This window comes from Pseudoramibacter porci (assembly GCF_009696145.1).
Lineage (GTDB): Bacteria > Bacillota > Clostridia > Eubacteriales > Eubacteriaceae > Pseudoramibacter > Pseudoramibacter porci.
In genome coordinates this window covers 173,015-230,685 of the sequence record NZ_VUMO01000002.1, presented here as the reverse complement: position 1 = coordinate 230,685, position 57,671 = coordinate 173,015, and the positions used below count along the sequence as shown (strand labels likewise).

Genomic DNA, 57,671 nt, shown 5'->3' with positions numbered 1-57,671 from the left:
GGGCGGCAGTCATGGCGGCAGCGGCGCCTTCGCCGTTCGGAGACGGGGCTGTGATGTGGTAAGCGTCAGTCGAGGTACCGTAGCCGACGACTTCGCCGAGAATGTCGGCGCCTCGGGCCTGCGCGTGATCGAGGGATTCGAGGATCAGCGCGCCGGCGCCTTCGCCCATGACAAAGCCGGAGCGTTCCGCGTCAAAGGGGCAGGAAGCCTTGTCGGGGTCCGGATTGGTGGACAGGGCCTGCATGACAGTGAATCCGCCGATGCACAGTGGGGTGACGCAGGCTTCCGCACCGCCGGCGAGCATGACGTCGGAGTAGCCGTCGCGGATCTGGCGGAAAGCGTCGCCGATGGCGTTGTTGGAAGACGCACAGGCTGTGACGATGCAGGTGGAGTAGCCCTTGAAGCCGTAGGCAATGGCAATGCGCCCGGCGGCCATATTGGGGATCGCTGAGGGGATGAAGAACGGGGAGACGCGGTCAAATCCGCGCTTCATGCCGCGGTTCTGATTGTCTTCAATGGTGGCAATGCCGCCGATGCCGCTGGACATAATGACGCCGCAGCGGTATGGATCGGCTTCTTTTGAAAGGTCAAGTCCGGATTGCTTCATCGCCTCGTCAGCAGCAACCAAGGCGAACTGGGTAAAGCGGTCCATGTGGCGGGCATCTTTGCGGTTGATGATGGTGCTGATGTCGAGATTTTTGACTTCGCCAGCCAGGTGGACTTTCTGTTCAGAGGAATCAAACAGCGTGATCTCGGCGATCCCGTTTTCGCCGGCCTTGGCAGCGGCCCAGCTTTCGGCAACGCTGTTGCCGAGAGGGTTGACGGTGCCCATGCCGGTAATGACAACGCGGTTTTCTTTGTTCATAATGGTGGTTCTCCTTTGTTAAATGGCCATGCCGCCGTCGACAGGCAGCACTTGTCCGGTGATGTAGGATGCGGCGTCGCTGGCCAAGAAGGCGATGACGCCGGCAATGTCTTCTGGGGTGCCCAAGCGGTTAAGCGGAATGTTTTGTGAAGCGGCGGCTTTCTGTTTGTCGTCGAGGGCGCCGGTCATGTCAGTTTGGACGTAGCCCGGTGCGACAGCGTTTACCGTAATGTTGCGGCGGCCCAGCTCTTTGGCGAGGGATTTGGTCATGCCGACGACGCCGGCTTTGGCAGCAGAATAAGACACTTGTCCAGCGTTGCCGCGCAGCCCGACCACGGAGCTGACGTTGATGATGCGGCCGTAGCGTTGGCGCATCATGATCCGGGAAGCGGCTTTCATACACAGAAAGACACCACGGAGATCGGTGGCCACGACAGCGTCGAAATCCTCCGGCTTGGTCAGCGCGATCAGGTTGTCCCGGGTGATGCCGGCGTTGTTGACGAGCACGTCGAGACCGCCGAAATCGGCTTTGACCGCTTTGAACATGGCGTCGACGGCGTCAGCGTCGGCGACGTCTGCGCCGTACACGGCAGTCTTTCCGTCAGGGTTGAGTTCGTGGCAGGCCTGGGCGGTTTCCTGAGCGGCCGCTTCGTTGCCGGCGTAATTCACAGCGACGTCGTAGCCGGCCTTGGCAAAGGCGAGACAGGTCGCGCGGCCGATGCCCCGGCTGCCGCCGGTGACGAGGACAATAGGATTGGCGTTGGTTTGTTGTTTCATGGTTCCCCTTTATTTCGATAATGCTTCAATGACGGCGGCCAGGTCTTCTGCTGTGTCGATTTTCATCGGCTTGGTGCCGCGGATCGTCTTGCGGACAAAGCCAGAGAGGGCCTTGCCCGGTCCGATTTCCACAAAGGTGTCGGCGCCCATCTCAGCCATTTTTTTAATGCTTTGTTCGAGATAGACGGACTGCTGAACTTGTTTTTCAAGCAGTTCCGGAATCGTCGTGCCGGCAGGCTTCACATCGCCGATGGCGTTGAACAGCACGGGCAACTGCGGCTCGCTGAAGGTAATGGTCTTGAATTTTTGGGCGAGGGCGTCGCCGGCCGGCTTCATGTAGCTGGTGTGGAAGGGGCCGGAGACTTTGAGCGGAATGACCCGTTTGGCACCGGCGTCCTTGGCAAGCGCAGCGGCTTTTTCGACGCCCTTGGCATCGCCGGAAATGACGATCTGCCCCGGGCAGTTGAAGTTGGCCATTTCGACCTTGCCGATCGCTGAAGCTTCGCCGCAGATCGCGCCGAGCTTTTCAGCGTCCAAGCCCAGGACAGCGGCCATGCCGACGTCAAGCCCTTTTGACGCTTCGGCCATCGCCTGACCGCGGAAGGTGATCAGGTCGAGGGTGGTAGCGGCGTCCCAGACCCCGGCGGCATACAACGCGGAATATTCCCCGAGGGAAAGCCCGCAGGCCATGTCCGGTACAATGCCGGCTTCTTTTAAAACACGGGTGACGCCGATGGCGAAAGCGACCATGGCCGGCTGGGTGTACTGGGTTTGATTCAACTGATCTTCCGGCCCTTCAAAGCAGAGTTTTTTGAGACCGAAGGGCAGATCGGCCTGATCAAAAACTTCGGCGAAAGCTGGGTATTGGTCGTAAAGATCTCGGCCCATGCCGACGTGCTGGGCGCCCTGACCGGCGTATAAAAATGCAAGTGTCATCAGGTTCTCCTTTGATTAATTAAAAATGTGTTCAAGGCCGGAGATGACCGACTGGGCGTCGGTGTAGAGGCTGTCGAAAATCTCGGCCACTGGGCGGATTTCGTCGACGAGCCCCGCGATCTGACCGGACATCAGGCTGCCGTTTTTGACGTCGCCGTCGAGTACGGCTTTGCGCAGACTGCCGAGGGTGAATTTTTCCAAGGTGGCCAAATCAGCGCCGGCTTGTTCTTCTTTGAGATAAGCCTTAGTCATTTGGTTGCGCAGGACGCGGACCGGCGCGCCGGAGGCACGTCCGGTGACGACGGTGCTGCGGTCCTTCGCTTTGAGGACAGCTTTTTTATAATTGTCGTGGATCGGGCATTCTTCGGAAGCGAGGAGCACGGTCCCGATTTGACAGCCGGCAGCGCCGAGCGCCAGGGCTGCGGCAACGCCTCGCCCGTCGGCAATCCCGCCGGCAGCGATGACCGGCACGTCGACCGCATCGACGACTTGCGGCACAAGGGCCATCGTCGTCACCTCGCCGATGTGGCCGCCGCTTTCACAGCCTTCCGCCACGACGGCGTCCGCGCCTTCGCCGCTGAGCCGTCGGGCCAGCGCGACCGAAGCGACGACCGGAATCACGAGGATGCCGGCGGCCTTCCAATCTTCCATGTACTTGCCGGGGTTGCCGGCGCCGGTGGTGATCACCGGAATTTTTTCTTCAACGGCCATTTTGGCGATGTTGTCCGCATCCGGATTCATCAGCATCAGGTTCAGCCCAAAGGGCTGGTTGGTCAGAGATTTGCAGGTCCGGACTTCGGCTCTGAGCTTTTCAGCGTCCCACCCGCCGGAAGCGATGAGGCCGAGCCCGCCGGCGTTGGAGCAGGCGGCGGCGAAAGCGCCAGTGGCGATATTGGCCATACCGCCTTGGATGAACGGGTATTGGGTGTGCAGCAATTCACTAATCAGTTTCATGTGGATCTCCTTTATTCAATTGAATGTGAGGTCAGCCGGCGTAGGTGATGCCGGCAGCGCCCCAAGTCAGGCCGGCGCCGAAACCGACGCACAAAATGCGGCTGCCGGGCTGGATGATGTTCTTCTTCACCATTTCGTCTAAGGCCAGCGGAATGGAAGCGCCGCTGGTGTTGCCAAAGCGGTCGAGATTTTGATACGCCTTTGAAGGCGGCATTTTGAGCTTTTTCACGGCGTGTTCGATGATACGCGAATTGGCCTGGTGAAAAATTACCTGATCGTAATCGTCAAGGGATTCGCCGGTTTTGGCGAGATAGTCCTTGATGACCTTCGGAATGATGCGGACGGCGAAGCGGAAAACCTTCCGTCCGTCCATGGTGATGAATTCGGTTTTGTTGATATCGCCGGGGACGCCGATAGCCGGGTCGCTTTCCGCGCCGAGCACCGCGTCGAAGGGCGCACCCGGTTCGCTTTTCACGACAGCAGCGCCGGCGCCGTCTCCGAAGAGGATGCAGGTGGTGCGGTCGGTGAAATCTAAGTCGCGGCTCAGCGCCTCAACGCCGACGACGACCGCGTACGGGCGGTCGGTTTCGTCAGCGATCATGCCCTGGGCAACCTTCAGCGCGTAAACAAAGCCGGAGCAGGCCGCAGAGATGTCAAAGCTCGGGGTATTCGGCTGGACGCCCAGCGCCTTCGCGACGCGGTTGGCGGTACTCGGCGAGGTAGTGTCGCCGGTGATGGTGGCCACGACGACAGCGCCGATTTGTTCCGGCGCGACACCGGACGCGGCGAGGGCGCGCTTTGCCGAAAGGATTGCCAGATCCGATGCGGTCTCGTCTTCTTGAATGAAATGCCGGGTGCGGATACCGGTGCGCTCGGAGATCCAGGCGTCACTGGTATCAACGATTTGTGCTAAGTCGTCGTTGGTGACGACATGATCCGGAACGGCTGATCCCGTTCCGATGATTTTGATGCCATTCATATATTAAAAGCCTCAACTTTCAATGGGGTTAGGATTTTTTCGTATCGACAATGCCGTACGCCCTGAATTTGGCGACACGGCGGTTGACCAATTCGTTGCCGCTTAAGCGGGAAAGGGTCTTCAAGTTATCGCGGATCGCGGTGCGCAGCGCGTGGTACACGGCGTCGGGGTCGCGGTGGGCGCCGCCGAGGGGCTCTTTGACGATTTCATCAGCGACCTTTAAGTCGTAAAGATCCTGAGCGGTGAGCTTCATGACCGAGCAGGCCTCGTCGCTGCGGCTCGGATCCTTCCAGAGGATGCTGGCGAAGCCTTCCGGACTTAAAATCGAATAAATCGCATTTTCCAGCATGATCAAATGGTTGGCCACACCGAGGGCCAAAGCGCCGCCGCTGCCGCCTTCGCCGGTGAATACGGCGATGATGGGCACGCGCAGCTGGCTCATTTCGGCGAGATTTCGGGCAATGGCCTCGCCCTGGCCGTTTTCTTCAGCTTCCTTGCCAGGGTAAGCACCGGCAGTGTCGACGAAGGTGATGATCGGCCGCTTGAATTTTTCAGCCTGATGCATTAGCCGCCGGGCTTTGCGGTAGCCTTCCGGACAGGGCATGCCAAAATGACAGGCGAGGTTTTCCTGAAGGGTTTTGCCCTTTCGCGTGCCGATGACGGTCACCGGGTGGTGGTCAAACATCGCGATGCCGCCGTAAATGCTGGGATCTTCCCGGTAAAGGCGGTCGCCGCGCTGTTCAAAAAAATCAGTAAACAAATGGCCGACATAATCGACGACACCGGGGCGGCCGGGGTGTCGCGCCAAATAGACGCGGTCGACGGGCGTCGGGTTGGCGCATAAATGTAAAAGCTCTTCGCGGTCGCGCTTGAGCTGTTGAAGCTGGACAACGTCAGCCGGCGTAATGGGATCGCCGATATCCTGGATGCGTTTGTCCATGCGGTCAATCTGCGAGTCGAGTTCGCGGATCGAAGGAGTTGAATGATCTTGATTCGCCATCTTTTCCTTTCTCTCATATAAATTTGATACAGGTGCGTGAATCACAGGCGCCACTTAGGAGCGGCTGTGCAGGCGCAGGATCTGAATCAGTGTCTTGCGCATGTCCCGCCGGGGGACGATTTGGTCGACAAAGCCGTGTTCCTGTTGAAATTCTGCGCGCTGGAATCCTTCCGGCAGCTTTTCGCCGATGGTCTGTTCAATGACGCGGGGACCGGCAAAGCCGATCAGCGCGCCAGGTTCGGCGAGGGTAATATCGCCGAGCATCGCGAAGCTGGCCGTGACGCCGCCGGTGGTCGGGTGGGTCAGCACGATGACGGACAGGATGCCTTTGCGGGAGAGACGTTCCATCGCGGCGCTGGTTTTCGCCATCTGCATCAGACTGATGATGCCTTCCTGCATTCGCGCGCCGCCGCTGGCGCAGAATAGAATCAGCGGCCATTTTTTGTGTTCGGCCAGTTCGATGGCCTGGGTGATGCGTTCGCCGACAGCGGAGCCCATGGAGCCCATGAAGAATCGGGTGTCCATCGCGGCAACGACGACAGGGTAGCCGCCGATTTTGCCGCGCACGGCAGAGACGCCTTCGGTCGAGCCGGATTTCTTTCGCTGCGCCTTGAGTTTTTCCGGATAGCCTGGAAAATGGAGCCAGTCAAAGGGCTTGACCCCTTTGGCAATTTCCCGGATCGTGCCTGGGTCCATCGTCAGCTGAAGACGGTAGTGGGAGCCGATGGGAAAGTGATAGCCGCAGCGGCAGACGTGCAGATTGGCCTCGAGCTCGTCCAGTGTCAGGGCGTGGCCGCATTGGGGACAAATCGTCGTGCGCTGCTGAATCGGGATGGCGTCAGGCATTGTTGTGATGCTGCGCCGTTCCCGAAGCGCCTTAAGGTTGAAAATTTCTTCACGGCGTTTTTGAAATGGATTGCTGCTCATGAGCGGTCTCCTTCAGATAATTTGGCGTCGCCGATGTCAATGGGGTCCAATCCGGCGCCGACCCGGTTCCATTTGAGTAAGGTGTCGTATTCGCTTTCAATAAAGCCAGTGTTGTAATTCCCGTGGACAAAAGCGGGGTGATGCATGATCAGGTAGCAGAGTTCGGCGGTCGTCGGGTAGCCGTCGATGACCAATTCCTCGAGCATGCGGCGCATCCGCTGGATGGCCTCGAGCCGAGAATTGCCAGAGGCGATGATTTTCACGACGAGGCTGTCGTAAAAGGGATTCATCGTGTAGCCGTCGTAAAGCAGCGAGTCGATGCGGCAGCCCGGTCCTCCTGGAAAATGTACAAAATTGGTTTTCCCCGGAGAGGGGCGGAAGCCGTTCATGGGATCTTCCGCATTGATCCGGCATTCAATGGCCCAGCCCTTCTGATGAATGTCCTTTTGCTCGTAGGACAGCGGCAGCCCGGAGGCGACGCGGATCTGTTCACGGACGAGATCGACACCGCAGACCTGCTCTGTGATCGGGTGTTCCACCTGGATTCGGGTATTCATTTCGATAAAGTAGTAATTTAAGTCGTCGTCCATGACGAACTCGATGGTGCCGGCCCCGGCGTAATGCGCCGCCTTGGCAGCTCTGACTGCGGCAGCTCCCATGGCTTCGCGCACTTTGGGCGTCAGCAGATGGGACGGGCTTTCTTCAATGAGCTTTTGGTGCTTGCGCTGAATGGAGCATTCCCGTTCACCAAAGTGGACGACGTGCCCCTTTGTATCGGCCATGACCTGAAATTCGATGTGGTGGGGATTTTGAATCAGCTTTTCAACGTACATGTGATCGTCGCCAAAATTGGCGACGGTTTCGGACTGCGCCTCGGTAAATTTGGAGGCAAAATCTTCAGGCCGTTCGACGTTGCGCATGCCGCGCCCGCCGCCGCCGGCTGCCGCTTTAATTAAAACCGGATAGCCGATGGCGTCGGCAATTTTCTGCCCTTCCTCGAGGGTGACGCTGCCTTCGCTGCCCGGCACGACGGGGACGCCATTTTTTTGCATCAGCTCGCGGGCTGCGGCCTTGTCGCCCATTTTCCGAATGGCATCGCCCGAAGGCCCGATAAAGACGAGACCTTCTTCGGCACAGCGGTCGGCAAAATCGGCGTTTTCGGACAGGAAGCCGTATCCCGGGTGGATGGCTTCGCATCGCGTCGACTTGGCCACCTGGAGAATGGCGTTTTCGTTGAGGTAGCTGTCTTTGGCCGGCGGCGGCCCGATACAGACAGAGCGGGTGGCCAACTGGACGTGAAGGGAATCCTTGTCGGCGGTTGAATAAATGGCCACAGATTCGATGCCCATTTCGGTGCAGGCGCGAATCACACGGACCGCGATTTCGCCGCGGTTGGCAATGAGTACACGACGGAACATGGCTTACAGCTTTCTAACGCGCATCAGCGGTTCATCGAATTCAGCCATGGTGGCGTTATCTTTGAGGACTTCGAGAATTTCGCAGTCGAAAGGCGCGGGAATTTCGCTCATCATTTTCATTGCTTCGATGAGGCCAACCGTGTCACCTTGATGGACGGTGTCGCCGGCTTTCACGTAAGGGGGATCGTCCGGAGACGGCGCTTGGTAGAACGTACCGACTAACGGCGCGTTGATGGTGTCGTCAGAAGCTGCGGCTTCAGATGGTTCTGCTGCCGGCACGCCGGCTGCCGGAGCAGGTGCGGCGGACATAGCGACAGGCGCAGGGGCTTGAACTGCAGCGGGTGCAGCAGCCGCGACCGCCTTTGGCGGAAAAGCGCCGGCTTTTTTTAAAACAAGGGCGTCGCCTTCATGGGTCCATTTTAATGAAACGGCGTCACTTTGATCAAAATGATCGATTAATTCGAGAATCTGGTTAAATTCCATATTGCCTCCGTGATAATTTTTTGAATCGCAATGGATTCGAAAAAGATGAAAATTTGCCTTTTATCTGGATTGCTTAAAAATTTTTAAATATTCGTCAACATTATAGCATGAAATTCAAATTGTGCGCAGAAAAAAATACAAAAGACGCATATCAATTGAAAATTTTAGTTTTTAATCAAATTTAAAACGTTTTTAATGCAAGAGGTCGAAAATTTTTATATAATATGTAGAAAAATTGCAACCCTTTTAATTTGAATTGAAATTTTCTTAAAAACATAAAAATAAAAGAGTAATAATTTGCAAAATAATGAAATCATATTGACAAATTCATAAAGTATGATATGATTGTTATAGTTTTAACAGAGGCCCGCAAGGGTCATCTCAACAATGTGCTCACACACATTTTAGTTTTTGTAAATTAATTTATGGAGGGAAATTATGGCTAAGGAAATTGTAGTTGTCAGCGGCTGCCGTACGGCTATCGGTTCAATGGGAGGTTCTTTAAAAGATGTACCTGTTGTTCAGTTGGGATCAACAGTCATCAAAGAAGCGATTAACCGTGCAGGCATCAAACCAGAAGACGTTGACGAAGTTTTAATGGGCTGCGTCCTTCAGGCTGCACAGGGCCAGTCAGTTGCTCGCCAGGCTGCTGTTTACGCAGGTATTCCTGTTGAAAAACCAGCTTTAACATTAAACAACCTCTGCGGTTCCGGTATGAAATGCATCAACCTCGGCGCTGACATGATCGCATCAGGCGACGCTGATGTTCTGGTTGTCGGCGGTATGGAAAACATGACAAGAGCACCGTACGTCGTTCCAGGCGGCCGCTATGGTTACAGAATGGGCGCTGGCGAATTCCTCGATACGATGATCTCTGATGGTCTGGAAGACACCTTCAATCACTATCACATGGGTGTGACCGCTGAAAACATCGCTGAAAGATACGGCATCACTCGTGAAGAATGCGACAAGATCGCGGTCATGTCTCAGGAAAGAGCAAACGCAGCTGTCGAATCCGGCCGCTTCAAAGACGAAATCGTTCCGATCACTGTTAAACAGCGCAAGAAAGAATTTGTCTTCGATACAGATGAACATCCGCGTAAAGGCGTAACGCTGGAAAGCATCAGCAAACTGCGCCCGGCCTTCAAGAAAGACGGTGTCATCACAGCTGCTAACGCATCTGGGATCAACGACGGGGCTGCTGCTCTTGTTCTCATGTCTGCTGAAAAAGCAGAAGAACTCGGCTGCAAACCGTTAATGAGATGGATCAACGGGACATCGGCTGGCTGCGAACCAGAAGTCATGGGCTTAGGTCCGATCTACGCTTGCCGCAAACTGTTCGACCGCACAGGCTTAACCATCGATGATTTCGATCTGATCGAACTCAACGAAGCTTTCTCAGCTCAGGCTATCGCTTGCATCCGCGACCTGAACATCGACATGGATAAATGCAATGTCAACGGCTCCGGTATCGCACTTGGCCATCCGGTAGGCTGCTCTGGTGCTAGAATCGTTGTTTCCTTGATGTACGAAATGGCGAAGAGAGGATCTAAGAAAGGCCTCGCATCACTTTGCGTTGGCGGTGGTATGGGTGTTGCTTCTGCTTGGGAAAACCTGCAGTAAGTTCCCTTTAGAACCAGCTTACGAAAGTAGAGTGGCAATATGAGTTTTGTTACATACGAAGCGAAAGATTTAATCGGAATTGTAACCATCAACCGCGAAAAAGCACTCAACGCTTTAAACACTCAGGTCCTCAATGACTTGGAAGAAGTGATCGATGGTGTGGATTACGATACCATTCGCTGCTTAATCATCACCGGTGCCGGCAAAAAATCATTTGTCGCCGGCGCTGATATCGGTGAAATGGCAGAAGATACCAAAGCAGAAGGTAAAGAATTCTGCGAACACGGCAACCGCGTATTTAGAAAAATCGAAACCCTGCCAATTCCTGTGATCGCTGCGATCAACGGATTTGCATTGGGCGGCGGCTGCGAATTGTCTATGGCTTGCGACATCCGCATTGCTTCTGACAACGCTGTGTTTGGTCAGCCGGAAGTCGGCTTGGGCATCACACCAGGTTTCGGCGGCACCCAGAGATTGATGAGAAGAATCCCTGTTGGCAAGGCGAAGGAAATGATCTATGCCAGCATCAACATCAAAGCAGAAGAAGCTTTGAAATGGGGGCTTATCAACGCAATTTATCCGCAGGATGAATTGTTGCCGGCAGCTGAAAAGTTGGCGAACCGCATTGCGGCTCAGGCACCGATCGCTGTTCGCGCTGCAAAGGCTGCGATGAACGAAGGCATCGACGTTCCGATGGATGAAGCGATTCAGGTTGAAGTGAAACATTTCTCTGACTGCTTTGAAACAGCCGACCAGAAGGAAGGCATGAAAGCATTCATGGAAAAACGGAAACACGAACCGTTCCAGAACAAATAATTAATTGTCAACGATTGTCGAGGGAGGATGTTCATCTTCCCTCGGTGTTTGTGTATTGATTTAATAATTGAGAGGTAATAATATGAAAGTTGGCGTAATTGGCGCTGGTACAATGGGATCTGGCATTGCTCAGGCATTTGCACAGACAGATGGTTATGAAGTTGTTCTTTGCGATATCAAACAGGAATTTGCTGATGGCGGCAAGGCTAAAATCGAAAAGAATTTAAGCCGCAGCGTTGCCAAGGGCAGAATGGAAGAAGCAAAGAAAGACGAAATCTTAGGCAAAATCACAACGGGTTTAGTTGAAAAAGACACAGTTGGTGATTGCGACCTGATCGTTGAAGCAATCCTCGAAAAAATGGAACTCAAACATGAAATGTTCCAGAATCTCGACAAGATCTGCAAACCGGAATGTATCTTCGCATCCAACACCTCTTCACTTTCGATCACTGAAATCGCACAGGGTGTCAACCGCGACGTCATCGGTATGCACTTCTTCAACCCAGCACCGGTTATGAAACTCATCGAAGTCATCGCTGGCTACAATACATCTGAAGAAACTGTTCAGAAGATCAAAGATATCGCTGTTGAAATCGGCAAAACACCAGTTCAGGTTAAAGAAGCTGCTGGTTTCGTCGTCAACAGAATTCTCGTTCCGATGATCAACGAAGGTATTGAAATCTACGCTGCAGGTACCGCTTCAGCTGAAGATATTGACACCGCTATGAAACTTGGCGCAAACCACCCGATGGGACCTCTGGCTCTCGGTGACTTGGTTGGCTTGGACATCGTTTTGGCTGTTATGGAAGTGCTCCAGGCTGAAACCGGTTCTGACAAATACGCTCCGGCTCCGCTTCTGAGAAAGATGGTTCGCGGCGGCGCGCTCGGGATCAAAACTGGCCACGGCTTCTACGATTACACCAAATAATTAAAATCCAGTTAATAAAAATCCATTCGCATTTGATGCGGATGGATTTTTTTATGTGTAAAAACGGCAGCCAGCAGGATATAATAAAAAATAAATAACATAAAAAATGTTGAAAAAAATTAAATTATCATTTAATATATAAAAATAATATGTATTAAGTGGTTTGAGGCTCACCATGGGCGAAATAAGGTAAAAAAGCGCTCTTAGACATGCAGCACGATTGAGCACATCATGGCGGGTAGGCGTTCAGGAGGAGTAGATGGAGACAATCACAAATTTTCTGTACAATATGGACGATTTGTTGTGGGGCACGCCGATGACGGTGGCGGTTCTCGCGATGGGCATATTGTTAACCATTCGTTTCGGCTTTCGTTATCAGCGAAAAATCGGATTTAATTTTCGCAATACCTACGGCAAAATGTTCGTCAAAGGCGAAGGGGAAGGCAGTGTTTCTGGCTTTCGCGCAGCGTGTACCGCATTGGCGAATACCGTCGGAACGGGCAACATTAGCGGGGTGGCGACAGCCATTGTGAGCGGCGGCCCCGGCGCTTTGGTCTGGATGTGGGTGTCGGCTTTTTTCGGCATGTCGACGAAAGCCTGCGAGATCATCATTGGACAGCGGTACAGAGAGCGCTACCGAAAATCGATGGACGAATACGTCTGCGACCGTTCATTTGTCTTGAAAAATGCCTTTGGCTGGAAAAAGGGAGCGGTTATTTTGGCGGTCTTCTGTTTTGTTTTCGGGCCATGGACTTGCTCGGTTCAGACAGAAGCGGTGACCAGCTCCATGCAGGCGGCCTTTCATATCAACCCACTTGTGGTGGATGTGATCATCGGGGTCACTTGCTTGATCACGATTTGGGGCGGACTTCGCCGAATCTCAGAGGTCATGTCGAAAGTTGTTCCGATCATGGCAGTGCTCTACGTGATTATGGGCCTTGGTGTCGTCTTAATCAATATCAAAATGCTGCCGGGCGTCATCGCGCTGATCTTTAAAAGTGCCTTTTCTCCGACCGCGGCTGTGGGCGGATTCGCCGGCGCAACCGTTCGCGACGCCATCCAATACGGAGTGGCGCGGGGGATCTATTCCAATGATGCCGGCACGGGATACGGTATGATCGCCCACGCGCCGGCCAAGACAGACCATCCGGTGCGCCAGTCTTTGTGGGGATGGGGCGAAGTGTTCTTGGATACCATGATCATCTGTTCAATCACGGCGTTTACCATCATCATCACCGGATCGTATTACACCAGCAGTGCCACTTCTGGGGCCTTGACGACGATTGCTTTCCGCAATGCGTACGGAGATATCGGTGGTAAAATGACAGCTATCGTGATCGCCATTTTTGCCTGGACGACCATTATCGGGATGTATTATACCTGCGAAAAATCGGTCAATTACGCTTTTGGGGATACCCAGCTCAATCAAAAAATTCGCCCGATTTATATGATATACTATATGATCCCTTGTGTTGTGCTCTATTCGATGGAGGCCGACGCTATTTGGGCGTTTACAGATATTCTGTCGGCGCTTTACGTGATGATCACCATTTTTATCGTGGTGGCGAAGCACAAGGAAATTTTCAGATTGTTTGATGATTTCTGGAAGCGGTTCCTTCCGGAAAAGGAGGCGGGGAAAAATCCGCCGAATGTGTCCTTCGACTGTTACAGTGAAGAAAATATATGAGAAAAAGGAGAAAGCGATGTCGCAATTTGATCAGCTGTTTGCAGCAAAACACAAGCTCGTGTTAGATGGCCCGATGGGAACGGAACTGGAGCGCAGAGGCTACGACGTGAACGACGCCCTTTGGAGCGCTAAATTTTTAAAAGAAAATCCTGAGGCGATTGAACAGATTCATTATGATTACTTTGCGTCGGGCGCGGACATTGTGACCTGTGCCAGTTATCAGGCTTCTGTCGACGGGTTTTTAAACAGCGGCTATTCACAGGAAGAGGCGGAAGCCCTGATTGCAAAATCCATGCAGCTGGTGTTGAAGGCCAGAGCAGCGTGGTGGGAAAAAGAAGGCAAGGCTTCGGGGCGGCCCTATCCGCTCGCAGCTGGGGACATTGGTCCCTATGGGGCCTACTTGGCAGATGGAAGCGAATATACGGGTGCGTATCATTTGTCAGAAGAAGACTACCGCGCCTTTCACTTAAGGCGCATGGAAATTCTGAAGGCGAACGGCGCGGACATTTTCGCGGTAGAAACCTGTCCGAAGCTCGAAGAAGCGTTGGCCTGCGCGCGACTGCTGGAAGAATTGAATGCGGATTACTGGATCAGCTTTTCCTTTAAAAATGAGCATGAAATCAGCGACGGCACCCCTATTGAAGACATCACAGCGGCGTTAAAGGGACTGCCGCATCTGAAGGCGGTCGGTGTCAACTGCACACCGCCAGAGTATGTCTCGGCTATTATTAAAAAGTACAAGGCGCTGACCGATTTGCCGGTATGTGTCTATCCCAACTCTGGAGAAATTTACGACGGGATCACAAAAACCTGGCACGGCGCGCCGGATGGCATGACCTTCCAGCAAAGAATTCCGGGATGGTTAACGGACGGCGCCGCACTCGTCGGCGGATGCTGCAGGACCAGACCGGCGGATATTGCCCAAGTGGCGGAATGCATGAAACAAGCATAAGTTATAGGATTCTCGTCATGCTGCTGGCCGTTTTGGCAGATTAAATTAAAAAAATTTCACATTTGCCCTTGACCTTTGCATTGTGCCAGCGTTTAAGATGAGATTAAAGACAAATACACGACGTCGTACAAAGGGGTACTGATCCGCAGATGATGCGGCAGTACCCCTTTTTTATTTTAGAAGGAGGCCGTAAGAGATGGACGACAAGAAGCGCTGCGAAACAGACATTCTATATTTAGATGAAGACCAGATGATCGAGGCGGGCGTTTTGGATGCCGGGCGCTGCGTCGATGTCATGGAAGAAACCATGGGGCTCTTATCAGATGGCGATTGCTTAATGGGCGGTCCTAATCACGATGCGCACGGATTGATGCTGTTTTTCCCGAAGGAATCCCCGATTCCGGGATTTCCGCTCAATGATTCGGCGGATCGGCGGTTTATCGCCATGCCCGCTTATCTGGGCGGGCGCTTCCACAAAGCCGGTGTCAAATGGTACGGGTCCAATGGCCGCAACCGCAGCTGTGGCCTGCCGCGCTCTATCCTCATGTTCATGCTCAACGATGTAGAAACGGGCATGCCCCTCGCGTACATGTCGGCGAATCTGCTCAGTGCCATGCGCACCGGCGCAATGCCAGGACTCGCCGTCAGGCATCTTGCCCGTCCGGATTCTAAGGTGTTGACGATTCTCGGACCGGGTGTCATCGGCAAAGCCAATTTTCTAGCGGTGATGTCACAGATGAAAAACATCGACACCGTCTTGATCAAAGGCAGCACGCCGGCATCCAAATCGGCAAAATCCTTCGTCGATTTCGTGAAAGCACACGCGCCACAGGTTAAAGATGTCCGCGTTTGTGCGACGATGGAAGAAGCCATCCGCCCGGCGGACATCGTCGTCGAAGCCATCTCCTGCAAAGAAGGGGAATGGCCGGAATACAAAGCCGAATGGTTCAAGCCCGGCGTCACTTTCATCTGCACCAACGCCTTTAACATGGACTACCGTTCGATTGTCGACATGCGCAAAGTGGTCGACAACCTGGGGATGTTTGTCAACTACGCAGATGAAGACGATGAAGGCTACGATGAAAATGGCGATCGCGAACACACAGGCTGCATGGGCGAAGATTTCGTCTACATGTCGCGGGATGGCCTCCTCGATTTGGACACCGTCGATCAAATCGGCGACATTGTCCGCGGTAAGAAGCCGGGCCGGAAATCCGACGATGAAAAGATTTTGGTTTCCATCGAAGGAATTCCGATTGAGGATGTGGCCTGGGGAACCGAATGCTACGAAAATGCATTGAAGAAGGGAATCGGCACGAAGCTCAAGCTCTGGGATCAGCCGAAGGCCCTCTGAAGATAGAGAAAAAAGGAGATTAATATGAAACGCATCACCAATCATCCCATTTTAGGTGAAACACCGGAACGCAAGCGCGTTCACTTTACCTTTGACGGCAAGGATATGACCGGTTATGAAGGCGAACCCATCGCCGCAGCCCTTAAGGCAGCCGGGGTCATGGTTCACCGCTACACCGCGAAGCGCCATGAGCCGCGCGGTATTTTCTGTGCCATCGGCCGCTGCACCGACTGCGTCATGGTGGTTAACGGGAAGCCCAATATCAGAACGTGCATCACGCCACTCGAAGAAGGGACAGATGTCCGGACTCAGTACGGGGTATCAGCAGAAAGGAACGTGTAAAATGAAAATAGAACGCTACGATATGATCGTTATCGGCGCTGGACCGGCAGGACTCTCCGCCGCCATCGAAGCAGCAAAATGCGGCATCAAGCCGGTTGTCTTCGATGAAAACGCTAGACCTGGTGGCCAGCTGTTTAAACAGATTCATAAATTTTTCGGCTCCAAGGAACACAAAGCCAAGATGCGCGGGTTCAATATCGGCAAACAATTGCTCGAAGAAGCGGAATCCGTGGGGGTAAAAGTCGTGCTCGGCGCGACGGTTACCGGTCTTTATGACGGCAAGGAAGTGACCGTGCGCATCGGCGATGAAATCAAACACGTTCAGGGCGACAGCGTTTTAGTCGCAACGGGCGCCAGCGAAAACATGGTCAATTTCGACGGCTGGACTCTGCCGGGGGTCATCGGCGCGGGCGCGGCCCAGACGATGATGAACCTGCACCACGTCAAGCCCGGCGAACGGATTCTCATGCTGGGGACGGGCAACGTCGGCTTGGTCGTCAGTTATCAGCTGATGCAGGCCGGCTGCGACGTCGTCGCGCTGGTCGACGCGGCGCCAAGAGTCGGCGGCTACGGGGTGCACGCGTCAAAAGTGGCCCGCTGCGGTGTGCCGTTCTATCTGTCTCACACGATTATGCGCGCGGAAGGGGACGACCACGTGACTGGTGTGGTCATCGGCGAAGTCGGACCGGATTGGAAAATCAAACCGGGCAGCGAAAAACATTTCGACGTGGATACCATTTGTCTGGCAGTGGGCCTCTCGCCGATGGCACAGCTGCTCAGCATGGCCGGCTGCGACATGGACGACACCAAAGGCGGCTACGTCCCGGTGATCGACGAAGACGGCATGACCTCCATCGACGGGGTTTTCTCCGCCGGAGATGTTACCGGAATCGAAGAAGCCAGCTCTGCGATGATTGAGGGGCGCATTGCCGGGCTTGCCGTGGCGAATTACCTCGGGTATATCGACGAAGACGAAAAAGCAAAGCGCATTGGCGAACAGGAAAAAGCCTTGGACGCGCTGCGCCAGGGGATGTTCGCACCGCAGAACCGCGGCAAGAAAATCACCGAAACCGAAGAGGGCATTGCCATTTCTGAAAATCTTTTGGAAAAAGGTTTTGTCTCCGACGATGAAATTGAACGCTATCCGGGGGTGACCCATAAAAAGGGCATCCATCCGGTGATCGAATGCACCCAGAATATTCCGTGCAATCCGTGTCAGGATGCCTGCAAATTCGGCTGCATCTCCATCGGCGACAACATTACGTCCCTGCCGGTTGTGACAGAAGGCAGTCAATGCACCGGCTGCGGCATGTGCGTGGCGTCCTGCTCAGGGCAGGCCATCTTCCTCGTCGAAGAAGATGTGGAACCGGGCTACGGCGAAGTGACCATGCCTTACGAATTCCTGCCGCTGCCGGAGAAAGGTGACAAGGGCATTGCCCTTGGCCGGGACGGAAAGGAAGTCTGCGAAGCGGAAGTCACGAAGATCCGCAGCGCCAAGGCCTTCGATCACACCAACCTTTTGACGATCAAAGTACCCAACGAAAAATTGATGCAGGCCCGTTTTTTCAAAAGCCGGGACTAAAGGAGAACTGAGATGACAGATATTCAAGAAGTATTGAAAAAAATCGGCCCCTACGTGCCGGCTGACGACGACCATCTGCTGGTCTGCCGGTGCGAAGAAGTCACCAAAGGTGAAATTCGAAAGGCCGTTCACGAAGGCATGTTTACGATTGAAGAGCTGCGCCGGTACCTGCGCTGCGGCATGGGACTCTGCCAGGGCCAGACCTGCGGGAAGCTCGTCAAGGGGATTGTCGCCAGAGAATTGGGCGTGGCCCCGACGGACGTGACGCCGGCGACCAGCCGCGCGCCAATGCGCCCGACTGAAATGGAAATTGCTGGACAAGACGGAGGTGAACAAGCATGAATCAAACTGCAGATGTCATCATCATCGGCGGGGGCATCAACGGCTGCGCCGCTGCGTACTATTTAGCAAAGAAAGGCGTTAAGGACGTGATCGTGCTGGAAGCTTCAGACAGCATCGGACACGGCGGCTCCAGCCGAAACGGCGGCGGCGTCCGCCAGAGCGGCCGCGACGTCAGGGAACTGCCTTACGTCATGTACGGGATTCAACATTTGTGGCCGGGGCTTTCCGAAGAACTCGGCGTCGATGTGGAATACACCCAAAAGGGCAATTTGAGACTGGGCAAAACAGAAAAGCATCTCGAAAAACTGCAGACCCTGGCGGACAATGCGAAGAAAGTCGGCCTGGATGTCCGAATGATTGACGGCGACGAAGTGCGGGAAATCAACCCATATCTTTCCGACGATATTATCGGCGCCAGCTGGTGCCCGACGGACGGTCACGCCAACCCGCTGATGGCGACCCTCGGCTATTACAAAAAATCCCTGTCGATGGGGGTTCGGTATTACACCGGTGCGGAAGTTCAGTCCTTAAAGAAGGTCAAGGGCCGCCTGCGCCAGGTGGTTCTCACCGACGGCACGGTCTTCGAAGGGGATACGGTCATCGTGGCGGCCGGCTACGAAAGCCGCTACATCGTTCGGACCGTCGGCATCGATGTGCCGATGACCCGTTATTTCGATCAGGCGCTGGTCACGGAAGCGCAGCCGGAAATGTTCCCGCAGATGCTCGGGACGGCCGACGCTAATTTTTACGGCCACCAAACGACACACGGTTCCTTTGTTTTTGGTTCAGACTGTGGTCTCGAAGAAAGCATGGACATGCCGCTGAACGAGTTCAAAACCATTTCGATGACCCTGCCGTCCAGCTGCCGAGCTATTGAAGGGTATATCCCCGCGCTGAAGGACGCAAAAATCGTCCGCTCCTGGGGCGGCTGGCTCGATATGTGTTTAGACGGGGTGCCGGTGATCTCCCCGGTCGACGTGGTGCCTGGACTGATTCTGGCCTGTGGCTTTACTGGACACGGATTTGGATCCGCGCCGGCGGTCGGCTTGATTTTGGCACAGATGGCCATGGGCGAAGAAACGGTTGTCGATATGAGCGCCCTGCGCTACGACCGTTTCGATCCCTATCAATAAACGCGGTTATTTCACAGGGAGCTGCAGCTCCGTAATAAATTCATCACAATTGTCGGTTTCGTACTCGTCGAGATGACACATCTCGATCGGGTCGCCGGCAATTTTTAAGTGGTGGCTTTCGGCGTAGTCAAAAAGTTTTGGCATGAGTATTTTCGTTCGGGACAGCTCACCTTGGTAGACGAGAGACAGGTATTTTCCCGCGGGCAGGACGTAATTCGTCTGGTAAAGCTGATTGGTCGAGTAGAAGAAAATATTTTCGGTGCGGTAGTATGGGGAGTCAGGATTGCTGCCGGCGAGATCCAGCGTGTAGCAGTCGCAGGCGCCGATGGTGTCGATGCGGTTACTGTGGGCGTGGATGTAGCGTGTGACAAAATAATCGACGTAATCATCGGGCAAATTGGTCTGGCTGATCATCAGGCAATTCCGGTCCTCGAGATTCAGACAGCGCACGGTTTCGTCGGCCTTTAAAGAAAGGCTGCCTTCGATGGCGGCAATTCGGGTCTCAATGCTGTGCTTTTTTTCAAATAAGGCGACGATTTCCGCGTTGACGACAGATAATTCTTCTCTCAGCATCTCCTGAGTTTTGGCAATGCTGCGATTTTCTTGAAAATCCCGGATTTGATCTGTGGAGAAATTGAGACTGAGCAACTCTCGAATGGTGAGAATCTTTCGGACGTCGTCCAGCGTGTAATACCGATAATTGTTTGCCGCATTGCGCTTGGGGCTTAGGATGCCGACTTTTTCGTAGTAGCGGATCGCATCAGTGCTGACACCGAACAATTTGGATAATTCACCGATGCGAAAGGTTTCTTTATTTTTCATAGTGAGCTCCCGTAAAAAGAAATAAAAAGTTTGACTTTAGTATAACACCAAGCTTTATAATAAAAGTACAATTTAATTAAGTTTTATCGATCCGAATGACTAAGCAAAGGCGCAACTGGTTCCAGGTGCATCTTTGCTTTTTTAATTGAAAAAGGATTCAGGGAAGAAGGTTGTCAATGAACGCATTTGAATTTTTCACACCGACGAAGATTATTTTTGGACGGGGCAGTTTAAATCAGATTGCCGACGAAGCGCAGAAGCTAGGAAAAAAAGGATTGGTGGTTACAGACAAAGGGTTAATGGCAACTGGCCTAGTCGATCCGATCATCGACGCTTTAAAAGCGAAACATATGAATTTAGAAGTCTGGACCGACATCGTGCCCAATCCGCGAGATGTCGATATTGAACGGGGCGCGGCCTACGCGAAGGATCATGATATTGATTACCTGATCGCCATCGGCGGCGGTTCGTCGATGGATACGGCCAAAGCGATCGGGGCATTGATGACCAATGGCGGCGCCTGCGCCGACTGGACAGAAGGCAACCTCAAATATCCGATCGCGCCGCTGATCTGCGTGCCGACGACTTGTGGCACAGGCAGCGAAGTGACCCACGAATCCATTGTCAACAACACAAAGACCCTCGAAAAGGATTGCATTTGGGGTCGGGAAAATTCGGTCACGACAGCGATCATCGACTCGACAGTGATCGATCATTTGCCGGGAGCGATTCTCGGGTCAACCGGAATGGACGCTCTGACTCACGCGGTTGAAGCTTACGTCTGCAAGGCGGCCAACCCCTTGACCGACGGCATCGCCCTTTCAGCGATCCGTTTGATTTCAGACAACATCATTAAAGCTGTCGAAACCCACGATCCCGAAGCCCTCGATGCGATGATGGCGGCCAGCACGATGGCGGGGATGGCTTTTGGCAATGCGGATGTGGCCTCGGTGCATTCCATATCGGAAGCCCTCGGGGGCTATTACGATATTCCTCACGGTGTAGCCAATGCGATGTTTCTCGCCCCAGTCTCGCGATACAGTGTAAAGGGTGCTGCCGATCGTTATGCCGACGTGGCTCGGGCCATGGGCGCAGGCAGCACCCGGGACAGTGCGGAGGCTCTTGCAATCGCTGGAATTGACAGGATGGCGGAACTTGCTGAAAAGCTAAACATCCCGAAATTTTCGGACATCGATAAAGTTAACCCAAAGGATTTTCCGCGGCTTGCCAAGACGGCTGCCCACGCAGACGAAACGGCAGACAATCCGGTGATGATGAACGAAACAGATTTTGTGGATGTGATGACGGCTGTTTATGAAGGCCGGCTGTAAAGCTTCGCGCTTTTTTGAAAGGAAACACAATGGAAACAGCTAATATTTTCAAGCGCATCGGGTATTGTATGAACCCGAAGCACATCGACAAGAAGATGGTCAAGCTTTGGACGTTCTGGATCATCCTCAATGTGATCCTGTGGCTGATCCCGCAGTCGGTGACAAAGGGGTCGATTCTGATCTTTGTGCCGCTGGCCGGCCTGTTCGTCTACGCGCTGGTCACCAAGGACGTCATGAGTTCTTTACTCATGGGGACGCTGTCGATGTATATTTTGTGGTATAAGGGCGGATTTTTAAACGGTTTTATGAAGGATACATTATCCAGCCTCGCCGATTCGGAAAACATCGAAATGTACATGTCCTTCTTTCTCTGCGGCGGCATCATCATCGCGATGAAACGCAGCGGTGCGACCAATGCCTTTACAAATTTTGTCACGAGCCATTTTGGAAAGAGTGAAAAGGCGATCCTCGCGACCTCTGGGATTTACGCCGGGGCCACGTCGATTGACGATTACGTTTCGGCGCTGACCGCCGGCGCGGCGTTCTCGCCGCTCGTCGACGCGATTCAAAAGCCGCGGCTCGCATTGGCTTACGTTGTCCGGACGCTGAGTATCAACGTGTCCGAGCTGCTGCCCGTCGGGGCGTGGGGATATTTTGTCGTCTATCAGATCGCTGCGGCGAAAAATGTGCCGAACCGCGCGGCGGCCACCCATATTTTCATCCAGACCATCCCATTTATGTTCTATGCAATCGTCGCCTGTGTCATCGCCATGCTCTTTGCGGTGGGCGTTGTGCCGAAAATCGGCAAGATGAAAGAAGCTTACCGCATGATCGAGGAAGACGGCGTGCAGATGGGGGCGCTGACCGACGGCTCCGAATCGGAAGAAGAAGATTACGATCCGGACAACCCGCGGACCAAGTATTGCTCCGTGCTCAATTTGGTTCTGCCGATTGTCTGTATCGTCGTTGCCCTGATTGCCAGCGGCCTCGATTGTTTCGTCGCCTTTATGGTCGCTACTGTTTTCACTGGCGTGCTTTACGTCTGTCAGGGGCTGTTTACAATTCAGGAATACGTTCAGTGCATCGTCGACGGGTTTATCGATATGTGCGACATGGTCATTATTTTGATGATCGGCTACATCATGCAAAACGTCATGTACAGCATGGGGATGGAAGCCTTCGTGCATTCGGTGCTCGGCGGCATCCCAATGGTGAATTTGATTCCGTTTATTCTGTTCGTGTTCTTCTCCCTGACTGAATATCTCTACAGCTTGAATTACACCCTGTACCAAATTGCCATTCCGGTTTTAATGGTCGTGCTCACGAAAATCGGCGCCAATGTACCGCTTTGCCTCGGCGCTTTGATTTCAGCGGGCCTTTTCGGAGCCAATGCCTGCGTTGTCTCGGACCTTGGCGTCATTTCGGCGAGAGCCTGCCGCGTCAAAATTTACGAACAGTACGAAACGTCACTGCCGTATTTCATCATCGCTGACGCCATTTCGGCTGTGCTCTATCTGATCGCAGGGTTTGTACTGTAACGATCAAAATTTTAAATAAAATAAAATGTAAAAAAGAGATGAAAAATTAGCGAATGTAAACGATATTTTGAACGCAAAAAATGAAAATACACTGAAAATTTTTTCGTTTTTTCTTGACAAGGCTGTTATTCGACGCTATGATAAGAATAAATTAAGACCTAATATAAAACGTCAAGGAAGATGTTAGCCATTTTCCTTGGCGTTTTTTATTAGGCGGATTGTAAAAGAAGGAGGTTCGGATATGCTGAAAAAACGTTTTTGGAAAAGGATCACAGCTTTAGTTACAGCAGTGGTGCTATTGACAGCGACCTTAGCGGGGTGCGGTACACAGTCCAGCAGTAAAGGCGATGATTTAAACATTATCGTTTGGTCTGGGACGTGGTCGGAACAGATGTTTAAAGATTATGAAAAAGAAACCGGCACGCACGTTAACGTCACCTATATTGACAACACAGACACCTTGATGTCTAAACTGATTCAGGGCAATGCCGATTACGATTTAATTGACTTGGAAAGTGCTTACGTCCAGCCTTTTATCAAAAACGATTTATTAGCTAAAGTCGATCACAAAAAAATCACCAATGAAAAATACATCATTAGTGATTTTAATAAAGGGGCACCTGGGGACGAAAAGATGCAGTACACGGTAGCCGATATGGCACCGGGATACACCACCGTTGTTTACAACAAAGAAACCTGCCCGGTCAAAATCACCTCTTTCAAGGATTTGGCCAATCCGGCTCTGAAAGGTCAGGTCGCAATGGTCAATTCGACGATTTCCCTCTACGGCGAAGCGTTAACGGCGCTGGGTTACAAACCGAATTCGACGAATAAGAAAGAAATCAAAGAAGCCAATGATTTACTCAGAAGCATCAAAGGCAATGTCAAAGCCTTTGTTGGCGAATCCGCTGTGTCGCAGCTCGAAAATGGCGAATGCTCCGTCGCATTCTGCTGGGACTACCCGACACTGTGCAATGACAGCAAGGCCAATTGGGATAAATTTGAATGTGTTCCCCTGACCGAAGGGTACGAACGGTTCCAGCAATACTGGGCGATTCCAAAATCATCTAAGAAAAAAGCGGAAGCGCAAAAGCTGATTAATTTCATTTTAAGTCCGAAAGAACTGGCGAAGACTTACAAGGAATATGGCGGCACGCCGCTTGAAGAAAAAAGCGCCATGGAAAAATATTTAGGGGCAGATTATTACAACAACCCGTCGATCAGCCTGGCTGAACAAATGGAAAGCAAATCTTGGTGTGTACCGGTCAATGATAAACAGATCAATATCATGGATACCTACTACACAGACTTGATGGGCGACAAAGCCAAGAGCAGCAATTAAGTATAATTTAAATTAGATAAAAAAAGAACCAGCCGTCAACGATGACGCAAAACCATCGTTGGCGGCTGGTTGCATTTTAGGAGGCAAACACAATGAAACGAATTGATGTCGTGACACGGCCAGAAAAACTAGTCGGATTAAAAGAAATCTTTGCGACCCATAATTGTCAGGGGATGACGGTCAGCTCCGTGATGGGCTGCGGCCGCCAGCGGGGTTATCTGCCGGAAATGAATTTTACCGGGGATGACATCAATCTTCTCCCCAAAATTCTTGTTTTCGCTGTTGTTGAAGATGAAAAAGTTGACGAATTGTTGGCGGATATCGCGACGGCGATTGGGACCGGAACCAACGGCGACGGCAAAGTATTCATTACGGATGTGCTCGATGCCATGCGGATTCGAACCAGTGAACGCGGGCTCGACGCCATTAATTGATGAACGGCAGGTGAAAAGGGATGGCAAAACCAATTGTATCGATGATTAACGTCGAAAAATGGTATGGTGCGAATCATGTCATAAAAAATTGTAATCTGAATATTATGGAAGGGGAGTTTTTAACCCTTCTGGGGCCTTCCGGATGCGGAAAAACGACGACCCTCCGAATGATTTCCGGGTTTGAGCTTCCGACTTCGGGTGTCATCCGCGTCGAGGGGGAAAGTGTTGAAAAAAAAGAACCCTACGAACGGGACGTCAACACCGTTTTTCAGAATTACGCATTGTTTCCGAATATGAACGTGTTTGACAATGTTGCTTACGGCCTGAAAGTTAAAAAAGTGCCGAAGGATGAGATTGCCGAGCGGGTCAATAAAATGCTGAAATTGGTCCAGCTCGACGGGTTTGGCAAACGCCGGATCAATCAAATGTCAGGCGGGCAGAAACAGCGGGTGGCAATTGCCCGGGCGCTCATCAATCGGCCGAAGGTTCTACTGCTCGATGAACCCCTAGGGGCTTTGGACTTGAAGCTGCGCAAGCAGATGCAGATCGAATTAAAGCGCCTCCAGAGGAAACTGGGGATCACTTTCGTTTATGTCACCCACGATCAGGAAGAGGCGCTGACCATGAGCGACCGAATCGCCGTCATCAATGAAGGGGTGATCGATCAAATCGATGTGCCTCAGAAAATTTATAATCACCCGGCGACGCGGTTTGTGGCCGGTTTTATCGGCGAATCAAATATTCTCGACGCGGTCGTTGTCGGCAGAAACGATACGGGCATTCAGGTTGGCACAGAAGTGGGCAACGCCCTTGGCGTTTCAGATGACGAGACCATTGAGACCGGAGATGCCGTCAGTATTGCGGTTCGACCGGAAGATACGCTGTTTTCACAGGAAAGACAGCCGGGCTTTTCCATACGTGGCGTGGTAAAAGACCACGTCTTTGTCGGCAACCTCGTTAAGATGATGGTGACACTCAACGACGGGACTGAATTTAAAATCAATCGCTTTAGTGAAGATGAGATGATTGAACCGGGTCAAGTGATTTACCTCTATTGGGAAAAAGAAAAGGGCAAAGTGCTGAAGACACGCAATTTAGTCAACACCGATTCTCACCGGGACATCAAGGGAGGTGACGAAGATGAAGAAGAAGGATATGCGGCCGAAGCCTAAAGCGCGCAAGGATAAAAAAACAGCCAAGGCTCGGCTGGCATCGATCATTATGAATGGACCGATCACCATCTGGTCGATTCTCTTTATTATTGTACCGGTCGTCATTTTAGCCGTGATGAGTTTTATGTCGAAAGGGCCGCTGGGCATTGTGGTTTACAAACCGACCCTTGATAATTACCGGAATATTTTCAGCTCGATGTACATTAACGTCATTAAGGAATCACTGATCATCGCGTTTTGGACCACAATATTGACTGTATTATTGGGCTATCCCTTTGCGTCTATCATGGCCAAAATGAAAAGAAAAACCTCAGGCTTGTTCATGATTTTGATGATGATTCCGATGTGGGTCAGTGGTCTCGTCATTATTTACAGTTTTGTTATTTTATTTAATCAGTCGGGCATAATCAACACCATTTTGATGAAGTTGGGATTGATTTCAAAGCCTTTAACCATGCTGTACACCAATTTTTCCGTAACAGTTGGGATGCTTTACATGTTTATGCCGTTCTCGGTTTTGCCGATGTTTTCGTCCATTGAAAAGCTCGATCCGGCCTTAATAGAAGCTTCAAAGGATTTGGGTGCCGGACCCGTCCGAACCTTTTTCAAAGTGCAGCTGCCTCTGACATCGCCAGGTATCTTCGCAGCGGTGCTATTAACGTTTATTCCGTGTATCGGCTACTACATGGTCACCGATATGCTCGGCGGCGGCACCAACATGATGATCGGTAATTTGATTTACAGACAGTTTACGATTTCCAGAAACTGGCCATTCGGCGCGGCGCTGGCAATGGTTTTGGCAGTCGTCATTTTGTTAATGGTTTGGGTCTATAAAAAAGTTGGCGGCAATCTGGACGATTTGGGGTGAAAAAATGAACAGAAGAGAAAAAAAGCAAAGGGCTGCACACATTGCCTCGACGATTTATACGGTATTGCTGATGATTTTCATTTACGCGCCGGTCGCTGTTATGATCGCGTACTCTTTTAACAACAGCCGGGTGAACATGGTTTGGTCAGGATTTACGACGAAATATTACGCGATGCTGTTTAATGATTCAGAGCTGTGGGGAATTTTCGGCATAACGCTTTTTGTCGCCCTCCTGGCGACGGTGTTGGGGGTGATCATCGGCACCCTCGGCGCGGTTGGATTGAGAGACGCCAAATTTCCAGGAAGCAAGTTCATCAGCGAATCCATTTATTTTCCGATCGTCATCCCGGAAATTGTTCTGGCCGTTGCCTTGCTGCTCCTCTTTGACGCTTCAGGGATGAAGCTGGGGCTCGGCACCATTATAATTGGGAATACGACTTTGATTCTTCCTTATGTGTACATCACAGTTCGGGCAAGACTTGTCGGGATGGACCCGTCTATTGAAGAGGCTTCTTTGGATTTGGGCGCAGACCGCTTCTATACGTTCATGCACATTACGCTGCCGGCGATTGTCCCCGGCGTCTTGTCCGGCGCATTCATGTCGTTCTCGTTGGTGCTTGACGAATTGATTGTGACCAGTTTTCTGACCAGTGCCGAAATCACGACTTTGCCGATTCGCGTCTATTCCATGGTCAAAAAGGGCGTGTCACCGGAAATCAATGCCTTGACTACTATTATTTTTGCTGTCTGTATGGCGGGGGTTCTGATTTATTTAATTCGGGATCAAATTCAGATGCGAAAAATCAGAAAAGAACGGGAAAAAGCAGCGAGATTTTCAGCTTGAAAGCCTTCACAAGCTAAAGGAGAATCACATGACGAATAATAACAGCAAAATTGCGTTCCTTTATTTAAATGAACAGGACATGATCGCGTCCGGTGTCACCGACATCGGACGCTGTGTTGACACCATGGCGGAAGTCTTTAAATTATTGAGTCAGGATGATGTGCTGATGGGAGGAAAAAGTCATCGTGAACACGGCATTCAGCTCATCTTTCCAAAAGAATCGCCGATTCCAGATTTTCCGTTGGAGGACTCGCGGGATCGGCGTTTTATGTCCATGCCGGGTTATCTCGGCGGCACCTTTCACATGGCAGGGGAAAAATGGTACGGCTCCAATGGGCGCAATATCGGGCGGGGGCTGCCGAGGTCGATCTTAATGTTCACCCTCAACGATGTAGAAACCGGACAGCCCCTGGCCTATATGTCGGCCAATTTGCTCTCAGCCGTCAGAACCGGAGCCGTTCCTGGGCTGGTGGCCAAAACATTGGCGGCGTCGCAGCCGAAAGTCGTCGCGTTACTGGGCGCCGGCGTTGTCAATCACACGAGCTTTGACGCGTTAATGGCTGTTTTTGATTCCATTCAATCTGTCCGGATTCTAGGCAGCTCCATTCATTCCAAAAGCGCGGCCTCAACCCAGCAGCGCCTCAATCAAAAATATTCGCAGATTAAAACAGAGATTTGCGCAGACGCTAAAGCTGCAGTCGCAAATGCAGACATTGTGCTCGAAGCGGTTTCAGTCGCAGGCAGAACCTGGCCCGTGCTCCAAACGAACTGGATCAAGCCGGGATGCACGATCATTTCTTCGGGGACGATGGCCTTTTCGGACGAGGATACTGCGATGCAGAAATTCAGAAAAGTGGTCGACAACCGCGGCATGTACGCGGGCTACCTGAAAACCTACACTGAATACGATGCAAAGGGCGTGAGAAAAACTTCAGGCTGCCCCGGCATGGAATGTGTCCACGCGATAGAAGAAGGGATTTTGACTGAAGACGACGTGCCGGAATTGGGCGACATTCTTTTGGGAAAAGCTCCCGGCAGACAATCTGACGACGAAATTTTTATGGTCACCGTCGGCGGCATGCCGATTCTCGACATCGGCTGGGGAACCGTCTGTTATCGCGAAGCACTGAAAAAGGGAATTGGAACGCAGCTGACACTGTGGGATGAGCCCGCTCTGATTTAATTCATCACCGCAAGGGAGGTACCCGCTCATGCAATATGAAAGGAAATTGACATTTAAGTACAGCCTCCTCCAATGGACGTTTTGGATGATTGCCGCATCAGCCATGGCATTTTTGACGCCGATTTTAGAGGCAAAAGGATTTTCAGCTGCTGAAATCGGGGTGTTAAACACATTCAAGTACATTTCGGTGATGGTTTTTCAACTGCTGCTGGGCAGTTTTGCAGATCGGCACGTCGAAACCGTTCCCTTAAAAACCATTATCAATCTTTTATCGGTCGTTGGGTTATTGGCGACAATTCTCTTTTTATCGATTGGCAATGCATTTTGGCTGGCGGTTATTGTCGTGATCCTATTTGGCGCGACGATCCATTGCCTCGAGCCGATGATCGACGCGCTGTCTTTGCATTACATGAATTCGGGTCGCCGGCTCAATTATACCTTTTCCAGGGCTGCCGGCTCCGCGTCGTGGGCGTTGTTTTGCATTCTTCTTGGCATCTTGTCAGAAAGACGGGGAATGAACGCTTTACTCGTTTATCAAGCTATTTCTCTTGGATTGATGGTGATAATAAATACGGGGATGGATAAAGTCGATGTGCATTCGTATACGCGTCGCCACCTAAAAGAAAAGAAGGACGATCGACCGAGATCAGTGTGGGAACTGATCCGGGATTTCCCTAAATACCGATGTTACCTTTTCGCTTGTCTGTTTATTTTTGCGGGATTCAGTATGAATACCTTGTTTTTAGTTGATAAAATTCATTATCTTGGCGGCACCCAGTTTGAATACGGATTGATTCAATTTGTCATCGCAGCGGCGGAAATTCCCCTCGCTATCTTTTTTTACCGCGTTCGAAAGAAAATTTCTTTGGAACATTTGATGGTGCTCATGGGTATTTTCTGTGTCATCAGAGCCTTTGCCACAGCTGTCGCTGCGAGCGTCCCAGTGTTGATATTGGTTCAGGGTTTTGAGCTTTTGGGCCTATCGGTTTATTATGCGGGGTCAGTATTTTTTATTCAGAAATATTTACCAGAAGCTGATGCGGTTAAGGGCACGTCCATGGTGAATCTATTTGCCAATGGTATTGGCAATGCAGTGGCGAGCACGGCTTCTGGTGCTATTTATTCGCATTTTGGATTTGATGCGTTAATGACGACGTCGATTGTGATCAGTGCGGTTTCCCTTGTTTTTTTGAACAGAATGCTGAAAGTGCCGGCACACACCGGGGAAAAAGCATGGCTTTGCTCAAAAGAGACGTGTCGCATTGATGGCAAGAGGGTTTGAAAGAAAAGAGGCATCCAATGGAACGGACAATTGTTTACGGGAAAATATGGACAGGAGATGATCGGTGCCCGTTGGCGGAAGCGATGGTCATCTCAGAAGGCCGGGTTTTGGCATTGGGGACGGCAAAACAGATTGAAGCCTACAAAAATCATCAAACAAACGAAATACATTGCGGAAGCGGTTTGATTATGCCGGGGATTACAGAAGGCCACGCCCATGTGAATCAAATGGTCGAATTATTGTTCGGCCCCTTTGTCGACGGCAAAACGGTGCCGGCGTATCAGGCTCAGATTTCGGATTGGATCAAAAAACACCCAGATGCGCAGTACATTTACGGCTGCGGCTTTGAAAACGGCGTGTTTGATGCGGACGGCCCCAGGGCATCTCAGCTGGATGAAATCGAAAAAGATCGGCCAATTGTCATGGCCAGTTCAGATCATCATGCCTATTGGGTCAACACCAAAGCGATGGAAATATCCGGAATTGACGAGTCGACGCCCAATCCTCTCAACGGCGAAATTGTCAAAGACGCTGACGGCAAACCGACGGGCTGGCTTAAAGAAACGGCGTCAGCCTTGGCGAAGCCGGCCATGCCGGAGATGAACAAAGCCGCCTATAAAAAAGCCATTATCGCTTATCAAGATATGGCGCTGAGTTATGGCGTTACTTCGGTTTACGAACCGATGATGGCGGTGGAAGCGAAGGTGGACGATATCGTTCAAGCCTATCAGGAATTGACGGAAGAAGGACGGTTATACTTAGATTTTCACGTCTCACAAGCGATCCGGGAAACGGGTGATCCGGATGCAGTCATTCAGCGAAGCCTGCAGCTCAGAGAGCAATTCCGCGATAATCCCCACGTTTCCTTCGATACGATTAAGATGTTTATGGACGGGGTGGTTGAAGGGCATACGGCCTATTTAAGAGACGACTACAGCGACGCGCCGGGAGACTGCGGCGCTTGTGTTTATCCGGATCAAGATGTGCTCAATGGGATCGTAAAGAAAGTATTGGCTGAACATTTCCACCTGCACGTCCATGCCATTGGCGACGCAGCGCTCGACGCGATATTAACGGCTGTTGAGAAAGCGGAAGGAACTTTGCCGAAGCCGAAGGGTGGTTTCCATGTGGCGGTCACGCACCTTCAAGTCGTCGCGCCGGATCAAATTGAAAAGATGAAACGTTTGGGCATCGTTGCTGTTGTCAATCCCTATTGGCACTGGAAAGATCCGGTTTATTACGACGCCCTAGAGGTCCCCTATCTCGGCGAAGAAAGGGCTGCAGCGGAATATCCCGTCGCATCATTTGTCAAAAGCGGCGTCACGACGAGTCAGGGATCAGACTTTCCGGTGACCGTGCCGCCAGATACCATGCTTTGTCTGCATATGATGGTTAATCGCCTGCACCCGGATTTTACAGATGCAGGTGTTTTGGGACCTAAAGAGTGCATTTCAGTTGACGACGCGTTGAAAATTTTAACAGTTGGCGGCGCGATACAAAACGACGTCGACGAGATGCGCGGCGCGCTCTCGCCAGGGAAAAGAGCGGATTTTATCGCGCTCGATCAAGATGTGACAACGTTAGAGAAGCGCAAGCTGTTTCAAACGAAGGTCAAAAGTGTTTGGATTGCCGGCAAACAAGTTTATAAAAGACATCAATGAAGCGCCCCCTGATTTGACAGGATGAGCGGGTTATGTAGAAAGCAAAGGAATTTTCAAATGGAAATGAGAAAAAGCGCGCACAGCGATGAAGTGTACAGCACACTGGGAATAGGTGCGGAACATTTAGAGGATTTAGATCAAGAAGCGACCGATCTGCTGTTTGATGAAGCGATGGCCGCCGGCGTCAATCTGCTCGATTTTTATATGCCGGCGCCAGACGTCCGCGATCGCGTCGGCCATGCGATTTTCGGCAGACGGGATCAGATTAAAATTCAGGGGCACCTCGGCGCGATCTGGCAGAATGAGCAGTACAAGCGGACACGAAATCTGGACGAAGTTAAGGAGTCCTTCGAAGACCTGTTGACGCGTTTAAAGACGGATTATATCGATATCGGGATGATCCATTATGTGGATACCAAGTCGGATTATCAAAAAGTTATCGAAGGCGGGACGTGGGATTATGCTGCTGAACTAAAAAAGAACGGAGTGATTAAACGTCTTGGCTTTTCCTCCCACGATCCCGTTATTGCGAAAAAAATGGCTGAGCTGCCAGGAATGGAAGTGTGTATGTTCAGCATCAATCCGGCTTACGATATGGAAAACGCGGAGATAACGGATATTGACCGCATGATCGAAGGCAAGGATTTTAATCTTGAAACGGCTCAAATCAATCCGAAACGCCTTGATTTTTACGCCTATTGCGATTCCCATAACATTGACATTACCGTGATGAAAGCCTTCGGAGGCGGGACGCTGCTCGATAGCGGGCGCTCACCCTTTGGCAAAGCGATGAACATTTACCAATGCATGAAATACGCATTGGATAAGCCGGCTGTGGTCTCGGTAATCCTCGGCTTTGAATCGGTCGATGAATTAAAGGGAGCCCTTCGGTACGATACGATAGCGAATGCGGAGAAAGATTACAGCGACATCTTAACCCTTCGTGATTTTTCCGTGACGGGGCGGTGCATGTATTGCGGCCATTGCCAGCCTTGTCCGGTTGCTATCGATGTGGCTGCGGTGAATAAGTTTTTGGATTTGGCGGAGGCCCATACGTCCGTCCCGGAAACGGTAGCAGGCCATTATCAGGCATTGGCGCACCACGCCTCCGAATGTATCCACTGCGGCTATTGTGAGCGCAATTGTCCTTTTGGTGTGGCGGTGAGAGAACGCATGAAAAGGGCGCAGAAAATATTTGGAGAATAAGAAAATCATAAGATCACATGACAGTGCTGCTGATCATTTCCAGCGGCGCTGTTTTTATTTGCCTGTTTGATCAAACGTGTACGGCCTAATCAGACAAATGGCCAATTATGTTCGGTAAAGAACAGATAGATGAACTTGATTCTGTACATTAAAACTTCAATCCGTTAATTTATAGAAATCATCAAAAAGGAGAGAAACGTTTTGCAGTATCTTAAAACAGTTCAAGCTATTGACAGTTTGCTTTGGGGCCTGCCTTTCATGATTTTTATCATTGCGGTCGGCGGCTATTTCTTTATTCGGAGCAAGGGCTTCACGATTGCGCACTTGCCTTATATATTAAAACAGACGCTGGGCCGATCAATTAGAGATAAAAGCAGGAACAGGGAAGGGGAGGCGCACATTTCCTCATTCGAGGCAGCCTGTATCGCCATCGGCGGGACCGTCGGCAACGGCAATATCGCGGGTGTGGCGACGGCGATCGCGACGGGCGGCCCCGGCGCGGTGTTTTGGATCTGGATCTGGGCGTTTTTCGGTATGATCGTCAAATGTGTCGAAACCTCGCTCAGCTGTTATTACCGAAGCCGAAATGATCGAGGCGAATTTTACGGCGGTACGACGTATTTTCTCGAAAAGGGATTGGTAAAGAAGCACGGACATCGTTCCGGCTGGATCTTAGCCGCATTATTCGGGGTCGGTTTTATTTTGCAGTTCCTCGGCGGCTCCCAGGCTTATTCCATAGCCGAGTCTTTAAATACGTGTTTTGGAATCAACATGATCGCCTTTACCTTGGTCTATTCGGAACTGCTTTTTTATATTATTTATAGAGGGGTGCCGCGCATCGCCAAATTTGCATCCCGGGCGGTGCCTTTTATGTGCGTCGCTTATCTGCTGGGCGGTGTCGGCATCATCGCGTTAAATTTAAGCCGGGTGCCGGCAGTGTTCGCGATGATTATTAAATCAGCTTTCACACCGACAGCGGCAAGCGGCGGATTCATTGGGGCTTCTGTGGCGGCGACCGTTCGAACAGGATTGGCGCGCTCCATCAATTCCAATGAAGCAGGGCAGGGATCGTCGCCGCTCATCCACGGATCAGCCGATACGCCCCATCCTGTTGCGCAGGGGCTATGGGGAGCGGCAGAAGTTTTTGTGGACACGATAATCATCTGTACGGTGACGGCGCTTTCTGTTCTTTGTTCAGGGGTTTGGAATTCCGGAACGATGGGCGCCAGCCTGGCCATTTCTGCATTCCAGCATGCTTATGGACAAATCGGGGTCGTTTTTATCGGGATCATGATGTTTTTCTTTGGACTGACGACGACTTCTGGCTGGTTCTCTTACTATTTGTCGATCATTCAGCATTTTTTGAGACATCGGCCCAAAGTAAGGGACCGCGTCATCAGCGCTTTCCGCTTTCTGTTTCCGCTGCCCAATATTGTGATCGTCTCATCGATTGTTTTGACGGGCAATGGGCCAGAATTGTTCTGGGCCATTGTCGATATTACCTTGGCCATTCCAGTTTTTGCTAACCTGCTTTCGATTTTTTTACTGCGGCGTGATTTTTGGACGTTATTAAAAGATTTCAAAGCGCGCTACATGGGAATCGGTCAGATCGAGGCAGGGTTTGCACCTTTTTACGACACACCGCCGCTGCCTGGAGATCAAGCGTATTCAGACTATGAGAAACATATTCATGCAGTGACGAGGTTAGAAGATAAAAAAAGCGTGCATCACAACATCCCAATTGATCGTAGAGAAATCCTTATAAAAGCTTAAATAAAAGCTTGAAATTTGCAGATTGTTCTGATAATCTTAATGATGTCTTAATGGTTTTATTTTATGTGAAACAGAATAATCTGTGGAAAGGAATCATCAATGAAAGAAAAACTGGCAAAGTGGTTTCGTTTTGACGAGTACGGCACAGACTTGCGGACTGAAGTCACGGCAGGGTTCACGACGTTTATGGGCATGGCCTATATTCTCGCAGTGAACCCCTCTCTGTTATCTGCTGCAGGGATGGACAAGGGAGCGGTCTTCACGGCAACGGCAATTTCTTCAGCCGTCGCGACGCTGATCATGGCGATGCTGACCAACTACCCCTTCGCACTGGCACCGGGCATGGGGCTCAACGCCTATTTCGCTTACACAGTCTGCATCAAAATGGGCTATAGCTGGCAAGTGGCCCTGGCTGCTGTTTTCGTCGAAGGGATCATCTTCATCGTCCTGAGCTTGACCAACGTCCGCGAAGCGATCTTCAATTCAATCCCCAAGAGCCTGCGGCTTTCCATATCCGCCGGGATCGGGCTGTTTATCGCGCTGGTCGGTCTGAAGAGCGCGAACATCGTCGTCAACGACGATTCGACGCTGGTTACCATGTTCAAATGGAGTACGGCGACCAATGCGACCCTCGGTCTAACGGTTGCCCTGGCACTGATCGGGACAATCTTTACGGCCATTCTGCTGGTCAAAGGCGTGCGCGGCAGCGTACTGCTGGGCATTCTTGCGACCTGGGCCGCCGGCATTGTCTGCGAGCTGTTAGGGTTTTACGTGCCGATGCCGAAACTTGGACTTTACTCGCTGATCCCGGATTTCTCGAACGGCATTAGCGTTGCATCGATGGCACCGACGTTTATGAAAATGCAGCTGCCGAAAACTTTCTCCTTCGATTTCCTCACGGTCATTTTCGCGTTCCTCTTTGTCGATTTGTTTGACACCCTGGGCACGTTGACAGGCTGTGCGGTGAAGGCCGGCTACATTGACGAAAACGGCAAATTGCCGCGCATCAAAGGTGCACTCCTTGCAGACGCGATCGGGACGACCATCGGGGCTTGCTTCGGAACGTCGACGGTCACGACTTTTGTTGAAAGCTCTATCGGGATTTCTGAAGGCGGCCGATCCGGTCTGCCGGGCGTCATCGTCGCACTTTTGTTCCTGGTTGCGCTGTTCTTCTCGCCGATCTTCCTGGCGATTCCGTCCTTTGCGACAGCGCCGGCTTTGATCATTGTTGGCTTTTTAATGATTCAGAATGTCGTACAAATCGATTTCTTCGATCCGACAGAAGGCATCCCGGCTTTCCTTTGCCTGGCCTTCATGCCGCTGACCTACAGCATCTCTGAAGGCATCGGCATCGGTTTTATTTCTTACACGCTGATCAATCTCTTGACCGGCAAAAAGGAAAAGGTTTCGATTACCATGATCATCGTTTCGATTCTGTTTATTCTCAAGTACATTTTCATCTAAAGGTGTACAACGGAGCCGGTCTGAGGACCGGCTTTTTTTTGTAGCAAACAGATGAAAATTTGTAATTGTATACAAGAATAAAACAATACAAAAGCCCTTGACAAGGGGAAACTTTGTCATTAGAATGATAAGTGTTTTCAAAAAGTGTATTGAATGCGAAACAAAAATCGTATACAATATGCAAATTAGATCAAAAGGAGAATCATAAAATGGCTGAAGCAAGAATGTTTTATGAACAAGATTGTGATCTCTCACTGCTCAAAGGCAAAAAGATCGCAGTTATTGGTTACGGTTCACAGGGCCATGCCCACGCAAAGAACTTGAAAGATTCAGGCTGCGATGTCATCGTCGGTTTGTACGAAGGCAGCAAATCCTGGAAAAAGGCAGAAGATGAAGGCTTCGAAGTATTCACCTCTGCAGAAGCAGCAAAACAGGCTGATATCATCATGATTCTGATTAACGATGAAAAACAGGCTGATCTTTACAAAGAAAGCATTGCTCCAAATCTGGAAGCAGGGAACATGCTGATGTTTGCTCATGGCTTCAACATTCACTTTGGCACGATCGTTCCACCGGCAGATGTCGACGTTACAATGATCGCACCAAAAGCTCCTGGCCATACTGTTAGAAGCGAATTTGTCGCTGGCAAAGGGACTCCATGCCTTGTTGCTGTTGAACAGGATGCAACCGGCAAAGCACTGGAAATGGCACTGGCTTATGGGGCAGGCCTCGGCGCTGCAAGAGCTGGCATCCTCGAAACGACTTTCAAAACCGAAACGGAAACAGACCTCTTCGGCGAACAGGCTGTTCTCTGCGGCGGCGTTGTCGCTTTGATGCAGGCTGGCTTCGATACCCTCTGCGAAGCTGGCTACGACCCGAGAAACGCTTACTTCGAAGCTATTCATGAAATGAAACTGATCGTCGACTTGATCTATCAGTCAGGCTTCAAGGGCATGCGTTACTCCATTTCCAACACTGCTGAATACGGTGATTACATCTCAGGTCCGAAGATTGTAACAGAACAGACCAAACAGGCGATGCGCGACATCCTGAAAGACATCCAGGACGGTACCTTCGCAAAAGACTTCCTGCTTGAAATGAGCGCTGGCAACCAGGTTCACTTCCAGGCAATGCGCAAGAAAGCATTGAATCATCCTTCAGAAAAGGTTGGCGAAGAAATTCGCAAACTCTACAGCTGGAGCGACGACGACAAACTGATCAACAACTAATTGATCGATTCAAACGCAACGACCCCTGTCGATTTGATTTTTTCAATCGGCAGGGGTTTTTTGTATGATACGATCACATTTTGGCTATGCCTTTTTTTTATAATGACACATCAAGAAATACTAGAACCGGCGGAATTGACAGGAGACGCAGAAAAGCTTACAATCAATACATATTAAAAATAGTAATTAAATAAGTAATAAATTAAAAAGTGAAGGAGCAGCCGGCATGAAAAATGAATCCACCATCCCACCGTCAACGGCGTACGTACATCCGAGAAACCAGACCGATATGATGGGCTCATCCATGATGCCGGTTTATCAAACCTCCGCCTTTTCGCATTCGACAGCAGCGGAATTAGAACAGATTTTCAAGAACCAAAAGCCGGGCTACGCTTACAGCCGCGTGGGCAATCCGACGGTCAACGCTTTTGAAAATCAGATGGCCAGACTGGAAGGCGGTTTGTCGGCCACAGCCTGCGCATCAGGCTCCGCGGCCATCGCCTGTTGTTTTTTGACTTTGCTGAAAAGCGGCGACAGCATTGTGGCACCGGCCGGGCTTTACGGCGGAACGCTGAATTGGCTGAAAGAGCTGGAGGCTTTCGGGATCACGACGCGGCTCATCGCGGACTTTTCAGCGACTAATGTTGAAGCGGCGATCGATGGGAGCACGCGCTTCGTCTTTATGGAAATCATTTCGAATCCGAAGCTCGAGGTCGTCGACGTCAGGGCGCTGGCTGAAACCGCGCACAAAGCGAACATTCCGCTGATTGTCGACGCGACAGCGGTGACGCCGGCGCTGATGCGCCCGATCGATTTTGGCGCGGATATTGTGATTCATTCCTCGTCGAAATACATCAACGGCAACGGTACGGCGATTTCTGGCGTGATCGTCGACAGCGGGCGGTTCCCTTGGAAAAAATCGGGTAAGTTCGACGAGGTGCTGCCTTGCAAAAAGTTTGGCCTTGCGGCGTTCACCGCGAAGCTGAGAAACAGCACTTGGCAGAATATCGGGGCGTGTCTTGCGCCGGTGCACGCTTGGCTGAACATGACTGGGCTTGAGACGCTGCCCCTTAGAATGAAACAAATCTGCAGCAGCGCGAAAGCCCTTGCCGCATTTCTCGAGGCCAGCAAGGGCGTACAGGCGGTCAATTATCCGGGGCTTGCGTCGAGCCCGTGGCACCAACAAACGGCGCAGTTCGCAGAGGGCCAGGCGGGCGGAATTCTGACGATTCGCGTCGGCTCAAAGGCGCGGGCCTTCAGCTTGATCGATCACCTGAAGCTTGCGCTCAATCTGCCGAATATCGGCGACACGAAAACCCTGGTCCTGCATCCGGCGTCGACGATCTTCATCCACTCCGATCCGGCGGCGCGGGAGGCGGCAGGCGTATTTGAGGATACGGTCCGCATCTCGGTCGGCCTAGAAACGTGTGATGATATCATTGCGGATTTTAAGGGGGCGCTCGAAGCAATGGCGTAGCCCCTTTAGGAGAGACGGATTCGAGAAAAAATGATCATATCAAATCAATAAAGATTTTGTAAATGGGTTTAGGATTCAACAAAAAGAAGGAGAAAATCAATGGCAGTAGATTATGCGGCTTTGAAGGCCGGCGGATTTATGCGGCAGAAACAGAAAAATACATTTTCCCTGAGACTGAGATGCGTCGGGGGAACTGTGACGGCAGAACAGCTGGCGGTGATTAAACAAGTAGCGGATCAGTACGGTCACGGCTACATTCACCTGACCGCCCGTCAGGGTATTGAAATTCCTTTTATCAAATTGGAAGACATCGATGACGTCAAGGCAGCACTGGCCAAGGGCGGCGTTGAACCGGGAGTATGCGGTCCGCGGGTGCGCACGGTAACCGCCTGTCAGGGCGGGCGCTGCTGCCCCTCCGGCTGTATCGACGCATTGGACATTGCGAGAAAGCTCGATGCCCGTTATTTCGGCCGGGAGCTGCCGTGTAAATTTAAATTTGGGGTTACCGGCTGTATCAATAACTGCCTGAAGATGGAAGAAAATGATTTTGGCGTTAAGGGGGCTTACGACGTCAGCTACGACGAAAGCCAGTGCATCGACTGCGGCGTCTGCGCAAAGGTTTGCCGGGAAAATGCCATCACCTTTGAAGATGGCAAATTGATTTTTGACGCGGACAAATGCAGCCACTGCGGCCGCTGCGTCAAGTCCTGTCCGACCGGCGCGTGGGAAGGCAAGAGCGCCTTTCGCGTTTATATCGGCGGGACCTTTGGCAATCATATCATCAGCGGCAAGGAATTGACACCGCTGATTAAAGACGAAGGGACGCTGATGCGGGTGGCCGACGCAACCATTGATTATTTCGACACCCATTCGAATAAGGGTGAACGCTTTGGCAAGACCCTCGAGCGCCTTGGAACGGATGAGCTCCAGCACATTCTGGAGGAAGCCGTTGCCGGCGCAGAAGCTTAAACATAAATTTTGGAGGCAGATATGGCAGATATTAATATCGATCAAATTGAAAACCGTGCGGACATCACCGACGTGGTTTGCCCGGTGACCTTTGTCAAGGCGAAGGTTGCTCTTGAAGAGCTGGAACCCGGGGAACTCATTGCCATTCACATGAACGATGGCGAACCGGTCCAGAATGTCCCGAGGAGCATCAAAGAAGAAGGACATCAGATTTTAAAACTGATTGACAATGAAGACGGCACTTACGATTTAATTGTGCGCCGCGGCGAAGACGACGCGTAAGACAAAAGGAGAAACAAAATGAAAATCACAGTATCAGGCGAAGCCGCAACAGTTCAGGACGGGATCACCGTCGCAAAGCTCATCGCAGAACGGGACGTCGAAAACCCGCAATACGTCACCGTTACGATTAATGACGATTTTATTCATTCGGACGATTTTGAAACGAAGACCCTCTCCGAAGGCGATCAGGTTGAATTCTTGTATTTTATGGGAGGCGGACGTTAATGGCCTTTACAAACGATCAGCTGGAGCGTTACTCGCGCCATATCATTTTGAAGGAGATCGGCGTAAAGGGGCAGAAACGGCTGCTCAACGGCTCGGTCCTCATTGTCGGCGCCGGCGGACTCGGCTCGCCAGTGGCCGCCTATCTGGCGGCGGCCGGAGTCGGCAAAATTGGCATCGTCGACGCGGATAACGTCGATCTGTCCAATTTGCAGCGCCAGATCATTCACACCACGGACGATGTCGGCAAGCCCAAAGTGGTCTCTGCAGCCGAAACCATGCGGGCCATTAACCCTGACGTCGAGGTGAAGACCTACCACGAATACTTGTACTCCGGCAACGTCATGGATATTGTGAAGGATTACGATTTCGTCATTGACGGGACGGATAATTTCCCGGCGAAGTTTTTGATCAACGACGCCTGTGTGCTGACGAAGACGGCTTTCTGCCATGCGGGGGTTATTCGCTTCCAGGGTCAGCTCATGACTTATGTGCCCGGGGAAGGGCCGTGCTACCGCTGTGTCTTTAAGGATCCGCCACCAAAGGGTGCGGTGCCGACTTGCCGCGAAGCCGGTGTCATCGGCGCGATGGTCGGCGTTATCGGCAGCCTTCAGGCGATGGAAGCCGTGAAATACCTGACCGGCGCCGGCGAACTGCTGACCGGTTCCCTCCTCACCTACGACGCGTTGACGAATCAATTCAGAAAAATCAAACTCCCGAAAGATCCAGACTGTGCGGTGTGCTCGGATCATCCGACGATCACAGAGCCCATTGATTACGAACAGGCCGCCTGTGATTTTGACCCGAAAAATCCGTTGAGTGAATAGGGAGGCGATAGCATGTCCGATTCCAAAACGGTCAGTTTGACCGCGCAGCAATTTGATGAAATGGTCGCCCACGCCAAAGCCTGTCTGCCGGAAGAAGCCTGCGGTCTTCTGGGCGGCAGAGAAGAAGGAGACACCAAAATCGTCACACACATCTACAACGTTGAAAATATCGATCACACCAACGAACATTTTTCGATGGCGCCGAAGGATCAGCTGGCGGCGGTGAAGCAGATGCGTGCAGCGGGCGAAGTTCCCCTCGGCAACTGGCATTCCCACCCGGAAACGCCGTCAAGGCCGTCAAACGAGGACAAGCGCCTGGCCTACGATTCCAAGGCCAGCTACCTGATTCTTTCGCTGATGGATGCAGATCAGCCGGTGCTGCACAGTTTTCATATTGAAGGCGATCAGGCCGAAAAAGAAATGCTGATTGTCGAATAAAAGTCTAAAAATTATATAGGAAGCCTTGATTTTACGATCAGGCTTTCTTTTTTTGGTCGCAAACTAATTCTTGCTTGTAAAAAAAAAGACCGGCGCATGTGCGCCGGTCCATCGTACACGATGTCGATGACATAAAAGAAAAATAGGAGAATGGATATAATAGACTGTTTAATTGGGGTTGTTGATTAAACGAAGCTGCCTTTAGACATAGAACAACAGATCTTCGTAAATCGGATACGGCCAGTATTCTTTGCCGACGATCGTTTCGAGTTCGTCCGCGGTTGCGCGCAATGCGTTCATCGCGCCGATGACGTCTGCGCAGTAGCTGTTGGCCTGTTCCTGTGCGTCTTCGATGGCGGCAGCCTTTTCGGTTACGGCGTCGAGGGCGTCGGTTTCAGCGAGGAGATCTTTAGCCAAAGCGGCAATCTTTTCGACCATAACCGCTTCGACGGAATCCTTGGTTTCAATGCCCACAGCGGCTTTCTGAGAAAGCACCGTTGTCAAATCCTTTTCGCAGTCCATGACGGCGGGCAAAATTTCGTGGCGGGCCATGGAGAGCATGGTCTTCGCTTCGATGTTGATCGTCTTCGAATATTCTTCCAAGTGGATTTCCTGGCGGGCCTTCATTTCTTCGTCGGTGTAGATGTCGTTCTTAGACATGACTTCGACGTTCTTTGGCATGCAGTATTCCGCGAAGGCTTCAGGCGTGGTTCTCAAGTTCGGGAGACCGCGTCTTTCAGCTTCTTCAACCCATTCATCGGTGTAGTTGTTGCCGTTGAAGATGACGCGTTTGTGCGCTTCCAAACGGCCTTTCAGGAATTCGCGGCAATCCGCTTCAAAGTTGTCGCTGCCTTCGAGCGCGTCTGCGTATTCGCGCAGCACTTCTGCGACGATGGTGTTCAGCGCAATGTTCGGGCCCGCGATGGACTGGTTGGAGCCCAGCATACGGAATTCGAATTTGTTGCCAGTGAAAGCAAATGGCGAGGTACGGTTGCGGTCAGTCGCATCGGTGGTGAACGTCGGGGTCGCGTTGATGCCGAGGTCCATGGTGCGTTCCTTCGCTTTTCCGCTGGATTCGCCGGTGAGGAGTTCGTTGAGGACATCAGCCAGCTGGTCGCCGACGAAAATGGAGATGATAGCTGGAGGCGCTTCGTTGGCACCTAAACGGTGGTCGTTGCCGGCAGAAGCGACAGTGGATCTGAGCAGTTCCGGATAACGGTCGACCGCTTCGATGACGGCAATGAGGAAGGTCAGGAACTGGAGATTGTTGGCTGGATCTTTGCCCGGGTCGAGGAGGTTGACGCCGGTATCCGTCGCGATGGACCAGTTGTTGTGTTTCCCAGAACCGTTGATGCCTTCAAACGGTTTTTCGTTGATGAGGCAGTGGAGATCGTATTTTGGCGCCATCCGTCTCAGGGTTTCCATGATCAAGTGGTTGTTATCGGTTGCCTGGTTGGCAGAGGAGAACACCGGTGCCAATTCGTGCTGGCAAGGCGCGACTTCGTTGTGGCGGGTCTTGCTTGGAACACCCAGTGACCACAATTCTTTGTCGACGTCACGCATGAAATGGCGGACACGTCCGCGGATACGTCCAAAGTAATGATCTTCCATTTCCTGGCCCTTTGGCGCCATGGCACCGAACAAGGTGCGGCCGGTCAGGATCAAGTCTTTTCTCTTAGCGTACATGTCTTTGTCGACCAGGAAATATTCCTGTTCGGCCCCGACAGAAGAAGTGACTTTGTGAACGTCATCGGCAGCGCCGAAGAGTTTTAAAACGCGGATGGCTTCATTGGACAAGACCTTCATGGAGCGGAGCAGCGGGGTCTTCTTGTCGAGGATTTCTCCGGAATAGGAGATGAAGGATGTCGGGATATAGAGGGTCGTGCCTTTGACGAAAGCAAATGAAGTCGGATCCCATGCTGTGTAGCCGCGGGCTTCAAAAGTCGCGCGCAGACCGCCGGACGGGAAAGATGAAGCATCAGGTTCGCCCTTAACAAGTTCTTTTCCGGAAAATTCCATGATGACACTGCCTTCACCGGTCGGGCTGATAAAAGCATCGTGTTTTTCTGCAGTGGCACCGGTCATCGGCTGGAACCAATGGGTAAAGTGGGTAGCCCCCAATTCCATGGCCCAGTCTTTCATCGCGTTGGCGACCACTTCGGCGTCTTCCCGGCCAAGGGGTTCGTCGTATTTGATCGTCCGCATGACGCTTTTGTAGATGTGTTTCGGCAAGCGTTTGCGCATGACTGCGACGTTAAAGACTTTTGAACCGAACAGATCGACGATGCTGTCTTTCTGATCTTTCTTTTCTAACATTTCAGACATGATATCCTCCTTATTAAACAACTAAACAACCAGATACAAAAAAAGGGGCACCGAAAATAGCATCGCTATTCTCAGACGCCCTTGTCTGTGTTTGTTTTAAATTATACATACATGATACACGAATCCCTATTTTTTGTCAATGTGATTTTTAATAAAATAACAAAGCAAAACGAGGGAAAAAGCCGTTAAGACGATCGATGCTTTCTGTTATTTGATTATAAATGGATCAATGCCTGCTGGCATCATTGCGTCTATTTTATCATTTATTATAGAAGAAAATCGACAGCCCTTGAAGCAATTTTCATATTTCTTGTTAAATTTAAAAAAACGCCTTGTATTTTAAGGTGGAATGTGGTTAAATGTCTTTACTGTAGAATTGTATACACAAGAGCAAAGGCGTTCTGAAACAAGCGGTGTCTCAAAAAAGATTTGAGAGACGGCTTGTTAAAGGACGCTTTTTTCATTGAGTGATTATCAAGAAGGAGATCAGGATGTTAAAGAAAGAAGGAGAAATACGAATCCCGTCGGGTTGTGCGATTTCCGGCATTATCGACCGGACAGGCCGCCAGAGCATCAACGGCCGGACCATCGTCGATTCCATTGCGGTGATGCACGACCGCTCTAATGGATTGGGCGGCGGATTTGCCGGCTACGGCATTTACCCCGATTACGCGGACTCGTACGCGTTTCACGTTTTTTATGACGACTTGAAAGCCCGTCAGGAAACAGAACGGTACCTCGACCGTTATTTCGATGTGGTCAATATGAGCCGGATCCCGGTTCGGCCGAACCGCAATGTCGTCGACGCACCGCTCATTTGGCGCTACTTCGTCAATCCGCTGTTCAACCGCATTCAGGAAGACGAAGGCGAAATCGACGAAAAGAAATTTATCGTCGAAACCGTCTTTTACGTCAATACCTACATTGACGGTGCCTACATCTTCTCGTCTGGCAAGAACATGGGGATATTCAAGGGCGTCGGTTTTCCGGAAGACATCGGCGATTTTTACAAGCTAGAAGATTACGACGCGTACTGCTGGACGGCTCACGGCCGTTATCCGACGAACACCCCGGGCTGGTGGGGCGGCTGCCATCCTTTTGCGCTGCTCGATCATTCCATCGTGCACAACGGAGAAATCTCGTCCTACGACGCGAACCGCCGTTACATCGAAATGTTCGATTACAAATGTAACCTGCTCACCGATACGGAAGTCATCACTTACATCATCGACTACTTAAAACGGAAGAAAGGGTTCGAATACGAAGATATTGCGAAAATCATCGCCGCACCGTTCTGGGAAGAAATTGACCACATGAGCGAAAAAGAAGCGCGGAAAATGAAATTGCTCAGAAACACTTACTCGAGCCTTTTGATTACCGGGCCGTTTTCGATCATCTGCGGATTTGATCACGGCCTGATGGCCCTCAATGACCGCTTGAAGCTGCGTTCAATGGTGGCTGGAGAAAAGGACGACGTCGTATATATCGCCAGTGAAGAAGCGGCCATCCGCCGCGTCTGTCCAGATATTGACGGCATTTGGGCGCCGCGGGGCGGCGAACCGATCATTGTCCACGCGAGCAAGGAGGCTATGTAATGGGAATTCAATACTTATATCCGGAATTTGAAGTGCACCGCAATTTTGACCGGTGCATCAAATGCCGCGTCTGCGAACGACAGTGCTCAGAACAGGTGCACTATTACGACGAAGAAGACGACATCATGCGGGCGGACGAGTCCAAATGTGTCGACTGCCAGCGCTGCGTCACCATGTGCCCGACGCGCGCGCTTAAAATTGTGAAGACGGAAAATACGTTCCGTCCGAACGAAAACTGGCATCAGAATACCATCGAAGAAATTTACCGTCAGGCGACCACCGGCGGCGCGCTGCTGTCCAGCATGGGCAACCCGAAAGACTACCCGTCCTATTGGGACCGCATTCTGCTCAACGCCAGCCAGGTCACCAACCCGTCCATCGACCCGCTGCGCGAACCGATGGAAACGCGGGTATTTCTCGGAAAAAAACCTCACGATCTCGAGTTCGATTCCCACGGCGAACTGATTTCTAAACTGCCGCCGCAGATCGAACTGGAAGTCCCGGTGATGTTCTCGGCCATGTCTTTCGGCGCGATTTCCGAAAATGCCCATAAATCACTGGCCCGGGCGGCAACCGCCTGCGGCACTTGCTACAACACTGGTGAAGGCGGGTTGAACAAATCGCTGTATCCTTATGGGCCTAACACCATCGTTCAGGTCGCGTCCGGCCGTTTCGGCGTTCACGAAGATTATTTGAAAGCCGGCTGCGCCATCGAAATTAAGATGGGTCAAGGGGCCAAGCCGGGGATCGGCGGCCATCTGCCAGGGCGCAAAATCGGTCCGAAGGTTGCGGAAACGCGAATGATTCCGGAAGGCTCCGACGCCATCTCACCGGCGCCGCACCACGATATTTATTCGATTGAAGACCTTCGTCAGCTGGTATACTCCCTCAAAGAAGCAACCAATTACGAAAAACCGGTTATCGTCAAGATCGCGGCGGTTCACAACGTGGCGGCGATCGCATCAGGGATTGCCCGCTCCGGTGCGGACATCATCGCCATTGACGGTTTCCGCGGCGGGACCGGCGCCGCGCCGACCCGCATCCGTGACAACGTCGGGATCCCGATCGAGCTGGCATTGGCCGCTGTCGACCAGCGTCTCCGCGATGAAAAAATCAGAAACGACATTTCGATTGTCGTCGGCGGGAGCATCCGCTCGTCTGCCGACGTGGTTAAAGCCATCGCCCTCGGGGCGGACGCCTGCTACATCGGGACAGCCGCACTGATCGCACTGGGCTGCCACCTGTGCAGACAGTGCTCAAGAGGTCTCTGCAACTGGGGTATTGCGACACAGCGCGAAGATCTCTGCCGCCGTCTGAATCCGGATATCGGCACGGAACATCTGGTGAACCTGCTCACAGCCTGGAACAACGAAATCAAAGAAATGATGGGCGGTATGGGGATCAACTCCATTGAAGCCCTGAGAGGCAACCGCCTGATGCTCCGCGGCGTCGGCATGACAGAAAAAGAATTAGAAATCCTCGGCATTAAGCACGCTGGAGAATAAGAGGGAGGAGCAACATTGAAACGCGTTTATGTCAATGAAGAATGGTGCCTCGGGTGCCATCTGTGTGAATTCAACTGCGGCTTCGCCAACTCCGGCGAGTCGAGCATGGTCAAGGCGTATCATCGGGAACAGAAGCCGTTGTCCCGCATCCGCGTGGAAGACGGCGAACAGGGCGGCGAACCCATTCATTTTGCGGTGAACTGCCGCCACTGCGAAGAACCCTATTGTGTCAAGGGCTGCATTACCGGCGCTTTGTCTGTCGAAGACGGCGTCGTAAAGATCGATCAGGATCAGTGCATCGGCTGCCGGACCTGTATCGCGATGTGCCCGTACGGCTGCCTGGTGCTGTCCCACAACCACACGATGCTGAAATGCGAGCTGTGCCTGGAAAACAGCTGCGGCGAACCGGCCTGCGTCACCGGCTGCCCCAACAGAGCTATTGTTTACGAAGAAAGGGGCTGAGAACATGAAGACGAAATACTTGATTATCGGCAATTCCGCCGCAGCGATTGGCGGCGTTCAGGGGATTCGCAAAGTGGACAAACGGAGCAAAATCGTCCTGGTTGCCGATGAACCGTACTCCACCTATTCGAGACCGCTGATTTCTTATTGGCTTGAAGGCCGGGTCGATCGGGAACACATGGTTTACCGCAATCCGGATTTCTACAGACAGTACGGCGTCGACACTATGCTCGGCACAAAAGTGACAGCCATTGATCCGGCGGCGCACTCGGTCACGACGGACAGCGGCAAAACCATCACCTATGAACAGCTTTTGATTGCGACTGGCTCCAATCCTTTTGTGCCGCCGATCGAAGGCAAAGAAAAAGCCAAGAATGCGTTTACCTTTACGACTTTTGACGACGCTCAGGGCGTGAAGAAGGCCTTAAAGCCAGATGCCAAGGTCGTCATCATGGGCGGCGGGCTCATCGGCTTGAAGGCGGCTGAAGCGTTGATCGATCAAGTTGCCAGTTTGACCATCGTTGATTTGGCTGACCGGGTCATGCCGTCGGTTCTCGATGCGGAAGTCGCGCAGGTCATGCAGCAGCATCTCGAAGATCTGGGCATGGAACTGAGACTCGAAACCAGCATCAAGAGCGTAAACAGCATGAGCGTCACGCTGAGCGACGGCGCGAAGCTGCCTTACGACATTTTAATTTTCGCCGTCGGGACCCGCCCGAACCAGGCGCTGGCTGAAGCGGCCGGCATCGACTGCGAACGGGGGATTTTGACAAACGAAAGCCAGCTGACTTCTGCCGCTGACGTTTACGCCGCCGGCGACTGCACCCAAAGCCACGATATCAGCGCCGACGTGAACCGCAACATCGCGATTCTGCCCAACGCGTTCATGCAGGGCGAAACCGCTGGCATCAACATGGCCGGCGGTGAAGCGGTCTTCGACAAGGCCTTCCCGATCAATTCCATGGGGATCAAGGACTTCTACATGCTCACGGCGGGCAGCACCGAAGGGCAGCCTCAAATTGTCAAGACGCCGGATGGCATCCGCAAATTCTACATTGCGGGCGACACCCTTAAGGGCTACATGATTTTGGGCGAATGCCAGCGTGCGGGGATTTACACCGATTTGATCCGGCAGCAGACCAAACTGTCGACTGTCGATTGGGAAAGCCTCGCTGAAGCGCCGAAGCTCGCGGCGTTTGATGTGTCCGTGAGAAAAGCGGATTTGGCTCAGGCACACTGATAAGCGAGGTTAATGATGATCATAGATGCAACGAATAAATACTACAAACAGCTGAATGAAGAAATCAAGCACACTCAGACCCACGACATCACGGTGAAAAATGTATTGGGGCAGCGTTATATCGGTACCGGCGTCAAAGATAAGAAAATGACGGTGTACGGCACGCCGGGCAACGCCATGGGCGCGTATCTCGACAACATCGACATCGAAGTTTTCGGCAACGTTCAGGATGCGGTTGGCGATACGATGAACGACGGCCATATCGTTGTTCACGGGAAAGCCGGGGATACCTTGGGCTACGCCATGCGCGGCGGCAGCATTTACGTCAAGGGCGATGCGGGCTACCGCGTCGGGATCCACATGAAAGCGTATCAGGATAAACAGCCGGTGATTGTCGTCGGCGGCTGTGTCGGCTCTTTCCTCGGCGAATATCAGGCCGGCGGCACCATTTTGGTGCTGGGCCTCGGCAGTCAGGACAGCTCACCGATCGGCAATTACTGCGGCACAGGGATGCACGGCGGCAACATGTATATCAGAAGCGCGGTGAAGCCGGAATTCCTGCCGCCGCAGGTTTCCATTGAGCTTTGCGACTCCAAAGATATGGCAGTCATTCAGCCGTTAATTGACCAGTTCTGTGAATACTTCGACATCAAGGAAGATATTCTGCGGGATAAACCGTACTACCACATTTTCCCCAATGCCGACAATCCGTACAAGAGTCTGTACACCTCGTATTGATGGCGAGAAGCGAAACCAATCCCGGAATATCCGGGATTTTTTTATAAAAGACTTTTCAATCGGGAGAATTAGGTTATAATAGGAAAGAATACAAAATCAATATGTAATTTTGAGAAAGGAGTGATGGGGCATGTGCGAATTATTTGCATTTTCATCCAAAAAGCCCAGAGACTTAACGGACATACTGACACGTTTTTACGCCAGAAGTGTCAACCAGCCCAATGGCTGGGGCCTGGCGGAATACGACGACGAGGGCCGGATGTGTATGCACAAGAGTCCTGAACGGGCTGTCGATTCCAAAGTCCTGCCCCGTCTCATCGGCGAGGGCATTCCGCGTAAGCGTGTCCTCGCGCATATCCGCCTGGCCACGGTGGGCAGCATCAACGTTAACAACTGCCACCCCTTTGTGGCTTACGACGGCACGGGCCGGGAATGGACATTGATTCACAATGGGACGGTGTTCAACAGCGCGGCGCTGATCCGCTACTACCAACGGCAGGAGGGCGAGACCGATTCCGAACGGCTGCTGCTCTACCTGATGGATTTAATCGACGAAAAGACGCGCCGAGTGGGCCATCCGCTCAGCAAGAACGAACGCTTCGATGTGATTCAGGGGATGCTCGCTTCCATCGCGGACCGCAATAAGCTCAACCTCTTTCTTTACGACGGGGAGCAGTTTTACGTGCACGCGAACAACGCGCCGGCGATGCTGTATTACCTCGAAGACAAGACCCCGGGGGACGAATCTCTGATGTTTGCGACCCAGCCCTTTACGGAAGGAGACTGGAAAGAAGTGCCGAAGACCCGGCTTTTGGCCTTTAACGACGGGAAATTTACCCGGGAAGGGGTCAATCATCACATCATGTTCCACAGCGATTATTACCGGATCATGCTGGAACCGACCCATCCGGAAATGGATTTTTCGTTTCTTTAATTTTTATATTCATCATCAAAAAACAGGCTGATAGTTCAATCTATCAGCCTGTTTTTTAGTCTGCGGGTTTCATAAAGCACATGAATTCGTAGCTTTCGACGATTTCAAAAAACTTCAGCAGCCGGTCGTACAGAGGCTCGGCCTTTTTCCCGAACCGGGCGCGGACTTTCTTGGCGATGGTCTTGATGTTCGTCTTGCCGTCGCACAAGGGCCATATGAAGCTGCCCATTTCGTCGAGGTGAATCTGCGAATATTTCGGCTTGTGGGAAATTTTCTGAAAAATGCGGTTCATCACCCCTTTGTTTTCGACAAAGAGGGTAACTTTGCCGTCGTCAGCCATTTCTGTTTTCACAATTTTTTCTGTGACCACCGGGATGTAAACTTTGTAGGTACGAATGATTTCATCCCGGCTGAGCTTTTGTTTTGGTCGTTTTTTCAATTTTTATTCTGCCTTTTCAGGCGCTGTTTCTTTTTTGCCCTTGGTGAACTTCACGGTCAGCGCGATCATGGCTGCGAAGAAGATCAGGGAACCGGCAAAGCCGGCCGCCGGACTTAAGTTCAGAACCCCGGACAAATCGATCTTGTCGGCAACGCCGAGAACCGCGAGCACGGCCAGGAGGATGCCCACGATGCCTTCCCCAGCGATCATGCCCGAGCAGTACAGGATGCCGCGGTTGATGGTGGTTTTCTTGTCTTCTTCATCCTTGTATTTTTTGCGGTCGAAGAAGAGGCGCACCAGTCCGCCGACCATGATGCACGCGTTGAGCTGCACCGGCAGGTACATCCCGATAGCGAAAGGCAGCACCGGAATGCCGAGAATTTCGACGACAACCGCAAAGGCCGCGCCGGAGATCACGAGACCCCAAGGCAGCTGGCCGCCCATGACCCCTTCGATGATCATTTTCATGAGCACGGCCTGCGGCGCCGCGAGTTCTTTGGTGCCGAAGCCCCAGGCCGCGTTTAGCAGATAGAGGACGCCGCCGATGGCGATGGCCGAGACGATGACACCGATGATTTCGCCGATCTGCTGTTTCTTCGGCGTAGCGCCGACGAGATAGCCGGTCTTCAAATCCTGAGAAGTATCTCCAGCGATGGCCGCGATGACGCAGATGACGGTGCCGATGGCGATGGCCGCCTTCATGCCGGCCGCGCCGGTGGTGCCGGTCGCTTTTAAGATAATGGTTGAGAATAACAGGGTCGCGATGGCCATCCCGGAAACTGGGTTGTTCGACGAGCCGACGATCCCGACCATGCGAGAAGAGACGGCGGCGAAGAAGAAGCCGAAGACGACGATGAGGACCGCGCCGCCGATGCCCACGGGAATCTGGGGCAGCACCGCGGTCAGGACGATGAGGATGATGATCCAGGTGATAACCGTCTTCATACTCAGGTTCTGGTTGGTCCGCAGCATGCTGGAACCCTGACCCTGAGCGAGGTCTTTCATCGAATCTCTGAAGGTGGTGACGATCATCGGCAGGGCTTTAATCAGGGAGATGACCCCGCCGGCAGCCAGGGCGCCGGCGCCGATGTAGCGGACGTAGGAGCTCCAGATCTGGCTGACGCCCCCTGCGGCAAACATCTTTGCGATCGTGGTCGTGCCCGGATACATGACGGTCTTGCCGCCGAACAGGACGATCAAGGGAATGATGAACATCCAGGAAATGACGCCGCCGCAGAACATGTAGGAAGAAATCTTCGGTCCGCAGATATAGCCCACGGAGAAGACCGCCGGATAAATCTGTGTGCCGATCTGGCCGGCGTAGCCGCCGATCCCCTTGCTTGGGGTGTTCATTTCGCTCGGAACGAGTTTCAGACCGTCAATTAAGAATTTAAATCCTGAGGCAATGCCGAGACCGGCAAAAACAGTCGAAGCGGCGCTGCCGCCTTTTTCACCGGCGAGGAGCACTTCTGCGCAGGCTGTGCCTTCAGGATAAGGGAGCACCCCGTGTTCCTTGACGATGAGGGCGTTGCGCAGGGGCACCATGAAGAAGACCCCGAGGAGCCCGCCGATCATGCAGATGATCATGATTTCGATGAGGCCCGGTTTGCCCATAACCCCTTCCTTGGCCCACAAAAACATCGCCGGCAGGGTGAAGATCGCCCCTGCAGCTAAGGATTCCCCGGCAGACCCGACAGTCTGGACGATGTTGTTTTCCAGAATAGAATCGCGGTGCAGCACCATGCGGATGATCCCCATGGAAATGACCGCCGCCGGAATAGAGGCGGAAACCGTCATCCCGACACGCAGGCCCAGGTAGGCGTTGGCTGCGCCAAAGACGACGGCCAGGACAGCCCCCATGACCACTGAAAACACCGTCATTTCCGGCACGATTTTTTCCGCCGGAATGTACGGTTTAAAACCAGAATTGTTCTCGTTCATTTGATAAAATTATCCCTTCTATAAAAATCATAAAATCTTTAGGCGCACAAACGGACAATCGCATCGGCGTAAATTTTCGCTGCGGTGAGCAGATTGTCCAGATCGAAGAATTCGTCTGCGCCGTGCATGCGGGTATCGACGCCGTCGAAAACTGCGCCGAAGGCCACGCCGTTTTTCAGTTCATGGACGTAGGTGCCGCCGCCGATGGCGATGCATTCGCCTTTTTTGCCGGTGACCGCTTCGTAAGAGGCCAGAAGCTTCTGCACAAAGTCAGAATCCTTTGGCACAACGTGGGGCGGAATCATCCCCGGAGTCGACCAGTCGAAGCCGGCGTCCTGAACAGTCTTTGCTGCGACAGCTTCGCAGTTTTCTTTGGTCGCCATGACGGGCGTGCGGGCGTCAAAGGTGAATTCCGCGTGGGTCGGGTCGACGTGATACAGGTCGAGGGTGCACGTCAGGTCGTGAGAGTCTTCATCCGCCATCTTGATGCCGATGCCGGAGCCGTCGGTGACCCCGTAGGGGAAGAGCTTCGGAATCTGGCTCACGGTCTTCTGCATTTCGGAAGGATAGAGCGGCAGCTTTGAAATCAAAATCATCGCGGCCAGGCCGGCGTTGCGGCCGTCTTCCGGCGTCGAGGCGTGGGCGGAGTGGCCGATGATGGTGAGTTCGTCATCGCCGGTCTTTTCAATTTTCACTTCGCACTGGGCGGCAACATCGTCGAGAATGTTTTGATTGGCATCGATATCCAGGCCTTCAAAACGAATCACCGCTTTCTGGGGGACGGCGTTAAAGGCGATCCCGGCGTCGAGGCTCAAAACCCGGGGCAGGGTTTTGTCTTCAGCACAGTCTTTGGAGAGGATGCCCTTGAACTGTCCCTTTTCGATGTTGATGATCGGGAAGTTGGCATCCGGAGAGAAGGTCATTTCTGCTTCAGGTTCCGTCGCGTAGTAATGGGCGATGTCGTGGGAGCCGGTTTCTTCGTTGGCGCCCATGATGAAGCGCACCCCTTTCTTGAGCTTTACGCCGTTTTCTTTGAGGGCGCGCATCGCGTACAAAGCGGCGACAAGGGGCCCCTTGTCATCACTGACGCCGCGGCCGTAGAGGCGGCCGTCTTTTTCGATGACGTTAAAGGGGTCGGTGACCGTCCAGCCTTCGCCGGCGGGCACGACGTCGGTGTGGCACAAAATGTCGAGGGTTCTCGGCAGATCTTGGTCATAATCGGCAGTGCCGACGTAATTGTCGTAGTTGGTGACGGCGAAGCCGTAATTCTTCGCCAGTTCCAGGGCTTTATTCAAGCTCTGGTAAGGGCCGTCGCCGAAAGGCTTGCCGTCTTCGGGTTCGCCTTCGACAGAATTGATGGCACACAGCGCCTTGATGTCGGCGATCATATCCGGCAGATGGGCATCGAGCCACGCATTGACTGTTTCGTTCATCGTTCTATCCATTCCTTTCTGTATTCAATTCAATACAAATTAATAAGACTTAATAGTATTATTTTAGCATTTTCTAAGATTTTATGTAAAAAAATTATTTTAATTATATAAAGTAATAAATTATTGGGTTTGTATTTGAAGCAAAAGCGTGATACACTGCGTGAGGAAATTGATACAAAGAGGGGAAGAAAAATGCAAAATCAAAAACCAGTCAAACTCATCGCCTACGGCTGCCGGGACGATGAAATGCCAACTTTAAAAGCCTTTCAAAACCGGGAAGATTTAGAACTGAAGATCGTCCAGGCACATTTAAGCACCGACAATGTTTACCTCGCCGAAGGTTTTGACGGCGTGTCCATCGAAGGGCTGAGCCAGTCGGACGCCGCGATTTTTAAGGCCCTCGCCGGGTACGGCATTCATTATTTTTCGACCCGCACCGCCGGCTACAACCGCTTGGATCTCGCGGCGGCGAAAAAATACCAGATTCACTGCGCCAACGTGCATTATTCGCCTTACAGCGTCGCCGAGTACACCGTGATGCTCATGCTGACCTGTCTGCGCAAGTTTATTCACATCATCGCCCGATCAGCGGTCATGGATTATTCCCTGGCGGGCATGCAGGGCCGGGAGCTGCACAACATGACCGTCGGCATCGTCGGCATGGGCCATATCGGCAAAACCGTGGCCAAATGTTTGTCGGGGTTCGGCTGCCGCCTCATTTCCTACACGCCGCATCCGACAGCGGAAACCGACGCTCTGGCCAAAGCCGTCTCGAAAGAAACCCTGCTCAAAGAAGCAGACATCATCACCCTGCACACACCACTGACTCAAGACAATTACCACATGATCGACAAAGACGTCATTGCCCAAATGAAGGACGGGGTGGTGATCATCAACACGGCCCGGGGCGGCCTCATCAACACCTGGGATCTCATCGACGCCGTGGAAAGCGGCAAGGTCAGCGCTGTGGGCATCGACTCCTTCGAACACGAAGAAAACGTGATCCAGATCGACCACGAAAGCAGTTTGATCCACAACCGCAGCCTGCTCGCCCTGAAAGCCTACCCTAATGTCGTCGTCTCGCCCCACGCGGCATTTTACACCGATCAGTCGTCCAAAGACATGGTCACTGTCTCCCTTAACGGTTTGATGGCCTGGCTTCGCGGCGAAAACAATCCCAACGAAATCGCGTATTAATCAGCTTTTTGCAGCCCGCTTTGTGCGGGCTTTTTTTGTTAAAAGAAGTTAAGTTAATAAATTTTACACTTTACATGGACTTTACATAAGCCGTCTTTCAGATTTAACAAAGCCTTTGTAAAATTGAAATCGAAGTTTGGAAAGAGCATTCACCAAACAGGATTTTGATTTTAATGAAGGAGTTCAAAATGAAAAAGAAGATTCTCATGGTCTTAGCTGCCTTTGTTGCAGCGGTCACATTCGCAGGCTGCGGCTCATCCGGCGGCGGCACAATCAATGTCGTGTCTCGTGAAGATGGTTCCGGGACCCGCGGCGCGTTCATCGAACTGACAGGGGTTCAGGAAGAAAAGAACGGCCAGAAGGTCGACAAGACGACAGACAAAGCGACCATCTCCAACTCGACAGAAGTGGTCATGTCCACCGTTAAAGGCGATACCAACGCCATCGGCTACGTTTCCCTCGGTTCTTTGAGCAAGGATGTCAAGGCCGTCAAGGTTGAAGGCGTTGCACCGTCAGTCAAGACTGTCACCGACGGCAGCTACAAAATTCAGCGTCCGTTCAACATCATGACAAAGGGCGAAGCTTCCGGCGTAGCTCAGGACTTCATCAACTACATCATGTCTTCTGACGGACAGAACGTCATCGAAAAGAACGGCTACGTCAAAGTTTCTACCAACGGCGCTTACAGCGGCACAAAACCATCAGGCAAAATCACCGTCGGCGGTTCTTCATCCGTGACACCAGTTATGGAAAAACTGAAAGAAGCTTACGAAAAGGTCAACCCGAACGCAACGATCGAAGTTCAGGAATCGGATTCGACCACAGGGGTTTCCAATGCAGCAAAAGGCACACTGGACATCGGGATGGCGTCAAGAGATCTCCAAGGATCTGAAACGAGTGAAGGCCTGAAAGTGACCAAGATCGCTAAAGACGGCATCGCTGTGATTGTCAACAAAGACAACAGTGTCGACAACCTGACCCTCAAACAGATCAAGAATATCTACACAGGAAAGACCACTTCATGGTCAGACGTGAAATAATTCAACTACGACAATTTAATCCTCATCTTTAAACTGAAAGGAGACTTCGTCTTGAACAAATCGAAGCATCCGGGTCAGGCAAAAGAAAAAGCAATGCAGGTCGTTTTTGCGGCCTGCGCTTGCATTGCAATCATTGCTGTACTGCTGATTTGTATTTTCTTGTTTGCCAACGGTCTTCCGGGAATGGCGAAGATTGGATTCGGAAAATTCCTATCCGGGACGATTTGGCGCCCGGCTAACAATTTATACGGCATTTTGCCGATGATCGTCGCCAGTATCGAAGTGACAATTGGCGCCCTCATCATCGGCATTGTCATCGGCGTGCTCACAGCGGTATTTCTCGCGTTTTTCTGTCCGGAACCTCTGTATAAGGTGATCAAGCCCGGCATTAATCTTTTGGCCGGTATTCCCTCAGTTGTATATGGCTTTTTCGGCCTGCAGGTCATCGTGCCGATGATTCGCAATTCGGCGGGTGGTGCCGGCTTGTCCATGCTCGCCGCATGCATTATTCTCGGGATCATGATCCTGCCGACCATTATTACAATGAGCGAAACCGCATTGCGGGCGGTGCCAACCAGCTATTACGAAGGTGCCCTCGGCCTGGGGTCGACCCACGAACGGTCGGTTTTCCGCGTCGTCGTGCCGGCGGCGAAATCCGGAATCTTCGCGGGAATCATCCTTGGCGTCGGCCGAGCTATTGGGGAAACGATGGCCGTGATCATGATCGCGGGCAACCAAGCAGTGATGCCCCACAGCCTCTTCGCCGGCGTGCGCACCATGACGGCTAACATTGTCCTCGAAATGGGTTACGCGACCGACTTGCACCGTCAGGCGCTGATTGCAACAGCTGTCGTGCTGTTTGTCTTCATCCTGATCATCAACATTTGCTTCTCGATTTTGAAAAACAAAGGAGATAAGCAGTGAAGTACAACGAAAAAAATTCAAAAGAACAACTTCACGGCAAAGGCGAAGCCGCGGCGTTAAAGGCCATTGTCTGGATTGCCGGTATCGCCACGATGGCGGTGCTGATCTTTCTCATTCTGTACATTTTGATCAACGGGCTGCCGCACATCAAGCCAAGCCTGTTTTCGATTCATTACAACAGTCAGAACGTGTCGCTGTTTCCGGCGATGATCAATACGCTGACGATGGTCGGCTTGTCCATTCTGTTCGCCGGCCCGATCGGCATTTTCTCAGCGGTTTATCTGGCGGAGTACGCCAAGCGCGGCAGCAAATTCGTCGCCTTTATCCGGCTGACGTCCGAAACCCTGACCGGGATTCCGTCGATCATTTTCGGGATTTTCGGAATGCTGATGTTTGTCGATGCCTGCCACATGGGCTATTCCATGCTCGCCGGGGC

At 52.0% G+C, this 57,671-nt stretch carries 54 protein-coding genes (2 of these 54 running past the window's edge); 40 read left to right on the top strand and 14 right to left on the bottom strand.

Annotation, left to right across the window (positions count from 1 at the left end; genetic code table 11):
- The 9 genes in view from fabF to accB are tightly spaced (at most 54 nt apart) and all read right to left on the bottom strand, a layout consistent with a single transcriptional unit that may run on beyond the window.
- Positions 1-865: the 5' portion of a beta-ketoacyl-ACP synthase II gene (gene fabF, locus FYJ52_RS02790; protein WP_154575733.1), read on the bottom strand. Its footprint begins 383 nt before the window's first position; only the first 865 of its 1,248 coding nucleotides appear in the window; the start codon lies at positions 863-865; the stop codon falls past the left edge of the window.
- An 18-nt stretch (positions 866-883) separates the two neighbouring features.
- Positions 884-1,642, bottom strand: coding sequence for a 3-oxoacyl-[acyl-carrier-protein] reductase (gene fabG / locus FYJ52_RS02785; RefSeq protein WP_154575732.1), 759 nt, complete (start codon positions 1,640-1,642; stop codon positions 884-886).
- 9 nt (positions 1,643-1,651) lie between these two features.
- Complete coding sequence (gene fabD / locus FYJ52_RS02780; RefSeq protein ID WP_154575731.1) at positions 1,652-2,578, bottom strand: ACP S-malonyltransferase; 927 nt, start codon at positions 2,576-2,578, stop codon at positions 1,652-1,654.
- A 15-nt stretch (positions 2,579-2,593) separates the two neighbouring features.
- Positions 2,594-3,532, bottom strand: coding sequence for a nitronate monooxygenase (locus FYJ52_RS02775; protein WP_154575730.1), 939 nt, complete (start codon positions 3,530-3,532; stop codon positions 2,594-2,596).
- A gap of 31 nt (positions 3,533-3,563) precedes the next feature.
- Positions 3,564-4,511, bottom strand: coding sequence for a beta-ketoacyl-ACP synthase III (locus FYJ52_RS02770; protein WP_154575729.1), 948 nt, complete (start codon positions 4,509-4,511; stop codon positions 3,564-3,566).
- A gap of 28 nt (positions 4,512-4,539) precedes the next feature.
- Positions 4,540-5,511, bottom strand: coding sequence for an acetyl-CoA carboxylase carboxyltransferase subunit alpha (locus tag FYJ52_RS02765; RefSeq protein ID WP_154575728.1), 972 nt, complete (start codon positions 5,509-5,511; stop codon positions 4,540-4,542).
- 54 nt (positions 5,512-5,565) lie between these two features.
- Entirely contained in the window at positions 5,566-6,438 is an 873-nt protein-coding gene (gene accD, locus FYJ52_RS02760; RefSeq protein ID WP_154575727.1) for an acetyl-CoA carboxylase, carboxyltransferase subunit beta, read from the bottom strand.
- Complete coding sequence (gene accC / locus FYJ52_RS02755) at positions 6,435-7,856, bottom strand: acetyl-CoA carboxylase biotin carboxylase subunit (protein ID WP_154575726.1); 1,422 nt, start codon at positions 7,854-7,856, stop codon at positions 6,435-6,437. Before accC ends, accD begins: the two co-directional genes overlap by 4 nt.
- Positions 7,857-7,859: 3 nt before the next feature.
- Complete coding sequence (accB, locus tag FYJ52_RS02750) at positions 7,860-8,339, bottom strand: acetyl-CoA carboxylase biotin carboxyl carrier protein (protein WP_154575725.1); 480 nt, start codon at positions 8,337-8,339, stop codon at positions 7,860-7,862.
- A gap of 438 nt (positions 8,340-8,777) precedes the next feature.
- Here accB and FYJ52_RS02745 point away from each other — a divergent pair, with 438 nt between their 5' ends.
- From FYJ52_RS02745 to FYJ52_RS02700, 10 genes are all read left to right on the top strand, one after another.
- Positions 8,778-9,962 (top strand): acetyl-CoA C-acetyltransferase, encoded by a 1,185-nt coding sequence (locus FYJ52_RS02745; protein WP_154575724.1) that lies wholly within the window; start codon positions 8,778-8,780, stop codon positions 9,960-9,962.
- Positions 9,963-10,001: 39 nt separating this feature from the next.
- Complete coding sequence (locus FYJ52_RS02740) at positions 10,002-10,778, top strand: enoyl-CoA hydratase-related protein (RefSeq protein WP_154575723.1); 777 nt, start codon at positions 10,002-10,004, stop codon at positions 10,776-10,778.
- Between the two features lie 82 nt (positions 10,779-10,860).
- On the top strand, positions 10,861-11,706 hold the full coding sequence (locus FYJ52_RS02735) for a 3-hydroxyacyl-CoA dehydrogenase family protein (RefSeq protein ID WP_154575722.1): 846 nt from the start codon (positions 10,861-10,863) through the stop codon (positions 11,704-11,706).
- 259 nt (positions 11,707-11,965) lie between these two features.
- Positions 11,966-13,393, top strand: coding sequence for an alanine/glycine:cation symporter family protein (locus FYJ52_RS02730; RefSeq protein WP_154575721.1), 1,428 nt, complete (start codon positions 11,966-11,968; stop codon positions 13,391-13,393).
- Positions 13,394-13,409: 16 nt separating this feature from the next.
- The gene (gene mmuM / locus FYJ52_RS02725; protein ID WP_154575720.1) at positions 13,410-14,345 is read left to right on the top strand and encodes a homocysteine S-methyltransferase; all 936 of its coding nucleotides are present in this window, start codon (positions 13,410-13,412) and stop codon (positions 14,343-14,345) included.
- 196 nt (positions 14,346-14,541) lie between these two features.
- On the top strand, positions 14,542-15,699 hold the full coding sequence (locus tag FYJ52_RS02720; protein WP_154575719.1) for a tyramine oxidase subunit B: 1,158 nt from the start codon (positions 14,542-14,544) through the stop codon (positions 15,697-15,699).
- A 24-nt stretch (positions 15,700-15,723) separates the two neighbouring features.
- Complete coding sequence (locus tag FYJ52_RS02715; protein WP_154575718.1) at positions 15,724-16,041, top strand: (2Fe-2S)-binding protein; 318 nt, start codon at positions 15,724-15,726, stop codon at positions 16,039-16,041.
- A gap of 7 nt (positions 16,042-16,048) precedes the next feature.
- A complete protein-coding gene (locus FYJ52_RS02710; protein ID WP_328598751.1) occupies positions 16,049-17,623 on the top strand; it encodes an FAD-dependent oxidoreductase in 1,575 nt (524 codons plus the stop codon).
- A 12-nt stretch (positions 17,624-17,635) separates the two neighbouring features.
- Entirely contained in the window at positions 17,636-17,965 is a 330-nt protein-coding gene (locus tag FYJ52_RS02705; protein WP_154575716.1) for a (2Fe-2S)-binding protein, read from the top strand.
- On the top strand, positions 17,962-19,098 hold the full coding sequence (locus FYJ52_RS02700; RefSeq protein WP_154575715.1) for an NAD(P)/FAD-dependent oxidoreductase: 1,137 nt from the start codon (positions 17,962-17,964) through the stop codon (positions 19,096-19,098). Before FYJ52_RS02705 ends, FYJ52_RS02700 begins: the two co-directional genes overlap by 4 nt.
- Before the next feature lie 6 nt (positions 19,099-19,104).
- Here FYJ52_RS02700 and FYJ52_RS02695 read toward each other — a convergent pair whose 3' ends face one another.
- A complete protein-coding gene (locus FYJ52_RS02695) occupies positions 19,105-19,920 on the bottom strand; it encodes a MerR family transcriptional regulator (RefSeq protein WP_154575714.1) in 816 nt (271 codons plus the stop codon).
- 176 nt (positions 19,921-20,096) lie between these two features.
- Here FYJ52_RS02695 and FYJ52_RS02690 point away from each other — a divergent pair, with 176 nt between their 5' ends.
- The 20 genes from FYJ52_RS02690 to FYJ52_RS02595 all read left to right on the top strand — a co-directional run bounded on the left by FYJ52_RS02690 (position 20,097) and on the right by FYJ52_RS02595 (position 41,462).
- Positions 20,097-21,251 carry an iron-containing alcohol dehydrogenase gene (locus FYJ52_RS02690; protein WP_154575713.1) on the top strand — a complete coding sequence of 385 codons (1,155 nt, stop codon included), beginning with the start codon at positions 20,097-20,099 and terminating at the stop codon, positions 21,249-21,251.
- Positions 21,252-21,280: 29 nt separating this feature from the next.
- Entirely contained in the window at positions 21,281-22,789 is a 1,509-nt protein-coding gene (locus FYJ52_RS02685; protein WP_154575712.1) for a Na+/H+ antiporter NhaC family protein, read from the top strand.
- 241 nt (positions 22,790-23,030) lie between these two features.
- A complete protein-coding gene (locus FYJ52_RS02680) occupies positions 23,031-24,131 on the top strand; it encodes an ABC transporter substrate-binding protein (protein ID WP_154575711.1) in 1,101 nt (366 codons plus the stop codon).
- 92 nt (positions 24,132-24,223) lie between these two features.
- Positions 24,224-24,565: a P-II family nitrogen regulator gene (locus tag FYJ52_RS02675; protein WP_154575710.1), complete on the top strand. Its 342-nt coding sequence runs from the start codon at positions 24,224-24,226 to the stop codon at positions 24,563-24,565.
- A 20-nt stretch (positions 24,566-24,585) separates the two neighbouring features.
- Positions 24,586-25,737 carry an ABC transporter ATP-binding protein gene (locus FYJ52_RS02670; RefSeq protein WP_154575709.1) on the top strand — a complete coding sequence of 384 codons (1,152 nt, stop codon included), beginning with the start codon at positions 24,586-24,588 and terminating at the stop codon, positions 25,735-25,737.
- Positions 25,706-26,605, top strand: a complete 900-nt coding sequence (locus FYJ52_RS02665) for an ABC transporter permease (protein ID WP_154575708.1) — start codon at positions 25,706-25,708, stop codon at positions 26,603-26,605. Before FYJ52_RS02670 ends, FYJ52_RS02665 begins: the two co-directional genes overlap by 32 nt.
- A 4-nt stretch (positions 26,606-26,609) precedes the next feature.
- Positions 26,610-27,449 carry an ABC transporter permease gene (locus FYJ52_RS02660; protein WP_154575707.1) on the top strand — a complete coding sequence of 280 codons (840 nt, stop codon included), beginning with the start codon at positions 26,610-26,612 and terminating at the stop codon, positions 27,447-27,449.
- Between the two features lie 28 nt (positions 27,450-27,477).
- Positions 27,478-28,632 carry a tyramine oxidase subunit B gene (locus tag FYJ52_RS02655; RefSeq protein ID WP_154575706.1) on the top strand — a complete coding sequence of 385 codons (1,155 nt, stop codon included), beginning with the start codon at positions 27,478-27,480 and terminating at the stop codon, positions 28,630-28,632.
- A 28-nt stretch (positions 28,633-28,660) separates the two neighbouring features.
- The gene (locus FYJ52_RS02650) at positions 28,661-29,914 is read left to right on the top strand and encodes an MFS transporter (RefSeq protein ID WP_154575705.1); all 1,254 of its coding nucleotides are present in this window, start codon (positions 28,661-28,663) and stop codon (positions 29,912-29,914) included.
- 17 nt (positions 29,915-29,931) lie between these two features.
- The gene (locus FYJ52_RS02645) at positions 29,932-31,575 is read left to right on the top strand and encodes an amidohydrolase (protein WP_154575704.1); all 1,644 of its coding nucleotides are present in this window, start codon (positions 29,932-29,934) and stop codon (positions 31,573-31,575) included.
- Positions 31,576-31,632: 57 nt separating this feature from the next.
- Positions 31,633-32,781 (top strand): aldo/keto reductase, encoded by a 1,149-nt coding sequence (locus FYJ52_RS02640; RefSeq protein WP_205960738.1) that lies wholly within the window; start codon positions 31,633-31,635, stop codon positions 32,779-32,781.
- Between the two features lie 201 nt (positions 32,782-32,982).
- Positions 32,983-34,554, top strand: a complete 1,572-nt coding sequence (locus tag FYJ52_RS02635) for an alanine/glycine:cation symporter family protein (RefSeq protein WP_154575702.1) — start codon at positions 32,983-32,985, stop codon at positions 34,552-34,554.
- Positions 34,555-34,653: 99 nt separating this feature from the next.
- On the top strand, positions 34,654-36,018 hold the full coding sequence (locus FYJ52_RS02630; protein ID WP_154575701.1) for an NCS2 family permease: 1,365 nt from the start codon (positions 34,654-34,656) through the stop codon (positions 36,016-36,018).
- Between the two features lie 209 nt (positions 36,019-36,227).
- Positions 36,228-37,247: a ketol-acid reductoisomerase gene (gene ilvC / locus FYJ52_RS02625; RefSeq protein WP_154575700.1), complete on the top strand. Its 1,020-nt coding sequence runs from the start codon at positions 36,228-36,230 to the stop codon at positions 37,245-37,247.
- A gap of 226 nt (positions 37,248-37,473) precedes the next feature.
- Positions 37,474-38,724, top strand: a complete 1,251-nt coding sequence (locus FYJ52_RS02620) for an aminotransferase class V-fold PLP-dependent enzyme (RefSeq protein ID WP_154575699.1) — start codon at positions 37,474-37,476, stop codon at positions 38,722-38,724.
- Positions 38,725-38,823: 99 nt separating this feature from the next.
- The gene (locus FYJ52_RS02615; protein ID WP_154575698.1) at positions 38,824-39,693 is read left to right on the top strand and encodes a 4Fe-4S binding protein; all 870 of its coding nucleotides are present in this window, start codon (positions 38,824-38,826) and stop codon (positions 39,691-39,693) included.
- A 21-nt stretch (positions 39,694-39,714) separates the two neighbouring features.
- On the top strand, positions 39,715-39,975 hold the full coding sequence (locus FYJ52_RS02610; RefSeq protein ID WP_154575697.1) for a sulfurtransferase TusA family protein: 261 nt from the start codon (positions 39,715-39,717) through the stop codon (positions 39,973-39,975).
- 18 nt (positions 39,976-39,993) lie between these two features.
- Positions 39,994-40,200, top strand: coding sequence for a sulfur carrier protein ThiS (thiS, locus tag FYJ52_RS02605; protein WP_154575696.1), 207 nt, complete (start codon positions 39,994-39,996; stop codon positions 40,198-40,200).
- On the top strand, positions 40,200-41,024 hold the full coding sequence (locus FYJ52_RS02600; RefSeq protein WP_154575695.1) for a HesA/MoeB/ThiF family protein: 825 nt from the start codon (positions 40,200-40,202) through the stop codon (positions 41,022-41,024). The genes thiS and FYJ52_RS02600 overlap by 1 nt, the downstream gene beginning before the upstream one ends.
- A gap of 12 nt (positions 41,025-41,036) precedes the next feature.
- Positions 41,037-41,462 (top strand): M67 family metallopeptidase, encoded by a 426-nt coding sequence (locus tag FYJ52_RS02595; RefSeq protein ID WP_154575694.1) that lies wholly within the window; start codon positions 41,037-41,039, stop codon positions 41,460-41,462.
- 201 nt (positions 41,463-41,663) lie between these two features.
- On the opposite strand, the gene FYJ52_RS02590 is transcribed toward FYJ52_RS02595, so the two are convergent.
- Entirely contained in the window at positions 41,664-43,787 is a 2,124-nt protein-coding gene (locus tag FYJ52_RS02590; RefSeq protein ID WP_154575693.1) for a glutamine synthetase III family protein, read from the bottom strand.
- Between the two features lie 491 nt (positions 43,788-44,278).
- On the opposite strand from FYJ52_RS02590, the gene FYJ52_RS02585 reads away from it, so the two are divergent.
- The 6 genes from FYJ52_RS02585 to FYJ52_RS02560 all read left to right on the top strand — a co-directional run bounded on the left by FYJ52_RS02585 (position 44,279) and on the right by FYJ52_RS02560 (position 50,261).
- Positions 44,279-45,382: a class II glutamine amidotransferase gene (locus FYJ52_RS02585; RefSeq protein WP_154575692.1), complete on the top strand. Its 1,104-nt coding sequence runs from the start codon at positions 44,279-44,281 to the stop codon at positions 45,380-45,382.
- Positions 45,382-46,887, top strand: coding sequence for a glutamate synthase-related protein (locus FYJ52_RS02580; RefSeq protein ID WP_154575691.1), 1,506 nt, complete (start codon positions 45,382-45,384; stop codon positions 46,885-46,887). Before FYJ52_RS02585 ends, FYJ52_RS02580 begins: the two co-directional genes overlap by 1 nt.
- Before the next feature lie 15 nt (positions 46,888-46,902).
- The gene (locus tag FYJ52_RS02575) at positions 46,903-47,349 is read left to right on the top strand and encodes a 4Fe-4S dicluster domain-containing protein (protein ID WP_154575690.1); all 447 of its coding nucleotides are present in this window, start codon (positions 46,903-46,905) and stop codon (positions 47,347-47,349) included.
- A gap of 4 nt (positions 47,350-47,353) precedes the next feature.
- Positions 47,354-48,589 carry an NAD(P)/FAD-dependent oxidoreductase gene (locus FYJ52_RS02570; RefSeq protein ID WP_154575689.1) on the top strand — a complete coding sequence of 412 codons (1,236 nt, stop codon included), beginning with the start codon at positions 47,354-47,356 and terminating at the stop codon, positions 48,587-48,589.
- Positions 48,590-48,604: 15 nt separating this feature from the next.
- Positions 48,605-49,327 carry a GltB/FmdC/FwdC-like GXGXG domain-containing protein gene (locus tag FYJ52_RS02565; RefSeq protein ID WP_154575786.1) on the top strand — a complete coding sequence of 241 codons (723 nt, stop codon included), beginning with the start codon at positions 48,605-48,607 and terminating at the stop codon, positions 49,325-49,327.
- Positions 49,328-49,457: 130 nt separating this feature from the next.
- Entirely contained in the window at positions 49,458-50,261 is an 804-nt protein-coding gene (locus FYJ52_RS02560) for a class II glutamine amidotransferase (protein WP_154575688.1), read from the top strand.
- A 55-nt stretch (positions 50,262-50,316) separates the two neighbouring features.
- Here FYJ52_RS02560 and FYJ52_RS02555 read toward each other — a convergent pair whose 3' ends face one another.
- The 3 genes from FYJ52_RS02555 to FYJ52_RS02545 are packed head-to-tail and all read right to left on the bottom strand — an operon-like array spanning position 50,317 to position 54,074.
- Positions 50,317-50,700, bottom strand: a complete 384-nt coding sequence (locus tag FYJ52_RS02555; protein WP_154575687.1) for a PqqD family protein — start codon at positions 50,698-50,700, stop codon at positions 50,317-50,319.
- A gap of 3 nt (positions 50,701-50,703) precedes the next feature.
- Positions 50,704-52,641 carry an OPT family oligopeptide transporter gene (locus FYJ52_RS02550; RefSeq protein WP_154575686.1) on the bottom strand — a complete coding sequence of 646 codons (1,938 nt, stop codon included), beginning with the start codon at positions 52,639-52,641 and terminating at the stop codon, positions 50,704-50,706.
- 38 nt (positions 52,642-52,679) lie between these two features.
- On the bottom strand, positions 52,680-54,074 hold the full coding sequence (locus FYJ52_RS02545) for a Sapep family Mn(2+)-dependent dipeptidase (RefSeq protein ID WP_154575685.1): 1,395 nt from the start codon (positions 54,072-54,074) through the stop codon (positions 52,680-52,682).
- A 192-nt stretch (positions 54,075-54,266) separates the two neighbouring features.
- On the opposite strand from FYJ52_RS02545, the gene FYJ52_RS02540 reads away from it, so the two are divergent.
- The 4 genes from FYJ52_RS02540 to pstA form a co-directional block, all read left to right on the top strand.
- Entirely contained in the window at positions 54,267-55,271 is a 1,005-nt protein-coding gene (locus tag FYJ52_RS02540; RefSeq protein ID WP_154575684.1) for an NAD(P)-dependent oxidoreductase, read from the top strand.
- 188 nt (positions 55,272-55,459) lie between these two features.
- Positions 55,460-56,311 carry a substrate-binding domain-containing protein gene (locus FYJ52_RS02535; protein ID WP_154575683.1) on the top strand — a complete coding sequence of 284 codons (852 nt, stop codon included), beginning with the start codon at positions 55,460-55,462 and terminating at the stop codon, positions 56,309-56,311.
- A 93-nt stretch (positions 56,312-56,404) separates the two neighbouring features.
- The gene (pstC, locus tag FYJ52_RS02530; RefSeq protein WP_154575785.1) at positions 56,405-57,235 is read left to right on the top strand and encodes a phosphate ABC transporter permease subunit PstC; all 831 of its coding nucleotides are present in this window, start codon (positions 56,405-56,407) and stop codon (positions 57,233-57,235) included.
- Positions 57,232-57,671: the 5' portion of a phosphate ABC transporter permease PstA gene (pstA, locus tag FYJ52_RS02525; protein WP_408003683.1), read on the top strand. It continues 421 nt past the right edge of the window; 440 of the gene's 861 nt are visible here — the first part of the coding sequence; it begins with the start codon at positions 57,232-57,234; its stop codon lies off the right edge, out of view. The genes pstC and pstA overlap by 4 nt, the downstream gene beginning before the upstream one ends.

What these genes read in the sequence shown, in the direction of transcription:
- fabD (WP_154575731.1), bottom strand. Translation starts at nt 2,578, where the DNA reads ATGACACTTGCATTTTTATACGCCGGTCAGGGCGCCCAGCACGTCGGC.
- FYJ52_RS02670 (WP_154575709.1), top strand. Translation starts at nt 24,586, where the DNA reads ATGGCAAAACCAATTGTATCGATGATTAACGTCGAAAAATGGTATGGT.
- FYJ52_RS02775 (WP_154575730.1), bottom strand. Translation starts at nt 3,532, where the DNA reads ATGAAACTGATTAGTGAATTGCTGCACACCCAATACCCGTTCATCCAA.
- FYJ52_RS02610 (WP_154575697.1), top strand. Translation starts at nt 39,715, where the DNA reads ATGGCAGATATTAATATCGATCAAATTGAAAACCGTGCGGACATCACC.
- FYJ52_RS02595 (WP_154575694.1), top strand. Translation starts at nt 41,037, where the DNA reads ATGTCCGATTCCAAAACGGTCAGTTTGACCGCGCAGCAATTTGATGAA.
- FYJ52_RS02680 (WP_154575711.1), top strand. Translation starts at nt 23,031, where the DNA reads ATGCTGAAAAAACGTTTTTGGAAAAGGATCACAGCTTTAGTTACAGCA.
- FYJ52_RS02715 (WP_154575718.1), top strand. Translation starts at nt 15,724, where the DNA reads ATGAAACGCATCACCAATCATCCCATTTTAGGTGAAACACCGGAACGC.
- FYJ52_RS02770 (WP_154575729.1), bottom strand. Translation starts at nt 4,511, where the DNA reads ATGAATGGCATCAAAATCATCGGAACGGGATCAGCCGTTCCGGATCAT.
- FYJ52_RS02730 (WP_154575721.1), top strand. Translation starts at nt 11,966, where the DNA reads ATGGAGACAATCACAAATTTTCTGTACAATATGGACGATTTGTTGTGG.
- FYJ52_RS02765 (WP_154575728.1), bottom strand. Translation starts at nt 5,511, where the DNA reads ATGGCGAATCAAGATCATTCAACTCCTTCGATCCGCGAACTCGACTCG.
- FYJ52_RS02630 (WP_154575701.1), top strand. Translation starts at nt 34,654, where the DNA reads ATGAAAGAAAAACTGGCAAAGTGGTTTCGTTTTGACGAGTACGGCACA.
- FYJ52_RS02540 (WP_154575684.1), top strand. Translation starts at nt 54,267, where the DNA reads ATGCAAAATCAAAAACCAGTCAAACTCATCGCCTACGGCTGCCGGGAC.
- FYJ52_RS02600 (WP_154575695.1), top strand. Translation starts at nt 40,200, where the DNA reads ATGGCCTTTACAAACGATCAGCTGGAGCGTTACTCGCGCCATATCATT.
- FYJ52_RS02735 (WP_154575722.1), top strand. Translation starts at nt 10,861, where the DNA reads ATGAAAGTTGGCGTAATTGGCGCTGGTACAATGGGATCTGGCATTGCT.
- FYJ52_RS02655 (WP_154575706.1), top strand. Translation starts at nt 27,478, where the DNA reads ATGACGAATAATAACAGCAAAATTGCGTTCCTTTATTTAAATGAACAG.
- FYJ52_RS02585 (WP_154575692.1), top strand. Translation starts at nt 44,279, where the DNA reads ATGTTAAAGAAAGAAGGAGAAATACGAATCCCGTCGGGTTGTGCGATT.
- FYJ52_RS02535 (WP_154575683.1), top strand. Translation starts at nt 55,460, where the DNA reads ATGAAAAAGAAGATTCTCATGGTCTTAGCTGCCTTTGTTGCAGCGGTC.
- FYJ52_RS02645 (WP_154575704.1), top strand. Translation starts at nt 29,932, where the DNA reads ATGGAACGGACAATTGTTTACGGGAAAATATGGACAGGAGATGATCGG.
- FYJ52_RS02580 (WP_154575691.1), top strand. Translation starts at nt 45,382, where the DNA reads ATGGGAATTCAATACTTATATCCGGAATTTGAAGTGCACCGCAATTTT.
- FYJ52_RS02590 (WP_154575693.1), bottom strand. Translation starts at nt 43,787, where the DNA reads ATGTCTGAAATGTTAGAAAAGAAAGATCAGAAAGACAGCATCGTCGAT.
- FYJ52_RS02720 (WP_154575719.1), top strand. Translation starts at nt 14,542, where the DNA reads ATGGACGACAAGAAGCGCTGCGAAACAGACATTCTATATTTAGATGAA.
- FYJ52_RS02550 (WP_154575686.1), bottom strand. Translation starts at nt 52,641, where the DNA reads ATGAACGAGAACAATTCTGGTTTTAAACCGTACATTCCGGCGGAAAAA.
- FYJ52_RS02665 (WP_154575708.1), top strand. Translation starts at nt 25,706, where the DNA reads ATGAAGAAGAAGGATATGCGGCCGAAGCCTAAAGCGCGCAAGGATAAA.
- mmuM (WP_154575720.1), top strand. Translation starts at nt 13,410, where the DNA reads ATGTCGCAATTTGATCAGCTGTTTGCAGCAAAACACAAGCTCGTGTTA.
- FYJ52_RS02685 (WP_154575712.1), top strand. Translation starts at nt 21,281, where the DNA reads ATGGAAACAGCTAATATTTTCAAGCGCATCGGGTATTGTATGAACCCG.
- FYJ52_RS02660 (WP_154575707.1), top strand. Translation starts at nt 26,610, where the DNA reads ATGAACAGAAGAGAAAAAAAGCAAAGGGCTGCACACATTGCCTCGACG.
- FYJ52_RS02705 (WP_154575716.1), top strand. Translation starts at nt 17,636, where the DNA reads ATGACAGATATTCAAGAAGTATTGAAAAAAATCGGCCCCTACGTGCCG.
- FYJ52_RS02615 (WP_154575698.1), top strand. Translation starts at nt 38,824, where the DNA reads ATGGCAGTAGATTATGCGGCTTTGAAGGCCGGCGGATTTATGCGGCAG.
- accC (WP_154575726.1), bottom strand. Translation starts at nt 7,856, where the DNA reads ATGTTCCGTCGTGTACTCATTGCCAACCGCGGCGAAATCGCGGTCCGT.
- FYJ52_RS02675 (WP_154575710.1), top strand. Translation starts at nt 24,224, where the DNA reads ATGAAACGAATTGATGTCGTGACACGGCCAGAAAAACTAGTCGGATTA.
- accD (WP_154575727.1), bottom strand. Translation starts at nt 6,438, where the DNA reads ATGAGCAGCAATCCATTTCAAAAACGCCGTGAAGAAATTTTCAACCTT.
- FYJ52_RS02560 (WP_154575688.1), top strand. Translation starts at nt 49,458, where the DNA reads ATGTGCGAATTATTTGCATTTTCATCCAAAAAGCCCAGAGACTTAACG.
- FYJ52_RS02545 (WP_154575685.1), bottom strand. Translation starts at nt 54,074, where the DNA reads ATGAACGAAACAGTCAATGCGTGGCTCGATGCCCATCTGCCGGATATG.
- accB (WP_154575725.1), bottom strand. Translation starts at nt 8,339, where the DNA reads ATGGAATTTAACCAGATTCTCGAATTAATCGATCATTTTGATCAAAGT.
- FYJ52_RS02565 (WP_154575786.1), top strand. Translation starts at nt 48,605, where the DNA reads ATGATCATAGATGCAACGAATAAATACTACAAACAGCTGAATGAAGAA.
- FYJ52_RS02700 (WP_154575715.1), top strand. Translation starts at nt 17,962, where the DNA reads ATGAATCAAACTGCAGATGTCATCATCATCGGCGGGGGCATCAACGGC.
- FYJ52_RS02570 (WP_154575689.1), top strand. Translation starts at nt 47,354, where the DNA reads ATGAAGACGAAATACTTGATTATCGGCAATTCCGCCGCAGCGATTGGC.
- FYJ52_RS02695 (WP_154575714.1), bottom strand. Translation starts at nt 19,920, where the DNA reads ATGAAAAATAAAGAAACCTTTCGCATCGGTGAATTATCCAAATTGTTC.
- FYJ52_RS02620 (WP_154575699.1), top strand. Translation starts at nt 37,474, where the DNA reads ATGAAAAATGAATCCACCATCCCACCGTCAACGGCGTACGTACATCCG.
- FYJ52_RS02650 (WP_154575705.1), top strand. Translation starts at nt 28,661, where the DNA reads ATGCAATATGAAAGGAAATTGACATTTAAGTACAGCCTCCTCCAATGG.
- pstC (WP_154575785.1), top strand. Translation starts at nt 56,405, where the DNA reads ATGCAGGTCGTTTTTGCGGCCTGCGCTTGCATTGCAATCATTGCTGTA.
- FYJ52_RS02640 (WP_205960738.1), top strand. Translation starts at nt 31,633, where the DNA reads ATGGAAATGAGAAAAAGCGCGCACAGCGATGAAGTGTACAGCACACTG.
- fabG (WP_154575732.1), bottom strand. Translation starts at nt 1,642, where the DNA reads ATGAAACAACAAACCAACGCCAATCCTATTGTCCTCGTCACCGGCGGC.
- FYJ52_RS02690 (WP_154575713.1), top strand. Translation starts at nt 20,097, where the DNA reads ATGAACGCATTTGAATTTTTCACACCGACGAAGATTATTTTTGGACGG.
- FYJ52_RS02740 (WP_154575723.1), top strand. Translation starts at nt 10,002, where the DNA reads ATGAGTTTTGTTACATACGAAGCGAAAGATTTAATCGGAATTGTAACC.
- FYJ52_RS02745 (WP_154575724.1), top strand. Translation starts at nt 8,778, where the DNA reads ATGGCTAAGGAAATTGTAGTTGTCAGCGGCTGCCGTACGGCTATCGGT.
- thiS (WP_154575696.1), top strand. Translation starts at nt 39,994, where the DNA reads ATGAAAATCACAGTATCAGGCGAAGCCGCAACAGTTCAGGACGGGATC.
- ilvC (WP_154575700.1), top strand. Translation starts at nt 36,228, where the DNA reads ATGGCTGAAGCAAGAATGTTTTATGAACAAGATTGTGATCTCTCACTG.